Raw genomic sequence first — 57671 nt, forward strand, 5'->3', positions numbered from 1 at the left:
GTCCATTTTCATAAATCCAGTAACTGCCACGCGGTGGTGCAGGTAAGCCCAGACGCTGCCAGTCACTGATAACGCTATATCTTGAACTTTCAATTCGAGCCACATTCGGATCGCCATTCACCCAGCTATAGCTATTGGAATTTTGATAAATCGTGGTCGGTGCCTGATACTGGATATTGAGACCACTTTGACTTTGAGCAGGCGGATAACCCCAATGGGTCGGTCGTTGCGGGTAATGTGGTCTAGGTGGCATCGGACGCTGCGGATAAGAGTGCCGTGGTGGATCATAAGAGCGTGATGGTGCAGCGCGGTAATTCGGCTTAGAACGTTCAACCCCTGTATATCCGCCCCAAGCGTTTCCGGCCATCGTCTGTGCAGAAGCCCCCAATAGCAATGCAGCAAATATTGCACTCAATAACACTATTTTCATTTGAGCTTCCTCTCAATCACTCGTTTATATTTTAAACAAAATAAATGCAGAAAATATGAATACGCTTACTGACCCTGCAATTTTTTGTAATGTGCCTGCGTATTTTCAATCTAGCAGGCCCATCGGCAGGCGACTGCTTTATGCTAAAATCACTTTTTTAATGTTTCGAGTTGAATACTGTGTCTGATTTAAATTTCGATCGTTTACATGAATATTTTTCTAAAGTGCCGAGTGTTCAAAAAGAACGGATTGATAGCTATGGTTCAGATGGCAAACAGGCATGGTGGTTTAAATTTCAGATCAATGTAGATCATCCGTTGGCTTGGCAGACCGTACAGGAACTAGGTCATGTCCTGAATTATATTTCTAAAAATGAACGTCTTCCGACTCAGTTCCTGCCAGTATCGCCACCACCGTATATGAATGGTGTCGCCAAAGATTTCTTGTCTTGGGTGATTCAATGTAATCATGCCAATTTCCCGCCAGATGTAGTCTGTGACTGGCTAGAAGCGCGTTTACCCAATCCGGTCGACCATGAAGAGCAATGGAAAATTAAAACGGATCTTGCTGAACTTGAAGCATTGTCCGATAAAGAACTGGATGAACTGGTTCCACCGAATCCGGAGCCTTAAAAAATCCCTCCTACCCTCCCTTTAAAAAAGGGAGGTAAAGTCCCTCTTTTCAAAAGAGGGATTTAGGGAGATTATTAGAGATGCTAAAACGTCGACCAGCCGCTCCATTCCATAAAGCGGTACAGCCAATATTTAGACCATGAATTGTCTTCATATTGTCTATAGTCCACACTCATCACACGGCCATTCAGATTTGACCATGCACCATCAAAATATTGTTGGGCATCTTTAAACACTTCTGCCTGATGCTGACCCAGCACGCGCATATTGGTTTCCAGATTATAGTTTTTCAGATTGCGTGCGGTGAAATTGGCCGAGCCTAAAATCATTTCAGCCTGCTGAGCATTACGCTTCATCAATATTTTGCTATGACATTGCTCACCCTGGGTATTGCACCAGCGTACATCAATGCCTGCCTTGTGCAGTTCCGAAGCCACCTGTCGGTTTGGAATCCCGTTTTTCTCACGGCCAAAGGCATCTTTATTGGGATCGAGTAAAACCCGAACCTTAACCCCGCGTTCATGCGCCGCAATCAGACTTTTAATAATCTTACGCTCGGACAGATAAAACATGGCCAGATCAATCTGTTCATTTTCTTTCGCCGTCTGAATCAGATTTAAAGTCGCATCATAAATGGCTTTTTCCGTCAGGACCTGCACCTGTGGCTGGGTATTTTCTGCCTGAAAATCGCCCGCGATAATGGCTGGCATATTGGCCTGTGACATGATGCCGACCGATTGTTCTGTTCTCAGAATATCCACGGCTGTGGTTCCCCAGACCAATAAACCGATATTGGAATGCCGCGAACTCCCATCATGCGGATTCATGGAGGTGACCAGCGCTTTCCAGCCCTGATCGGTGTCTACCACCAAGGTTTTACGATGATTGGCTTTAAAGTTAAATAAATCAAAATAACTGCGCAGAGTAATTTTTTCTGGGCCAAATGGATTCGGCAACCAGCCTTTTTCCGGATTATTACCAATGCCCTGGCAACATAAATACCAGAACCCCGACCAGCTCGGATTGGACGCCCGCAAAGGGATCAGATTGGTTTCAATTACATCGATACCATGCTGACGTAACTTGCGATACTGCTCGGACTGAATTCCGCCATAGACTGAATTGATCGGATCGGTAATGAACTTGATTTCAACTTGCGGTTGCAGCAGACGTTTACTGATTAAGGCATCGCTCAACTGTTGACTCAATGCCTGATGTTCCTGTGTCGAGGCACCGGTTTGCTGATTAAATAAAAACAGATCCAGCACAATCAGTGATTTGGCCTCTTCAATCATCTTCAGCATTTCATTAAAAATACGATGATCTAAGTGCTGTTTTCCTTGTGCATCCAGATAAGTCCGATCGGCCAGAAACTTGACTTCGGCATGGCGCAGCTTGCCGGTGTAATTCAGACCTTCTGGTAAAGGCTTATAAGTATGATAAACAGCAGATGCCAGATAACTGACCGCCAGTAGACTGATAATCAATGCCGCATAACGGCGATTTGACCAGTTCAGTTTATTGTGAATTCGTTGAAAGATACGCATAAGAAAAAACCTAACCCAATATGCTCAGGCTAGGTTTTATCAGATGATTTTTCAAGTCAATTTCAGTGACATCTCTTTGATTTGGTCAGTTATTTCATCACTACTTTAGAAATCATACTGCACACCGACGCTAAAGTTACGACCGACTTGCGGAATATTCGACAGGAATGAAGTATGGGAATAGACCTGATCATCGAGCAGGTTATTGGCCTTGAAATACACCCGATAAGCATTGTTATCTGCAAGGGTATTGGTATAGCTTAAGCCCACATTGACCATGTTGTAGCCTTGGGTTTCCTCTTCATAGCTGGCAATCTTGTCCTGATTGAAGACATGATAATATTCAGCCAGACCTGACCAGCCATCGGCAAAATCTGCTTCCACTTTGCTGCCTAAGCGACCGGCAGGAATACGTGGTGCATTCTCAGCTTCAATTTTGCCACGCACGTAATCGCCAAAGACACTCAGCTTGTACATATCATTGATCTGATAACCGGCTTGAGCCTCAGTGCCATAGAATCTGGCCTGGTCTTGGGTATATTGCACGCCGCGCAAATTACCTTTCTGCGCTACCGTTTCGCCATAAATATAATCATCAAACCAGTTGTGATAGACATGCACATGGTAATCCAGTTTATCCCCTGCATAGTGCAGACCTAATTCAAGATTATTTGACCTTTCTTTATCAAGATCAGGATTCCCCAATTCATAGGTATTGGTCGCAAAATGCAGACCATCAGCATACAGCTCTTGCGCTAGAGGCAAACGTTCCTGATGTGAACCGACCACCGATAATTTATAACGAGGTGCAAACTCCCAATTCGCTGCGGCTGAAGCAGACAAACCAGTATCTGAATAGTCTTTTTGAGTTGAGTCTACATCAATTTTTTGATGTTCTACCCGTGCACCGAGTTCAACATGTACATCACCGATCTGTTTATGCTCAAGACCAAATAAACTATATTTTTCAGTTTTGGTATCTGCCATCAGAACACTGCTATGGGAATGATCATCATGTTCTTCTGCCCCACCAGCAAGATTAATTTTTTGTTGGCTATATTGCGCTCCAACTACACCTTCCCAACCTGCAACTGGCACATGTACCAACTCTAAACGACTGTCATAACCTTTACTTTTAAAGTTACTGATCACTTCACTTTCTTCAAGCTCATCATGTTCATAATCTGTAAAACTAGCATGTGCACGTAGTTTTTCAACACCGGCAAACGGGTTATTCAGTTCGGTACGCAGATCATAACGATGTGACTCTAAATCGACCCATGGTCCGCCATGCGCATGTTCTTCTTCAACTGCATTTGGATCTGGTTGTGGCGCTGGATCATGGCTACCGCAATGGATTTCAGTACCATGGGGATGACACTCATGATATTCATGACTATGACCTGGTAAACCATACTGATCCTGACGGTTGCTATAAGACAGCCCGACAAAACCACGATCATGAATCCATGATCCGCCAATATTTACTGTCTGCCCTTCAGCAAAAGTATTGCCCACACGACGTTCTTTTTCTAATTCGTCATCATGCTCATGAAAATAATCCGGAGCAATATAATCATTGGTCTTACGTTTTGAGCCTTCTACACGCAAAGCAAAGTTTTCACCAATACCTGCTGTCACACCAGCACTTGCCAGTTTTTCATCACTGCCTGAGTTATAACGCAGGCCGACTGTACCTTCTAAACCATCTTCAGGCATCTGGGTCGGAATTTTCTGATCGGTGACATTGACCAGACCACCCACTGTTCCTGCTGCATAGAGCAACGTCGATGGCCCACGAATCACTTCGACCTGTTTCGCCAAAATCGGATCGACGGTGACGGCGTGATCTGGAGATAACGTGGAAACATCGGCTGTCTCTGAAGCATGCTGCAAGACTTTGACACGTGGCCCATCTTGCCCACGAATCACCGGACGGCTTGAGCCTGAGCCATATTGATTAGAATAAACCCCAAGCTCATCTGCCAAGGCATCACCAATGGTGGTGGCACGTTCAGACAGCGCTTTCTGATCCACCACATGATCTGCAACCGCAAAATCTGCCGCAGTCTGCACCAATGGATGAGCTTGCACCTGAATCGTGTCCATGGTCTGAACCGGGATAGAAGATGAGGATTGCTCTGCAAATACTGTAGGCGCAACTACAGCAAAAATTGACAATGTTATTAGATTCTTAGGAAAGGACATGACCGAAGCTCAAATTCAGTAATCTGGGTTAGTGTTATAATATAACATTTCATTATTTTTGCAATCCTTTACGATAATCCTTCGCATATTTTATTAAAATGTGTTTTCTGGTTATTTTCATCTTTAAAAAAACTTTTATGCCCTTTACCCTGTCTCATGCTGTACTTGCGCCACCTCTTTCACGTTTAAGCGGAAACCGGCTTCCGATTGCTGCATTGGCGATTGGCTGTATGGTGCCCGATTTACATCGTCTGTTTAGTTCCAGCAATTCGAATGTTACGCATTTATGGTCCTCGCTGATTCATCCGGACCTGTGGATCGGATTGGGCTTTTGTGCAATCTGGTATGCTCTATATCGGCCAGCCATTTACCGCTTTGTCGGAATTCAGCATGATCTAAATATTCACACTCTCATTTCAGCATTCAAGTTTTTTCTGGCAGTTTGTCTGGCGGTGATCATTGGTACTGCCACGCATTTAATCTGGGATGGTTTGACTCATGTGGACTTTCGTACTTTTGCTTTTCATGATTTTCTAGCACGACCATTTCAGCTTTTTGGACACAGTTATCCGCTGCATCGAATTTTACAAATCGGCACTTCCTTTCTGGCCTTACCGTTTATGCTGTGGATGAGCGTGCATTACTATAAAAAGCATCAGCAATATCTGGCAGTGAACCTGAAAATCAAAGCTTATGCCTGCGGATTATTGCTGTTTTCGATATTCACTGGCCTATTTTCAGTCTGGGATTATGCACGTTATATCTCTACAGAAGTCTGGCAATCCGATCTGTACTATTTTACCGGCCGTTCCATCAATCAATTCAGTCAGGGTTTTCTGATCACTTTTAGTCTGGGCTGTTTGCTGTTTTTATTTTTAGATCGCGATCGCCGGATGGGCTAAGCAAAGTGCTGGCTTTTATCTCATTCACTTTAAAATGATATTGTTTTTGACCCAAGTTCTTGTGACAACATGCCCAAAGAGGCATAATCCTACCTCTACTCAAAGCGGTACGCTGTTTACGTATTCGCTGACCTTAACCCATATAGTTGGATTTCTAACGCTATGATGCGAACTCATTACTGCGGTTCTTTAACCGAAACTCAAATTGACCAGACTGTAACATTATGCGGTTGGGTTCACCGTCGCCGTGACCACGGTGGTGTGATTTTCCTTGATATGCGTGACCGTGACGGTCTTGTTCAAGTGGTTATTGACCCGGATACCCCTGAAGCATTCGCAACTGCGGACAAAGTACGTTCAGAATTCGTATTAAAAATTACAGGCCGTGTACGTCGCCGTTATGAAGGCACAGAAAATGCCAATATGGTGAGCGGTCAGATCGAAGTCTTGGGTAAAGAAATTGAAGTTCTTGCTCAGTCAGACACTCCGCCATTCCCTTTGAATGACGAAAACACCAATATTTCTGAAGAAGTTCGTTTGAAATACCGTTTCTTGGACATCCGTCGTCCAGAAATGTTAGATCGCCTACGTTTCCGTTCTAAATTGACCAACCTGATTCGTAACTACTTCGAAGACAATGGTTTCCTAGACGTTGAAACTCCGATTTTGACCCGTGCAACCCCAGAAGGCGCGCGTGACTATTTGGTACCAAGCCGTGTATCAAACGGTAGCTTCTATGCACTGCCACAATCTCCACAGCTATTCAAACAGTTGTTGATGGTCGGCGGTATCGATCGTTACTACCAAATCGCAAAATGTTTCCGTGACGAAGACCTGCGTGCAGATCGTCAGCCAGAATTTACCCAGATTGACGTTGAAACATCGTTCATGAGTGACGATGACATTATGGATTTGATGGAAACCTTGACGGTTAAAATGTTCAAAGAACTTTTAAATGTTGAATTCGACAAATTCCCACGTATGACTTATGCCGATGCAATGCGTGACTATGCATCTGATAAACCGGATATGCGTATTCCTTTGAAACTGGTTGACGTTGCAGACATGATGCAAGACGTTGAGTTCAAAGTATTCGCAGGTCCTGCTAAAGATCCTAAAGGTCGTATCGTTGCGCTTCGCGTACCGGGTGCAGGTTCATTGCCACGTAGCCAGATTGATGAATACACCAAATTTGTCGGCATCTACGGTGCAAAAGGTTTGGCTTATATCAAAGTCAACGAACTTGAAAAAGGTATCGAAGGTCTTCAGTCTCCAATCGTGAAATTCATCGAGCCAATCGTGCTGGATCTGTTGCAACGTGTGGGTGCTGAAAATGGCGACATCGTATTCTTTGGTGCGGACAAAGCCAAAATCGTAAACGATGCGATGGGTGCTTTACGTATTAAAGTCGGTCATGACATGAAACTTGCAACTTGCGAGTGGGCACCGCTTTGGGTCGTTGACTTCCCGATGTTCGAAGAAACTGACGATGGCAAATGGACCTCTGTGCATCACCCATTCACACTGCCTAAATCTAGCGTTGAAGACGTAAAAAACAATCCAGGCGCTGCTCTGTCTGTTGCTTACGATATGGTATTGAACGGTACTGAAGTCGGTGGTGGTTCACTGCGTATTCACAACCTTGAAATGCAAAAAGCGATCTTTGAAGCTTTAGGTATTGATGAAGAAGAAGCAGAAGAGAAATTCAGCTTCTTATTAAATGCATTACGTTACGGTGCTCCTCCGCATGGTGGTTTGGCATTCGGTCTGGATCGTCTGGTGATGCTGATGACTGGTGCATCTTCTATTCGTGACGTGATTGCATTCCCGAAAACCAAGACTGCTGAATGTCCATTAACGCAAGCGCCAGCACCAGTTGAATCAAACCAACTGCGTGACCTTGGTATTCGCTTACGCGAAAAACCGAAAGCTGAATCTCAAGAATAATTCTTGAAGTTTTAAGTGAAAAAGCCCTGCCTCGTGTGGGGCTTTTTTTGTAAGATTGAGTCGCATCTGGAACAGTGGCATAATAGCGACAGTTTTCAATCTAAGGTAATTAGCAATGGCTATGCGTCCTGCAGTTCGTAATCGCAGCATTATGCTTATTGTATTTTCAGTGGTTCAATGGCTGTTCATGCGCTATATCCTTGCCAACAACCTGTTCAACCTCGATACCAATGAACGTATTGTGTATTTTTGCCTGAGCAGTATTTTAGGTGCCTTACTGATTTTCGTCGGTTTGATTTATATGGTGCTGAAGGGCAATCCAGATAAAGACCTATAATCTGACGCTCTGGATAGCATGTACACCTTACTGAAAAATTTCTCCAAATTTCCATTAAGATTGATTCAAAATCTTGCGCAACTGGCTGGATCTCTTTTGTATCTCAGCCATTCTTCTGCACGCCGAGTGACTGAGATTAATCTGGCCTCTGCCTATCCTGAACTTTCGGAATCTGAACGTGCTGATTTAAGCAAACGCAGCCTGAAAAGTCAGTGTATGACCTATGCAGAATCGGTCAAGATTTGGGGTTCATCACCAGATTATGCGCTGTCTTTAATTCGAGATGTGCATGGTGCAGATTTATTTATTCAGGCTTTAAAAAACCCGCATGGCTGCTTGGCGGTAGTGCCTCATTTTGGCACGTGGGAGCTGTTGAATGTCTGGGTCAATCAACATACCTCTCCTGTGATTATGTATAAGCCCAGCAAAAATGAAGATGTCGATCGCTTTATGCTGGAAGCTCGGCAACGTCTGAATGCGACACTGGTTCCGACCGATGATTCTGGTGTACGCGCTTTATTTAAGCATCTCAAACAGGGTGGTTTTTCTGCGATTTTACCGGATCATGTCCCTAAAGAATCTGGTGGAATCTATTCTTATTTTTATGGTCAAAATGCGCTATCTTCTACGCTTCTTTCCAAACTTGCGGCTAAAACACAATGCTCTGTGGTTGGACTCAGTTGTTTAAGACGTGAAGATTTATCGGGTTATGATATTTACGTGACTGAATTATCAAATGATATTTTATCGAAGGATTTACAGCTTTCTGTCGATACTTTAAATAAAGAAATGGAGCGCATGATTAATGTCGCTCCAGAACAGTATTTGTGGGGGTATAAAAGGTTTAGGAGGTTAAAAAATATTTTTGACTTCTACAAGTAAAATTAGTTTGTAGAAAACTATCTTCTTATTAATTTAGAAAAACGTTATAATTCATGAAATAGTTTTTATCTGAATCATATATGAAATTAGCTGTATTATTATTTGGACATATGAGAACTTTTCAAGAGTGTTCTCAATCTTTAAAAGCTAATCTACTAGAAAAATATGACTGCGATGTTTTTATCCATACATGGGATATAACAGATACCAGTCGATTTAAAAATAAAAATGATAATCTAAACCTACATAAAGTAGAGGGAATTTATAAACCTAAATCCATTAAGGTAGAACATCAAAACTTTATAGAAGATATAGGAGAGTACTCAAAAGATAAAGACTCAAAATTAAAAAAAAATAGTGTTTCTTTACATGGTTTAAAGTATATGCTACATAGTATGCATGAAGCATACTTACTAAAATCTAATTATCAAAAAATACATAACATAGAATATGATTATGTAATAGTTATTAGACCTGATGTAAAATTGAATACTGAATTCAATTTAAATAATTTTATCAAAGAATTTATTATAAGTGCAAATACTGTAATCAGTTTTAGTAATTATCCTTCAATGCTAATTACCGAACAAAAAATGCAATCAGTATATAAAGCGTCTGATATATTTTTATTATTTTCAGAGACTTCTATTAAAAACTACTTTAAAGACTTTAACTTCTTTGAAAAATTTTATATAGATTATCCAAATCAATTTCCTACTTTTAGTTTTCATCCTGAAATGTCTTTTCATGAAAGTATTGTTAGACGTAATATGAGCCATCAATTTTATTTATATAACTATGATGTAGTGAGATTTGATTCGAAAAATAATATTATTGTACGTCCTACTAATAAGAATCTTTACTATAAAATAAAGGGTCATAACAATGAAAAATATAAAAAATACTTTAAATTTAGTCTAGCTATCATATTAATTCTTGTTCTAATAATTACCAACCTCCTTGTAAATTAAGTAATAAATCATGAAATCAGATCAACTTTCTATAGTAATTCAAGGTCCTATTTATCAGGAATACTCAATAAATAAAAATGTCAAAATTTTAAGAGAGAAATTTAAAAATTGTCAAATCATCTTATCAACAAATGAGTTTTTTGAAGATATAGAAAATATTTTCGATAAAGTTATTATTAATGAAGATATAGGTGTACTTTCACCACTCAAATTTGATTCTAGAGTTAACAATATCAATAGACAAATAAAGTCAACTTATGCTGGGATTGAAGCATCAGATAGAGAGTTAATATTAAAATTAAGAACAGATCAAACGTTAAAATCAGATAAAATTTTAGAAATATGGAATCAAATTTTAAATTATAGTGATACAAGAGATATTAAAAAATCCTCTGAAAGAATTATCACTATTTCATTATACTCTCTTAATCCTAATTTTAATGAAAGACTTCCTTACCATATAAGTGACATTCTTTTACTGGGCTTAAAAGAGGATTTAATACGATATTTTTCCTGCCCTTATTATACTGAAGAATATGCAAGTTGGTATGAAAGGTACCCTCATGCTATTTTTTCAAATACGATAGAAAAAAAATTTAGGTCTAGATATGCAGTAGAACAATGGCTCTGTTTAAACTTTCTTTTCAAAGAAGAAAAATTTCCAATAGCATTCCACAATGATCATAATAAAGAAATAATTAGCAATTTTGAAAATATTCTAGTTGATACTTTTTTCATATGTCACCCTAAAGATATTGACCTAAGTATGCCTAAATTTCAAAAATCTTATGATTCTGAATTTTGCAATCTTTTCTGTTATTCTACAAATGATATTTTAGAAATGTATAGAAAAAAAAGGAATATTATTATTAATTTGAATCCAAAATATTCCTTTCCAGATTCTATTAAATTTCGTCAAAATTTAGCTAAAATTTATAAATGGTCTCCATATTTACTTAAAAGAATATTAAATTTAAAGAGAACTTATCGAAAAATCCAAAAGTTATTTCTTCTTTTTAAATAAAATATGCTTGTTACTTTATTGAAGTAACAAGCACAAAATACATAATTAAATGCAATATTCTTTGTATAGCCTTAAAGCATTCAATAACATAGCTTCTTGTCTATCTTTACGATCACTATGTAAAGGTACCATCGAGACAAATAATAAGATAACTAGAGGTAAAATCTTCTCCGTCTCCAAATCTTCAATTAAAATTAAATCTAAATATATTTTTTGTATTTCATATATTCTTTGATCTATATCAAAATCAATTCTGACATTTTTCGTTTTAGAGCCAAGGATAAAATACCGACCAGCCATAATATGATCATAAAGACCAATTATTGAATGCGTTAATTTAGCCAAATCATATTTTTGATCACCGTAAATAGAAATTTCCCCATTAGCATTAATTCCTCTTGGATCAATTAATTTTATTCTATTAGAACGTGAATCAAAAAGAATATTACTAAAGCAAAAATCCCCATGCATTATGGAAGGATAACTCTTTAATTCTAAGACTTTTTGTATACAATAATTACAAATATATTTTAATGAGGGTAATTCCAAACCATCATAAAAATTGTGTGTATCTAAATTAACACTATTATATTCTTTAATACTTGAAAGTCTTGAGAATGTCTTATCTCTTACTAATTGTATAAAATCTTTCCCAACAACATCAGATAAATTATTATCCACATTACTTAAACTAGAAATATTTAAGAATTCTCTAATACGCAAAAAAATAGTATTCCACTCTATAGGGGCATTCTTACCATGAACAAATAATTCATTTAGGGGAAGATTAGGCAAATATTCAAGTGCATAAGTTACTCTACCACTTTGTTCGGTCGCTTCATGAATTAAATGTGGTACAAAAATCTTTAACTCTGTAGGAATACTTTTAAACCAATTACTTTCTGCTAAAATTTTTTGACTAGGCTCTCCTGATTTAAAAAGAATTCCATTCTTTATACTTAGATCATTAAAAGATCTCTGAGTCGTTATGAGTGCTCTTGATCGAAAATATGTATTAATATGTCCCAAATCCAACCACTGTTCACATATATAAATATTCATTGGAACTATAGAACGATACATTTGTACAGCCTGAATAAAATCAGCCCTGTTTAAAGCAAGACACTGTAATAATTTTTGTTTTGATGAAAATATAAAATAACCACACCAAACTAATGGTAATTCATTAATATGATCTTCTATGAACCACTTGTAACCATCTTGTGTAAATGCCGTACCTATTAAATCTTTATTTTCTAAACTTGGAAACTCCCTTATTAATGTATCTCCATAAATCAACTTCAAGGTTTCCAATTCAAAATCTACAACATTTAGAATATAACTTATTGATTCTGATAGCGTAAATTCATCTGGAACACTAAAATAATTTAAATCCAATTCTCCCAATAATTTCGATTCACTACACGATAGAATATAAGATTCAGGTAAGGAAAGAATTATTTTCTCGTTAGGATAATAATCTCTTAATTGAAAAACTTGGTGTTCAATTAATTTTTTATTACCTAAAGGTAAAAAGCACGGGGGGATTTCGCCCAACTCAGTTTGGAATTCATTTACAACATATGCTGATGAACTTATTAAAATCATACTACTTAAGTACCCAACATTTTATTAGAGATATCCATAAATTCTGTAGGGGTTCCACAAAACTCTATGTCAGTTATATCAATTAAGTCATATCTTATATCACCACCTTCCTGAATTATTAAGTTATACAGTGGTGCTATATAAAGCTCTCCTTTTACAAACTTGTTATGCTCAATTCCCTTTTCAACTAAATTCAAATATTTTTTTACATTTTTGAAAAAATAGAGTCCATCACTACATAAATTTGATATACGTTCTTTCTCAGTCGTTCTAATCACTTTTCCGCTATCATTAATTTCTATAAAAGACCAATGATCTCCTTCGCCTTGAAAAACTTCAATATATCCGTCACATTTTTTTGAAATATTTGGTTTTTTAAAATGATGTCTATATGAATCAATATTAAATACATATACTTCTTCAGTTAAAACATCAACTTTATCTATAATATTTTTTAAACCTAAATATACAGTCTCGGCTTGACCTCTTGTTTCATCACTTAAGACTACAATAATAAAGTTTAAGATCCCAAGCTTAGTACACTTCTCTTTAACAAATTCTTGTGTTTCGTATAAATCTCGTACTATAAATAAAAAGGTATCTGTCTTAAAATAATATTCAAATGACCTCATAGACCACTCAAACATACTCAAATTATTAGGCAACACTAACTGATACTTTGGCTTTACATAACCTGCTTTAAAAAATCTAGAACTTAAGCCTGCCATTGGAATTATAAACATATCAATCCTTTGTTATTTAAACGAACCTATTAATTTCTCAATTTCATCATAATCTAAATTTACAAACTCATCAGGTCGGATAGCTTTATCATCCACATAAAATCCTTCAAAACCACACCACGGTTTTCCTATATAGATTTCGTCATATGGCACATCATTTTGATTTAGCCATTCTATAATTATAGGTAATGTATTAGCTGTGATTTTTCCTGTATTTCCCTGATATGTTCTCATATTTCGACTTGTATTAATGACGATTTCAAAACCTTTATTTTTATATTCCTTCATTTTTTTTACTACTTCATAAATCGGTTTCGAATTCATATAATCGCCATTTTCTGTTTGGCAAATAGTATCATCCAAGTCCATAATCAATCTTTTCATTACACAACCCTATTTAAATCGATTTTTGTCTAAAAATATAAACCGCTTTTGTGCTTTAAACATTACTTGCAAATAACGACAAGCCATGTGCCATTGCCCTAAAATCCTACGCTGTTTAAATACTTTCTTCTCAGCGACAGATCGGTAAATGGGGTTATAATGCTCAGAACGCCCAATTGTAGAGTCAAACTGATTTTCTGCTATTAGACCATATGCTTGTAATTGATCTTCTTGAATAATCAGTGCTGGCTCAGCTTGTAATACATTTAATTCATATGCACTAAAAATAAATCCATCTGCAATTGCAGGTGCAGTTTTTTCAAGCCTTTTTAATAACTTTTTAGCACCCGATGGATAAAGTAAATATCCTGCTGCCCCAGTTCGGTCTTGATATAAATCAAACAGCTTTATTTGACAATCCTTCAACACTTGCATTGGCTGCTTAGAAATAATTTTTTTACGGCTTCTTACTTCAAAATTAATTAGATCAATATCTAAAAAATTTGCAGCATCAATTTCGCCTAATACTGATGCCATCGTTTGAGCAACTACGGCATCATCTTCTAAAATCAGAGCAGGCTGTTGAGATAATATAATTTTCTCCCAAGCCTTTTTATGACTCAGAAAACACGCAACTTCAACTTTTCGTAATGGGCGCTGCCAACCAAAACCTAATCGTTCGTAATCTTGGTCACTGATATCATTGGTGGAAACTGCAGCAATACGCTCAAAGTTTAAATTTAACGTTTCGAATTGATCTTTTTGAAACGCTAAACGTTGCGTCGATGATTCTAGATTAATAATGAATATTTGCATATTTTACCACCAACGTGTTTTTTCACGTGTATGGCGCTGCTTAAAACGTGAATAGACATTATTGTTTTCTTCGCGCTGTAAGCGATCAAAGATTTCAATCACCAACTGCCCCAGTGGATGAACAGCACAAATTTGGTCGAGTCGCCAACGCATGTTTCGTAACGTATCATCCGTTCCAACAGCAAAAGCTGAAGTACCATCAAACAACGCATAACGTTCTGTTTGTAATTTTGTTTGGTGTTCTAAGTTGACTTGCAAGGATTGATCACACAAATAACGTTCAGTTTCTTGGAGCTTCAAAGTATTAATCAATACCACCGCATTCATTAATATTGCTTTGAGTGTCATATCATCATGCAAATCTAAAAACGTATCACACGCTGAAATTAACCATCGAATATTTAAAGATCTTAAGAGAAAATCTCGTTCAACAGTCCAAAGCTCTTTAAACTTTTCAAAATTTTCTTGAACGTCCACTTCACGACGAATCAAGACAATCAAGCTTGCATGATAATGGTTTAGAGCAGACTGTCCCACAAATTCATGTTTAAGCTGCTCGATATGCTCATTGAGATCTTTTGCTGAGCCATGAGTATATTTAAGCTCGTTACCCTCAATCACTTGAGATTTTAACAACTCAATATCAACACCCTGAAGTTCAGCATATAGTTTATCTGCACCAAAACGACGTTGATGTCGACTAAATGAAAACCACTGTTCAAATTTACTTTTTTTTCTTACAGGCATGTTCAAAAAACCAATTTATGACAGCTTACTGCCAAGCATCCTTAATCCATTTTGATGGCAACACATAACGATACCATTTACCACCACCGCCATTGACTGCATCAGGTGGGTTAATCTCACCATGGAAAATAATAATTTTCGCGCCTTCAGGCTTGACGGGTGGCTTAAAGAAGGCCATCGGAATTTTTTGTAGGCAATGATATTTATAGCTCTTACACCAACTTTCAGGCCAGTAAGTTTGTTTGGCATATTTATCGACATACCAAGACAAATATGCCTGTTCATTGCGGAATTTTTGACGAATTTCATCAAAGTTTTCACGGAAATATGGCAATAGACCTGGGAAAGCACCAAGTTTAAAACGATAAACTGAACTATTACCTGTAATACGCCAAGGACGTTTCCAGTCATGAATAATTAAAAAATCACCCGGATAGGTAAAGAATTCATCGATGTTATCGACAATCACCACATCTAAATCGAGAAAAAGTGCATTCCCTTCTAAACCATATAAATCCGGTTCAAAAGTAGACAGCTTATTCCAGCCACGCTCAGGCGCACCTTCAGGCAATGCCAAAGGTGGAATTGGGAAACATTGTACTTCAGAATTAATTCCTTCCGTACGATCCGTCAGACAGACCATTTTGAAATCGACTGTCGTATGTCGTTTAACCATGTTGTATAAACGATTGACGTATTCAGAACCGTATTTGGTTCCCCATTTCATACAAATAACGATGTTACTCATTGCGTATGCCTAAGCTCATCTTAAAATCTTCTGGATACCGAATATGATGACATAAGTTCGGCAGAATAAGTATATCCCTTAAAAAAAACCTCTCAAATGAGAGGTTTTTTCAATCAGTAAATTATTACTTATTTCACGTAAGTTAGCCAATGTGCATATTTAGGATCTTTACCCTGAACTGCATCAAAATAAGCTTTTTGGATTTGCGTCGTGATTGGGCCACGGACACCTTCACCAATTTGACGGTCATCATATTCACGGATTGGTGTCACTTCCGCAGCAGTACCGGTAAAGAACGCTTCATCGGCAATATAGAATTCATCACGGGTAATACGGCGTTCAACCACGTCATAACCCAGGTCTTTGGCAATGGTAATAATGGTTTGACGGGTAATACCATCCAGCGCACCACCGGCAATATCAGGGGTATGAATTACACCGTCAGTCACCAGGAATACGTTTTCGCCTGACCCCTGGCATACATAGCCTTGTGGATCAAGTAACATAGCTTCGTCATAACCAGAATGCGCAACTTCTTGATGGGCAAGAATAGACAACGTGTAGTTACCAGACGCTTTCGCTTTACACATAGTCACGTTCGGATGATGATGCGTAAACGATGATGTTTTCACGCGAATACCCTTCGCCATTGCCTCATCACCAAGGTAAGCACCCCAGCTCCATGCAGCAACCACGGCATGAATGGTATTATCAGTCGCTGCAATACCCAATTTTTCAGAGCCAATAAAAAGGATTGGACGTAAATAGCAAGATGCCAGTTTATTTTCACGCACCACATCAATTTGCGCTTGTTCTAATGTTGCATGATCAAATGGAACTTTCATTTGATAAATTTTTGCAGAATTCAACAAACGCTTGGTGTGTTCTTTTAGACGGAAAATAGCCGTTCCATTCGGAGTTTCATAGGCACGGACGCCTTCAAACACACCCATGCTGTAATGCAATGTATGTGTTAATACGTGAGTTTTCGCCTCACGCCAGTCTACTAGTTGTCCATCTTGCCAAATGAAACCATCACGATCAGCCAAATTCATGCCACAAACTCCAATTTTTCACAATTATTCACTATCCAGCGCAAAGCTTGCACTTGGATCAATTAGTCTTTGCCATAACTTGCAAACGGTCATTCGGGTATCGTGCCAGTCGCTTGCAGACACTTGCATGGATTGATTTGCAAGGGCTAAGCGGTGGCTCTCGGCGCGTTCACTGAGATAAGCTTGAATCAGAGCAGTCGCATCGTCGCTGGATAAGCAACCTGATTTTGCGGTATCCTCAAGAATTCTTACATTGTCGGAGAAATGGGCGAGATCTTTATTCGTCCCACTCCAGGCCAACACCGCATACTGTGCCATAAATTCGATGTCTACGATACCACCTGTATCTTGTTTTAAATGAAAAATTCCATCTTTTTTCTGCGCTTTGGAGGAGCCCAGATGATCCTTCATTTTCTGACGCATTTTTAGTACTTCTGCCCGCACATAATTTTCATCACGAGGCTGAATCAAAATATTACGGCGTAAGATTTCAAATTTTTGTCTTAGGCTTAGCTCACCCGCAATTGGACGCGCGCGCACCAAGGCTTGATGCTCCCATAACCAGGCACTCTTAAGCTGATATTGTTCAAAGGCTTTCAGACTGGTGACCAAAAGGCCTGCTTCACCTGAAGGACGTAAACGGGTATCGACTTCATAGACCCGCCCATCCAGGGTTTGCGTGGTCATCAATGACATGAATTTTTGTGCTACACGCATGGCAAACTCAAAACCACTAATCGGCTTGAGTCCATCCGTATCGGCCTGTTCCCCCATAAAATGAATAAACACTAAATCCAAGTCCGAGCCATAACCCAGTTCAATGCCACCGACCTTGCCATAACCAATGACCGCAAAGGCAGTATGCTCGATTGAACAACGCTTGCCTTCGGCATCCAGTGGAAAACCATGTCTTTTGGCCACCATCTGATAGGCCAAATGCAGGGCTGCATTGACAGATACTTCAGCAATATCGGTTAAGGCATCAGAAACTTTCATCAAAGGACTTTCAGCCAGAACATCACTGGCTGCGACGGCCAAGACATTGGATTTTTTAAACAGGCGCAATACCCGCATCTGATCTTCAACCTGATCAATCTCAATACGGAGTAATTGCTGGCGTAAAGAATCTTCCAGATCCTGTCGTTTCGGCAACTCAAAATCCATCGACAGAAACTCATCCAGCAATACCGGATATTGCGAGAGTTCTTCACAAATCCAGGGACTCACCGTGGCCATTTTGACCAGTCGTTGCAGTGCGCCTTTACTTTCAATCAGCATGACCAGATAGACAGTACGGCGCATCACCGACTCAACCAAGGGCATGAGACGCAACAACGCCATTTGCGGCTTGGCAGACTCCAGAATCGCTTCAATCAGATAAGGCCAAAAGGTTTTTAAACGTTGAATCGCCTTGGCCGGCAACTTTTTCAATGCATGACCATGCCAGAATTCATGAACCAGATTCTTGGCGGCATCATCCAGAACATCGTTGAGCTTCTTTTCCAGCTGGACAAAACTTTCGACCTGGGTTTCCGGTTCATTTTCCTTAATCAGATGCTCAAACTGATAAATGACTTTGGCTCGCTTCTGGTTCAGGACAGTCATAAAATCTGACCAGTCTGCAAAACCTAAGGTTTCCACCATTCGCTGACGTAAATCAGGCTCAGTCGGTAAAGATTGGGTTTGTTGATCGTTTAAGGCCTGAATCGCATGTTCCACCCGGCGCAGGAACAAATAGGCATCTTCCAGATCTTGGACTGCCTGTTCATCCAAGAGTTCAGCATCATCGAGATGGTTCAGATTGACCAGACATTGGCGATCCTGCAATTCAAGTTTGGCTCCACCATAAATCAGCTGAAAGACCTGCACGATAAATTCAACTTCGCGAATACCGCCAGCACCGAGCTTGATATCATCTTCAATATTACGCCGCTGGACTTCACGCTCGATCATGGCTTTCATTTCGCGCATGGCTTCAAAAGCACTGTAATCCACGTATTTACGAAAGACAAAAGGACGGGTCATATCAAGCAGGGCATCACCTTCCGGACTTGGATTGACAACACGCGCCTTGATCCAAGCGTAGCGCTCCCATTCCCGGCCATGCTGACTTAAGTATTTCTCTAAGGCCACATGACTAATGGCCAGGGCTGAACCATCACCCCAAGGACGCAGACGCATATCGACCCGAAACACAAAACCATCCGCCGTGATCTGATCCAGCAGGTGAATCAGTTTTTGTCCCCACAGGATGCAAAACTGCTGCACATCGATACATTTGCGTCCATCGGTTTCACCCTGTTCATCGAAGGCAAAAATCAGGTCAATATCACTGGAAAGATTAAGTTCTTGCGCGCCGAGTTTGCCCATAGCGATGACAATAAGATCCTGAACTTTACCGTTATAAGCAATCGGCTGGCCATACTTGGCAGCAATCGGCATACGGGCAAAATCTTTGGCTGCACAAATACAGGCATCGGCAAAATCGGAGAGTTCTCGGGTGAGGGTGATGACATCGGTCAGTTGATTGGCATCCTGCCAGATCCAGCGAAACATCAGGCGGGCCCGCAGAATACGCATGGCGCGCATCCAGGCGGCTTCGTCTATAATATTCAGGATACAGTGCTGGACCAGCTGATCAATATATTCCCGACTGAGTGCAGCCTGAAACTGGTCAATTGCATAATCCTGTTCCAGGAGGCTCTGGTGATTGGCCAATACCTGTTCAGCATATTGGCTTGCTCTTAAGGTTTTTTGCAATTGTGTCGCATTCATCACTCAACTCTTCCCCCGAAACGTTCTGCTTAGTTATAGCAGGAGTTTTGTCTCAGGGGGAGTGTTTTAGTTTGAAATTATCTTTTAGGATTTCTCAGCATGCAGATCTTCAAGCACCAGTGCCTGATGATCATTGGTGACCATTGGCAAATGCACCGTAAAGGTCGTACCTCGACCTTCTTTTGAATCCACCGCGATTTGACCATGATTCAGATCAATAAAGCGCTTGCACAATACCAAACCTAAACCAGCACCTTTCTCTTCAGCGGTACCTCGGACACTCACCATCAACGTCGGCTTGAACAGATTCTGTATCTGCTCTTCAGTCATGCCCAGACCGGTATCCTGAATGGTGATTTTAACCTGCTCACCGTCCATTTCTGCCTCTAAAATGACTTTACCGCCTTGATTAACCGGGGTGAATTTCAGCGCATTGGAAACCAGATTTTGCAACACTGAAGTAATCATATTGATATCCGCATGGACTTTAATGTCTTCGGGAATATTGTCGATTAATTCAATTTTTTTATTCAACGCCAGACTGTGCAATACACTGCAGACAATTTTACTGGATTGCTTGAGTTCATAATTAATCGGATGATATACAAAGCGTCCGCCCTCGGCCATGGCCCAGGTCAGCAAGCTTTCCAGCAGGTTATAAGTCGATTGTGCATTATCATATAAATAATCCGCGATACTCTGAATACTGGACTCATCCAAGGTATCACGTTCCTGCGCCAGAACTTCGGAAAAGCCCAGCAGGCCATGAAATGGCGCACGCAGATCATGTGCGATGATCTGGAAAAATTTGGTTGTACTAAAGTTTTGTGCACATTGCTGTTCGTATAGTTCTTTCAGCTCAGTATGTTCTTCATTGAGTTGGATTCGAATTACTAAACTTTCAGCAAATTGCTTAACGGTCTCAATATCATCCTGATCAAACCTGTCAGTTTGATCATCAAAAAAAATCACCTGACCTAGCGGCTGACCAGCATTCGCTTTTAAATTAAATGCGACCAGTCGGTGATGCGCCACACCCAGCTCTTTCACATAATTCGACAATTCTGCATAAGCAGGATGAGTCTGGTCGATGACATCTGCCTGTTGCAGATATGTAGGGATGGCAATTTCCTGCCGAGCATGCAAGGCCCGAAAACCGTGCGGACAGCTGTACCAGATATACGGCTCCATATGGAATCCAATAATACTGGTTTTAACGCCTAGGACTTTACGGGCAACCTTACAGAAGGTGTCTAGTAAATTATTGGAGGTATAGACGCCTAAAATGAGAGATATACGACATGAGCTTAAAAGCTCCGTATTCTGACCGACCTCTAGCAGTTTTAGTTCCATGTCTGCCTCTCTGAATATGTATGGAATATAGAAAACACTGCCGACCAAATTTATACAATCAATAACAAAGATTCTATATTTACTGAACGCTGAAAACTCACCTATAGGTTAAAGGATTTGTTAATCTGTTTCTATCCAAATACACTCATAACCGCAAGGCACTGATATTTAATTAATTAAGAATAACTTGAAAATTTAATCTTCAAAAAAAGTCTGCTTAAGTATTTGAAACTCAATATCTAAGCTAAAATGAAGCATGTTTATTTGTATTTACTTTAACACACTCTTGACCAAAAAATACTCAGCATCGATTTTTATCCCCTTTTAAATAAAAGTTAATGGTTTTTCAACTATATAGATTTAAATTTCGTTTAAAAAAATAAATTAGATTGGCTTCACTCTCTAATAACGCTCAAAATTCATTTTTTATTTTTAAAAAATACTTAACAATGATCTTGAGTCTCAACTTAAAGTCTCAAAAAAACTGTCTGAAAGATAGCCTTTGAATTGTAAAGAAATTACAGTCTTTAACAAATTAATTGCGAAAATTTTGTGATTTTTTATCACTCAAGCTTACATTAAAAATGGAAATTTCATGCTGAGGACGAATGAATCCAATTCAGGGTATTTTTTACACAAGAAACAGTGCACTTAAGGTAAAGACAAAAAAAGCAGCCTAAAAAGACCGCTTTTTAACGAAGAATTAATTGTCTGAAATTAACGCCACTTGCTGTACATAGTTAAATAACTTTAACTTAGACGCATTGACCTCTGCTTCAGGTGCCTGATTCTTTAAATCACGATGTACGCGAAGATAATGCTGACGCAAGGTATGACGTTCTGTGGCATTATAGGTTTTGGTAAATTCATTAATGGCCGGGTCACCATCTTTGACAATTCGATCGACCCAACGCTGTAATTGGGCTGTCTTTTTAAGACCTTGTTTTGGTGTTAAATAAGATAAAATCACCGTTTCATTTTCATTGCGCAGTAATTTACCAATACGTGAAAATTGACGGCGACGTGCTTCATGTGAGGTAAATTCCTGTACATCGAGCAATGCTTCAATCAAACGCTCTTCAACAGGCAAGTTTTTAATTTGTTTAGCACTCAACTCAGCCAGCTGTGCACCCAAAGCCGCCATACGCTGGACTGCTTTTTTCTGTTCGGTTTTACTTGCGCGTCCCTCTAAAGAATCAAAATCTTCTTCAGTTAAACTGTTCGGTCGACGTGCCACGATTAATCTGCCTCATAAAATTTTGCTGCAAATAGTGCCTGAATTTCAGATAAGGCTTTGTCCTCATCCGCTCCTTCAATCACCAAGCGTAAAGTTGTTCCTTTGCCCGCACCGAGCATCAGCAAGGACATGATATTTTTTGCATCTACCAGTTTGTCCGTTTTTCCAATCTGGATACTGGAACGAAATTTGGTAGTCACTTCTATAAGTTTACCAGATGCGCGTGCATGTAAACCCAGTTTATTAATTACGTCAACAGTGGTATCAATCATGACCAGTGCTTCATTTCTCGATGGAGGACTTGAATAGACCATTTTGCCTCAAGGGCTTTTTTTAGTCTATCCACAATGTAAACAGAACGATGCTGGCCACCGGTACAGCCAATTGACACAGTCATATAATGACGATGCCCTTCAGAAAAGGTTGGCAACCATTTGTCCAGAAAATGATAAATATCATTAAACATATCCTCGACCTGATCGCTCTTTTGCAAAAACTCCTGCACCGGTTGATCGAGTCCTGAAAATTTGCGTAATTCCAGTTCCCAATGCGGATTCGGCAAATGCCGGACATCAAAGACATAATCGGCATCCAGTGGAATGCCATGCTTATAACCAAAAGACTGCAAAATTAGGATCAGGTTATCGGTCTGTCCCAACTTGGTCAATAAGGTATGTTTCAGGTCATGCACGCTTTTATCTGTAGTATCGATGTGCACGGTAGAACGCAGCTGGATGGGCATTAGCAGGATTTTTTCTTCCTGAATGCACTCGTTCAGACTCTTAAAGCGCGAAGCTAGAGGATGCGGCCGACGCGAGGCACTAAAGCGCGCAATCAGTTCCTGATCCTGCGTGGTCAGATAAATAATATCAACCGAGCCATGCTGTTGTAGCTGCTCGAACACATGATCAAATTCTTGCAAATCGGCACGGGTACTGCGTACATCGACCCCCAAAGCCAACTGTTCCAGATTGTTCTCACTGTGCAGTTTCGCCACGATTTCGGGAAGCAATGCCAAAGGCAGATTATCAATACAGTAATAACCCAGATCCTCAAGCACCTGCAATGCAGATGATTTACCTGAACCAGATTGTCCCGTGACAATTAAAATGCGCTTCATACATGCTACCCTTTCATCCTATCCGGCAGTGTATTTGACCTGCAGGTTATCGATCAGACGTGTATTACCTATCTTTGCAGCTACAAATAACACAACATCTTGATTAAACGTATGAATTTTTTTTAATTCTGGCGTTCGTGCTTCAACATAGTCTACGACAAACCCGACATCTGTTAAAGTCTGGCGAAGCTCGGCCAATACCGTATCCAGTTCAATCGCAGCATGGAGCTGCTGTTCAGCCTTTTGTAAGCTTTGATAAATGACCGGTGCGATTGCACGATGCTCTTGGCTTAGGTAACCATTTCGAGAACTTAAGGCTAAACCATCTTCTGCACGGGCAATTGGCACGCCAATCACTTCTAATGGAATATTCAGGTCTTGTACAAACTGGCGAATCACTGCCAACTGCTGATAATCTTTTTGCCCAAAGAAAGCATAGTTTGGCTGAACAATGTTAAACAATTTGGTCACCACCACCGCTACACCATCAAAATGGCCGGGGCGCTGCAAACCACACAAGTCATCAGTAATGTCAGAGATACTGATATTGGTCAGACGCGGTTTTTTGCCATACATTTGCTCAACCGTTGGCGCGAAGACGATATCACAACCGACGTCTGCCAAAAGCTGCTGGTCCTGCTCCAGCGTACGCGGGTAGTTATCAAAATCTTCATTGGGTCCAAACTGGATCGGATTGACAAAGATACTGACCACCACCACATCACACAGCTTACGCGCTTCACGTACCAGATTTAAATGACCCTGATGCAGATTGCCCATGGTGGGTACAAAACCAATAATCTTGCGGTTGGCACGTGCCGGATTAAGTGAGGCCACGAGTCCCTGAATGGTGGTTTCTGTTTTCATCTTACAATTCAACCTGAAAAGTTTGTGCGGGTGCCGGGAAAGATCCATCTAAAACTGCAGCATGATAAGCTTTAAAAGCATCCAGAATGGCAGTAGCACCCGATTGTTCCTGCATAAAATTACGGACAAATTTTGCAGTATGGCCAAAGGTTAAACCCAGCATGTCTTGTACTACCAAGACCTGACCATCAGTGGCTGCGCCTGCACCAATGCCAATCACCGGAATTTGTGGAAACAGTTCCGTGATTTCCTGACCCAATTGTGCCGGTACACATTCCAGCAATAACAGTGCAGCACCTGCTTCAACCACTGCTTTACAGTCTGCAATCAGTTGATCCGCTGCTGCACGGGTACGGGCTTGCAGCTTATAACCGCCAAAGACATGTACCGATTGTGGCGTTAATCCCAAGTGCACACAGACTGGAATACCGTTACGGGTCAGCACCTGCACGGTTTCTGCCAGCCATGCACCGCCTTCCATTTTCACCATTTGCGCACCGGCCTGCATCACGGTTTTGGAACTTTGCAAGGCATCATTTAAGGTGGCATAACTCATAAACGGCAAGTCAGTCATGATAAAGGCATGCTGGTTACCACGGCGTACCGCAGCGGTATGATAGGCCATATCTGCAACAGTCACTGGTAAAGTCGAATCGCGGCCCTGAATTGACATTCCCAAAGAGTCGCCAATCAGAATACTGTCTACTTCTGCAATTTCCATGGCTTTGGCCATGCTGGCATCATAGCAAGTCAGACATGAAAATTTGCGTCCATCTGCTTTGAAGCGTCTTAAGTCACTCAGACTGACCATGAAGATGTTCCTCTATGATTGAAGTTCTCGCGAACATACCCATAACTCAAAAATTAAATATTTGCCCAGTTTGTGTCATCGAGTACCGTTAAGGTCGATTGCTTGACGATGTCCAGGTCTTTTAAGGATGTAGCATGAACCTGTATTTCAGCATCAATGTCCAGCAACGGAATGAGTACGAAATCACGCTCTAACACGCCGACATGCGGTACAGTCAGGCGTTGATTCTGTATCTGTTCATCTCCGTAGATCAGCAAGTCCAGATCCAGCGTACGCTCGCCCCAATGACGCAAACGTACCCGACCGGCTTCCTGCTCGAAGGCTTGCAAATAATCCAGCAAGCTTAAAGCTGCCAGATTAGTATTCAACTGCACCACAGCATTCAGATAATTTGGCTGATCCTGTGGCCCCATCGGTGGACTTTGATACAGATGCGAGGTTTTTACCTGACCCAATGTCGCCAGTTTCTGTACAGCTTCTGCCAAAATCTGGCGTGAATCGCCCAGGTTACTGCCCAAGCCAATATACGTCACGATCATTGTGTTGGCCCAAACACCACCTGGCTTAAATCACGTTGCACCCGCTTACGTTTCATAATCGGATGATCTGCGCCAATTTCACCACTGGCACTGGCTGCCACATGTGACAGGGTTTTCGCCTTGTCTTCAAACTTGGCTTTACGCACCCGGCGGTTACGTGGTTCAGGTTCATTGACTAAAGGCTCAATCTCGGCGAGATCCTGTTGTGCCGTCAGTTTCTGTTCCAGATGTTCTTCTTGAGTGGCCTTACGACGGCTCTTGGCACGTTGACGGTTGTACTGGCTAATCGCCCGCTCTTTCTCGTCACCGCTCATTTGCTGATAAGCATCCCACCAGCTGCCCATGCCTTGCGCCATTGCATCGCCTGATTTTTCGCGCAACAGCAAAAAGTCAAATCCGGCACGGAAACGCGCATGACTAGACAAGGCCTCAATTTGTTGCGGTTTTGGATTCAGTAAACGGGTCTGCATTTCCCAGACTTCACGAATGAAAGTCTCGGCGAAGCGAGGAATAATGGTCCGGGTTGCCTGACGTTTCAAAACATCCAGACCCGCTTGGGCACGTGCTTCTGCTGCGACCACGCCTTTATTCAGATAAAACTCACAACGCTCGAGGAATGGCTGCCATAATAGTACCGCGTAGAAAAATGCCGGGTTGATGGTCTTGCCAATCGAAATACGCTGATCGGTATTTTTCGCAGCACGCTCCATAAACGGCGTGATTTCAGCTTTGATATCGGCGAACAGCTGATGCCAGATTCCGAAGTCAATCAGCATGGGCAACACACGATTCAGATGCCCCATGGTGAATAACTTTTGTGATTCATCATAGAGTCGATGCGGAGAGACATCACGCAGCAGCTGGGTCATTTCCGGCGTGAAAATATCCAGAATGGCTTCATCAATACTGAAATTCAGCTTGGCAGCAAAACGTAAAGTACGTAACATCCGCACCGGATCTTCTTCAAATCTTAAGGCCGGATCACCGAGCAAACGTAAAGTTTTGCTGTGAATATCATCTACAGCATTGCAGAAATCCAGCACAATCGCTTTACGCGGCTGGTAATACATTGCATTGATCGAGAAGTCGCGACGGGCAAAATCCTGCTCGATGCTGCCCCAGTTATTATCACGCAGAATCATCCCCGCGGCCGAGGTGACTGCTTTTTTTGGAGGTGCCCGGAAAGTGGCCACTTCAACCAGTTCCCGCCCTGAATAGACATGCGCCAGTTCAAAACGCCGTCCGATAATTCGACAACGTCGTCCGAATACTTCCTTGACCTGAGCCGGGGTTGCATTGGTAACTGCATCGAAATCTTTAGGATTCAAACCTAACATCAGATCTCGAACACCACCACCCACGATATAAGCTTCATAGCCTGCCTTGTTTAAGGCATCAATCACATCGAGAATATAAGAAGGTAATTGAGCGGTTGATAAACCACATTTTGACGCGCGCAAAGTTTGCAAAAGACGCTGTCTCCTACGTCTGAACGTAAAATTCTAAGATGACGCTAATCATATCGCTTACACGACTAAAGGGCAATTTGATTATGTCAATCCTGCAGCTCAGATTGATTCTGTATTCAGCATCAATTCCGTCTATTCACAACGCGAGTCTGGCCTTGTTTTTGGCAAATAATGCCGGCCCAATGCCTTTGACCAGCTGAATATCTTCAATGCTTTTAAATTTCCCATTTTTCTGCCGATACTCAACAATGGCTTGGGCTTTCTTTTGTCCCACACCATGCAACTGTTGCAATTGTTCAATATTTGCACTATTTAAACTAATTCTATCACCTGTCGCTTGTACCGAAAGTGCCGGTTTTGCCAGATAGTGATCTGCTTTAGTCGATGCATTCTGTTGTTTGAGCCGCGCATCATGTTGCTGTTGTCTGGTCTTCCATTCCATATAATCGGTCGCAGTTGCATGTGCAGTTCCAATAGCAATATAGCCTAGCCATAAACCCAGAAGAAGATTAATCCACGCCGGACTTGTTCGATGTTGTTGTTTGTTCATGCGCCGCTCTTTGTTTTAATTCTAATTTGGCCTGTTCCCAGAGCTGATCCAATTCAGCCAGTGACAAGCGGTCTATATTGAGTTGTTGTTTTTCCGCCTGATGTTCCATCAAGGCAAATCGAGTACGAAACTTATGGATCGTGCCTAATAATGCCATTTCACTCGAGATTCCAAGTTTACGGCCAACATTGACCAGAGAAAATAAGCAGTCACCAAATTCTTCCTGTATTTCATCGGAATTCTGGCTTGCCAAAGCTTCTTTTAACTCGGCCAGCTCTTCTTCTACTTTGTCATATGCCCCAGTGACATCGGGAAAATCAAAGCCGATTTTTGCGACATTTTTCTGGATTTCATCTGCCTGTACCAAGGCCGGTGCATGCTTGATTTCATCTAAACGGGAACGTGGCTTGCCCTGCTTTTCTTGCTGTTTAATTTCTTGCCAGAGCTGAGAGACATCTTCCGGGCTCAATTTTACAAACTGTTCAGCCTGAAATACATGCGGATGACGGCGGATAAGCTTGTCGCTAATGGCCTGCACCACATCCTGAAAATCAAAAGCGCCCTGCTCGCTGTACATTTGCGACTGGAACACCACCTGTAACAGCAGATCGCCCAGTTCATCGCGAATCTCGTCAACATTTCCAGAACGTACCGCAGCTTCTACTTCATAAGCTTCTTCAATCGCATATTGGGTCAGAGATTCGGGAGTCTGCTGCTGATCCCATGGACATTTTTCACGTAATTCACGCATGATATTAAGCAATTGTTCCACTTTTAAAACCTCTTCTTTACCAAATAGTCGCGTCAAGCTGCCTGTTTCTTGTTATGCTCAAGAAAAAAAGACAATAAGGAGATCAAGCACATGCACAGTATATTGATTAGTGGGGCAGCACAAGGAATTGGCGCAGCGACAGCCATGCTATTTTACCAGCACGGCTATAAAGTCGGTATTTATGATATCAATGTGGTACAGGCCGAACAGCTGGCCCAGCAACTGGGCGAACATGCCAAAGCAGGCTTTCTGGATGTGGCAGACTATGCTTCCTGGGAAACAGCTTTGGCGGAGTTTTCAGCCTGGGCCGGTGAAATCAACATTCTGGTAAATAATGCCGGAATTTTATATTCAGGGCCTTTTGAAGACACCACAATTGCAGCGCATCATCGCACGCTGGATATTAATGTTAAAGGCCTCCTCAATGGTTGTCATGCCACTTTCTCTTATTTAAAAGAATCTTCATTTGCTCGTGTCATTAATTTATCTTCGGCATCCGCCATTTATGGACAGGCCGATTTAGCCTCTTATGCGACCAGTAAATTTGCCGTGCGCGGTCTGACTGAAAGTCTGGATATTGAATGGCAACCCTATGGGATTCGGGTGCTTGATGTGATGCCACTTTTCGTCAGTACAGCCATGGTGAAAGATATGCAGGCAGAAAGTATTAAAAAAATGGGCGTACATTTGAAAGCAGAGGATGTCGCACAAGATATTCTGAAACTGGTACAGCTTAAAGACTCTATCTGGCAAGCTACGCACCATCCGGTTGGATTAAAAAGTAAATTTTTATTTCATCTATCACGTATGAGTCCACAGTTTGTGAACCGAATCAGCAACCTGTTGATTGCCAGACAATAGAGTCTATTTCTACTGTTCCTTAAAATGTAGTCAAACATAGTCAAGGACTAATTCGCACTCTGTTAATGTCTTGTTGCCAAACGTGTAACTAGAGCCTGAGTCGGTCAGTTCCGACTTATAGCGATCAGTCCGTTCTTGCAATATACGCTTTACAGTTTTGTAAGGCGTATAACGACTTATCTCATTGTCGTTTAATCTTGCAAGCACGTTTCTCGCAGCATTCCAATCAGCTTGCACAACTTCCCCATTAAAACGATGAAAGCGATCTCCCTTGCGTGTGCCTATTAAAAGCCCACGTAAGAAAGAATCACTTTGCGAAGTGTATGCAGAATTGACTAGATGCACCGTAGAACCTCTACGGTGAGATATACCTGTTAGGGCATCGGCTAATAAGCCTTTAACCCATGTGTTTAAACGTCTATTGGTATTTTTACCATAGCTACGCTTACTTTGGATTGGTGCGGTTAAATCCTCCGCAACAATCACTTTGGCTTTATCAACCAACTTGTGAGTTGCTGTAAATATCAATGTCTTGAGCTTTGCTTTCTGAGCATCTTGCCTTTTATCTAGCTTCTTGCGACCTAGATTATTTAACTCAATTTTCTGTTTCTTGTGCGGTTTGGCTTTAGAAATCGCTCTGAGCTTATTTCTACGTTTGTACTTTTGATTTAGGTAGTCTGATTCACTTGAGATCAACTTACCTAAACCATTGCCATATACTTCACCATCAGAATCCACAAAGGCTTCTGAATAACCTTTATCAACACCTACGGTTTCCTGACCACAATCCTGTGTTTCAACTGCATCATAAGTTGAGTGAACTTCAACATTACCGTTTTTTAGAATGATTCTAAGTGTGCCTTGTGGCGCAAAATCAACAGTGGTGTTTAGTGGAATTTTAATGGTTTGTCGAGGGACTAGACTTGGCACTTTAAGCCAACATTGACCGTTTAGCTCAAAGGTTTTACACATATCCGCACGAACAATAATTTGATTATGTGTGTGATTAACACCATGCTTAAAGTGATTACGCATTTGACGATGGAGGAAATTATCAGTCATCCATTCATCTTTTTTAAGCAAGGTGTATAGTCTTTTTTGTTCATTATTACAGGAGGTGCGTTTTCGGATCGCCTGCTTTACTTTGTCTTTTGATGCTTCTCGATAGGCTTTAATATCACCTACGCAATCACGTAGCGTTTCTTTCCACGCATTTGCAGAAACACCAAAGTCACGACTTTCTTTCATCCACGCATCACGAATGGTTCTGTCGCTGATATTTAAACCTGCAACAGCACCATATTTAGCCCACACTTCGCTACGAACACGACCAAGTAAAACAGCTTGTTTTTCAAGTTGCTGGTACTTTTGCACATTCAAGTTTTTACAGTGATGGATGCGTGTTAGTTTCAAAAAGTTATTCCTTACTATTCACTAATTCTTTAACTTTTTCTTTGTATTTTCTTAATCCATAAAGTCGAGAAGAAAAACAATGAATAATCGCTAACAGGTCTTGAGTTACTTCTTCCGTTGGGGAAAGAGATTCTTGATTCATAATAATAATTTTACAACCATGTCTTTCAGCAAAAGATTCAAACCACTCAAAACCAAAACGCACCAAACGGTCTTTGTGAGCGATGACAAGCATTGAAACTTTACCCATTTCAATATCAAGAAAAAGCTGATTGAATTTCTTTCTTTTATAATTCAAACCACTTCCAATCTCTGACACCCAATCATCAACAGCATAGCCATTTACAGTACAAAAAGTTTCTAAAGCTGACACCTGATTAGCTAAATCGGGCTTTTGAGCAACACTAGATACCCTTGAATAAACAATTACTGACGATTTAGCTTCCGTTGCTTTTATACCGATATATTCAAGGTATTGATCGTGCGTGTAGTATCTGCGATTTTTAGGATTTCGACATGCAACCAAAATACCTTCGGCATCCCATCTTTGTAGAGTTTTAACCGACTTCCCAATCATTTCACCGAATTTAGCAGGAGAATACATTAATCAATCTCCGCTAACTTCTTGAAATCCTCAAGTGTATAGTCTTTAAATATGGATTCATCACAATATATGGCTAGATCATTGTCTTCATCCCATCCACAGATAGGGCATGTATAAGGGGATGATGCGACTCCTAGCTGATTATATTTTAATAAAATATCGTCACAAACCTCATAAAGTTCTGAATCCTCCTGATGATCAACAACTTCAAGGAAAATTAGTTCACTAATATTTTCTGCAAATTTTTTGTATTTTTCAGGCACTTCTAGTTGATATAGCTCTACTAAATCATCTAGTTTTTTAGCGCAAGCATCACCAAAAATCTCTAATAATTTTTCCTCATATTCTTGACAGCGCATACCTTGTCCTGAAACGTGAGTACATTCAGAAAAGCCTGTATTTGCATTAATAAAATCAGCATAGGTGGGGCATTTATCGGAGAGTGATTGATTCGTTTTTTCAGGGCACGAAGAACAATCATAGCCTAAATCTACAATATCGGTTTCATAGAAATCATTCTTTGACCACTCACCATAGACCCATGATGCAAATTCCTTAATAAACCCATCTTTATTTTCAGGGGATACAAAATAAGCAAGGTCTTGCTCTACTTTCTTTAAGCTTTCAGTCAAGTATTTCATTGCAAGTTTTTTTAAAATTTAATACCTAAATTGTATATGTTTGACTATATTTGTCAATATAATTATTTACTATCAATCACTCTGCTGATTTAAACAGATTGGTGAATCTGGATTAGCGGAAATCTGAAACCCTTGCATGAATGCTCACTTTGCCAGGCCACGGTGAGCATACATCCTGCCATATTATAATTTTGATAGGCATAGACGCCGATCTCTGGATGTTCACATCTTCCACCATTCTGATCTGGATGAATCTGGGTATTTAACTCATTCAGGTTGATGCGTATGCCCAGTCCTGAGGCCTTTAATACAGCTTCCTTGGTGGTCCAGACCTTAAACCAGTATTCGGAATCATAGTCCAGTGCCTGCCACTGTTTAAGCTCTTCAGGATGAAAGGTATGTTGTGCCATGGCTTCAAATCGAACCTTACGGCTCAGCTCTTCAATATCAATTCCCAAATTTTGGACATTATTGCTCGTTGCCAGAGCATAGAAATTTTGACTATGGCTATGGTTAAAGTTGAAGTCTGGATGAGTGTGGAGATAGGGTTTGCCGAATGTAGTCCGCACAACATCCTGATTGAAGACAGCGGATTCCAAATGACTGGATAAAAACTGATTTCTTAACGCGGCTATCTCAATCTTACGCGCTTGAATCTGTGCCTTACGTTCCAGGAGTTGGTTGCTTTGACTCGCGTCAGACAACGCATGCAGATCAATTCGAATAAGTGAAGTCACAATGGTTTTTCAATCTATATTTACTTTAAATCTATTGTAAGAGAGTTCATCAATCTTTGACCATGAGAATTGCCTTACATTTGAGAATCTAAGAGGGAAAAAAGCCTGCATCAGCAGGCTTTTTATCGAAAACTTAACACAAAAAATTAACGCTTAAATTTCTTTTCGGCTTTCTTGAACTTCTGTACATAACGACGTTTACGCGCTGCAATACGCTCATCCATCACCGTCTTACGCCCTTCAAACGGGTTTTCAGAGGTTTTAAACTCGATTTTAATCGGCGTACCTTCAAGCTTGTATACTTTACGGAACACGTTTTCAAGATAACGACGGTAATCCGCAGGGGTTTTATCGACCTTGTTACCATGGATCACGATGGTTGGTGGATTCTGTCCGCCCATATGCGCATAACGCATTTTAATACGACGACCCTGAACCATAGGCGGTTGGTGGGCATCTGTTGCATCATTTAAAATCTGGGTGATTTTTGCCGGTGATACTTTCAAACGAGATGAATCATAGGCACGGTGAATCGAAGGATAAAGCTCACCCACACCCGTTCCATGCAATGCAGAAATCAAATGCACTTTTGCCCATGGAATGAAATCGAAGCGACGCTCTACATCTAGCTTACATTGCTTGCGATCATATTCAGTCATGTTATCCCATTTGTTGACAGCAATGACCATGGCACGACCGGCTTCAAGCGCATAGCCAATCAGATGCAAATCTTGCTCAACGATACCATCACGTGCATCGACCACAACCACAATCACGTTGGCATCTTTCATCGCCTGTAAAGTTTTAACAATCGAGAATTTCTCAATCATTTCATCCACTTTACCTTTACGACGCACCCCTGCAGTATCAATCAGGGTATATTGACGGCCATCACGCTCGAATGGAATATAAATCGAGTCACGTGTTGTACCCGGCTGGTCAAATGCCACCACACGCTCTTCGCCGAGCAAACGGTTCACCAGCGTAGATTTACCCACGTTTGGACGACCAATAATCGCTAAACGCAGACCAGTGTTTTTATCATGTTCTTCCGGGTTTTCATCTTCCGGTACATCGGCAAGCACGTCTTCCAGCATTTGCTGAACACCACGACCATGGCTAGCAGCAACTTGTAGCGGCTCGCCCATGCCCAGTTTGTAGAATTCAACCAGGGCAGCTTCAGCATGTACGCCATCGACTTTATTGGCCGCCAGAAAGACCTTTTTACCTAAAGTACGCAGTTCACGCGCAATCTGCTCATCGGAAGCCAGCAGTCCGGCACGCGCGTCGACCACAAAAATGATAATATCGGCTTCATGAATGGCAGTTTTAGATTGCTCTGCCATATACGAGTCAATACCGCCTTCATTTTCACCAATACCACCGGTATCAACCACAATGAAAGATTTATTTTGATAGGTTGCATCGCCATATTTACGGTCGCGTGTCAGACCAGCAAAGTCTGCCACCAATGCGTCACGGCTCTTGGTAATCTGATTGAACAGAGTTGATTTTCCGACGTTCGGACGACCAATGAGCGCAATTACGGGTTTCATAGAGTAACCTTTATTCAATAATCAGGCAGTCAAAGTGGCCTGAACATCAGAAAGTATAGGAAGATATAAGGGGAAAAATACCCTAAATAAAAACACGGGGCATTGATTTTTCAATCACCCCGCGTTCACAAAAATACGGTTGCGGCTAGTTTAACATAAGGCTCGTTAAAATTAACGGTTCTGCCAAATGCTTAATGCGCCCTTGCGTGTAGAAACATAAAGCTGGTTGTCGATCACGCGTAAGTTACGCACTTCACCAGAGGTTTTCGAACGACCAGTAATTTGTCCGGTACGCGGGTCAATCAGGTGCAACACACCATCCAGATCACCGACCACCAAATCCGTGCCTAACATCACTGGATTACTGAGCTGACGATTCAGCAATTGATCATTTTCCCAAAGCGGTTGACCCGAGCTAATCTCAAAAGCTTTAATTTTGCCATCAGTTTGCGCCACGAATACGCCATTTCCGACAACTTCTGGACGCTGGATGCTGCTGGCATCTTCACTCCAGATCACTTGCTGTGAAGCCAAGTCCAGCACAGTCACCTGACCTTGATAACTGGTCGTCACCACAAACTGACCTGCAACGACCGGCTCACCGTCGATATCGACCAGACGCTGAATATCAGAACGGCCATCCGACACGGCGACACGACGCTGTAACTTTGGTACGCCACTTAAGGCATCCAGTGCATAAATATACGCATTTGAAGATGCAATCAGCACATTACGCGCATCTAATGGCACAGGAGCCGCCATACCACGCAGGCTGAATTGTACATTAGGCAGGTTATAAGTCCAAACTTGTGCACCGCTTGCCACTTCATGCGCATAGACCATACCGTCATTGCTCACACTAATCACACGACCTGCATGAATCAGTGAAGGCGCCAGTAAAGCACCCGTCAATTGTGCAGTCCATTTTTGCTCACCGGTTTGCTGATCGAGTGCAAACAGTTGGCCCTTCTGGCTACCGACAACAACCAGACCCTCGGCCGCTTCAACGCCAGAACTTAGATTATCTTTGCTGACTTTTTTCTGCCAAAGACGCTGTTTGCCCTTAAATGCAGACACCTCACCTTTTGGATCAATCGCAAAAACCACACCATTGTCTGCATCCAGACGTAAACGCAATGGATCGGCAGCATCTGTCGCAGATACACTGGTGGAAAATACAGGAACCAGTGTTTTGGCTTGGGTCAGTTTTGGAAGTGGGTTCGGTTTTACTTCTGGAACTTTATTTGTTTTACCTGCACAGCCAGCCAGTGCAAGCGTTAAAACAGTCAAGGCACAGGTAATTTTGTATTTTCTATTCATGCAGCTTCTTCCGCTTGTGTTTCTATAATTGGGCGTTCGATTTCTGGATCATCGACCAACACGCCTACGCTTTCGAGCTTAATTTGTAAAATCTGACGTTCTTCTTTACGTTCAATCAAGGCATCCCATGCACTTTGATATACTTTTTTCGCATTTTCAATATCATTTTTGGCAACATAGATATCGCCACGTGCTTCATCGGCAGTTGCTTTAAACGCAGGTTCAGTCACTGCTTCTAAAGTTTTCAATGCAGCATCATATTTTTTCTGTGCCAGTTGCGCATAAGCCAGACGAAGTTTGACCACCTGAACCAGGCCTTTATCATCTACTTTCGAATTTTCAACTTTCTGTAGCGCTTTCTCGGCCGCAGCATAATCTTCTTTGTCATAAGCCAGTTTCGCCATCATCAGCTGGGTCTGAATCGCCTGTGCTGAATCTGGTGCTTCCTTGACAATCTTGTCCGCAGCTTCAGATAACTTGGCAAAACCATCACCTTTCGATGCCTGCGCATCATCCATCAACTGCTGAACCTTGGCAGTGTGCATTTGCGACTCTGCCAGGTTTTTCTTCTGCCAATATTCCCATCCAAAAAAGGCAATCAGCGCAATTAAAATCCCAGTAATCATCGAAGAACCATATTTCTTCGTAAAGGATTTTAAGCTTTCAAACTGTTCATCACCACTCATTGCGCTCATGAGATTACCCTTTTCCTAATGTTTTATCGATTATTTTGAAGAAATTTTAGTACTAAAAAATGCAACGAAGTCCGTAAATGGTACATTCGATTGCTCTGCGGTTGCCAGCTCTTTCACAGTAAACGCCTTAGCTTCTAGTTCACGTTCCCCTAAAATCGCTGCATATAAAGCACCCGCCTGATCGGCCTTTTTCATTTGCGATTTCATTGAACCCTGGGAGCCTACTTTCAGACGAACCTGACTGCCTACTGCTTCAAGCTGATCACGAATCTGTTCAGCAATGACTAAAGCTTCCCCTTGAGCAGCCGGTTCAGCCACCAGGAAGACTTCACAATCACGTGTCGGGGTATTGTCTTCAACCTGTTCAAGCAGAAGCAATAAACGTTCGATACCCATGGCAAAACCAACCGCAGGTACAGACTGATCAGGCTTGCCCTTCAATTGACCAACAAGACCGTCATAACGGCCACCGGCACACACGGTTCCTTGTGAACCTAAATGTGTTGTGGTCCATTCAAACACAGTTTTGTTGTAGTAGTCTAAGCCACGTACCAGTTTTTGGTTGATCACAAAACTCACGCCGGCATCAGTCAGGTACTGTTGTAACTGGGCAAAATGCGCCAGAGTTTCTTCACCCATAAAGTCATGCAGTTTCGGTGCATTTTCTAGGATGCTTTGGGTTTTGGCATCTTTAGAATCCAGAATACGCAGTGGATTTGTGGTCAGACGGCGCTGAGAATCTTCGTCCAGATCGGCTTTATGTGACTCTAAAAATTCAACCAAGGCTGCACGATAGGCTGCACGTTCATCCGATTCGCCTAAAGTATTTAATTCAAGTTGAACCTTGTCCGCTACGCCCATACGTTTCCACAGACGTGCAGTCATCAAAATCAGCTCTGCATCCATGTCCGGAGTCGCCACACCAAAGGTTTCTACACCAAACTGGTGGAACTGACGGTAACGACCTTTCTGTGGTTTTTCATAACGGAACATTGGCCCGATATACCAGACGCGAGGAGTTGCACCACGAAGCAGATTATGCTCCAGCATGGCACGTACACAGCCTGCAGTTCCTTCAGGGCGTAGTGTCAGAGACTCAGGCGGATTACCTTTGTCCAGAAAGGTATACATTTCTTTTTCAACGATATCGGTGGCATCACCGATCGAACGTTTGAACAGATTGGTCTGTTCAACGATAGGCAAACGGATTTGTTGATAGCCATAAGCATCCATCAAACCCGACAGATGTTGTTCAAGACGTCTCCAAGCTGGGCTTTGCGTTGGGAGAATGTCATTAAAACCTTTGATTGCGACGATTGAACTCATGATCTACTCAGAAAAACTTGTACGAATAATTTCTTTAGATTTAGCTTCTTCAAGCTCGGTAACACGTTGACGAACCATATTTTCGATCTCATCAACCAGTTGATTGGTATCAATTAGATGGCTCTTTTCACCATTACGATACACCAGTGAACGTGGCGCTGCACCTACGACACCGATATCGGCTTCTTTAGCCTCGCCCGGCCCATTTACTTTACAGCCAATCACCGAGACATCCATCGGGGTACGGATATCTTCCAGACGCTCTTCCAGTTGTTGCATCACTGAAATCACATTAAATTCCTGACGTGAACAGCTTGGGCAGGCAATAAAATTAATGCCGTTAGAACGCAGACCCAGCGATTTTAGAATATCAAAACCGATTTTAATTTCTTCTTCAGGCTCGGCAGCAAGCGAAATACGCATGGTATCGCCAATGCCTTCCATCAGCAAACCACCCAGAGCGATTGCAGATTTAACCGAACCTGTACGGTAAATACCGGCTTCGGTTACACCCAAATGCAGCGGATTATCAATTTGCTGTGACAGCAAACGGTACGCATCCATGGTCAGGAACACATTGGATGCTTTAACTGAAATTTTAAATTCCTGAAAATCCAGACGGTCTAAAATATCGATATGACGCATCGCAGATTCAAGCAATGCTGCGCCTGTCGGCTCGCCATATTTCTTTTGAATGTCTTTTTCGAGTGAACCGGCATTGACACCGATCCGCATTGAAATATCATTATGACGTGCTGCTGCCACCACTTCACGAATCTTTGCTTCTGAGCCGATATTGCCCGGGTTAATCCGCAAACAGTCTGCACCGAAGTCCGCAACTGCCAAAGCAATTTTATAGTCGAAGTGAATATCGGCCACCAAAGGCACATTCACCTGCTTACGAATTTCACCAAATGCTGCCGCCGCTTCCATCGTAGGCACAGAAACCCGCATGATGTCTGCACCGGCATCGACACAGCGCTGGATCTGTGCAACCGTGGCTGCCACATCACAGGTTTCAGTATTGGTCATAGACTGGATACTGATTGGTGCATCACCACCCACATAAACTGAACCGACACGAATTTTACGTGTTGGACGACGTTTAATTGGATTTACGATCATGGTTTTGCTCTACTCTTGATCTGTTAAGGTGACAAACGGAATTCTGCTTTTCCGTTTACGGTATAAGGTGACAATGAAATATTTTCATTATTCAGGCTGAGTGATACAGCTGCCGCATCATCAAGACGAATCTGGAATGGTGCTTCACCATTGAGTTGCAAACTCGATGCCTGACGGCCAGTCGCTAAAACGTTACCGGCTGAATCGACGATATGCACAGAGGTCGGACGGTTAAAATCGAGTTTTAGCTGGTCGCCAGACAGTGCGGCGCCTGCATCCAGATTCAGAATCTCGATATTGGAAGCACCGACTCCAGAAACTTCACTGCTATTTTGCGAATTACTGCTCGACCAGTTTTGAATCATGGCAAACAGTGCGCCCAAAATTAGCAGCAAGACCAGCGTAATAAAAATGCGCTTTAACCATTTACGGTTACGGTCACGCTTGGAACCTGGCAATTTCCCCATAATTTTGATGGGGGAATTATTCAGCGCATGATTGGGCAACAAACCCGTATCATTGGTATAAATTTCATCAAAACGCTGAATAATAGTCGACGCATCTACACCCAAAAGTTTGGCATAGATCCGGTAATAACCTTTGATAAAAGTCGCCTCAGGCAAAGACTTATATTCATCCTGCTCAAGTGCAGTCAGGGTTTTGACCGGAATATTCAGCTCTTTGGCCACATTTTCCAGATCACGTTGCTGATTGAGACGAATCTGACGCAAGTACTCGCCCGGACGTTGAATATTTCCTAACGCATTTGGAGCTACGCTCGAATGATTCGAAGGTGAATTAGGATTTACTTCCATACGGCCTCAGTACTGTACTGTAATTGCAAATAACGTTGGTATTCCTGGCTTTCAGGAAACAATGCACGTAACTGGTTCACCAATACCTGCATCCCCAACTGATCACCACTGGCACGCGCAGTGCGAATGCCAACCCAGAGCGCACGGGCACCCTGATTTTTCTGTCCCACACCACGCGCAAACTGTTGATACAGTTGTGTCGCTGCCGGGAACTGCTGGTTTAAATAAAAAATTTCTGACAACTCTAACATTGATATATATGAATCGCGATTCGCCTGAAGCGCCTGTTTGAATGATTTTTCAGCATTCACCACATCGCCCATTTTCAGGTAAATACGTCCCATATTTTCCAGTGCACGGAAACGCTGATCATAACCTAAAGTTGCACCGGCAATGTTAAACTGCTCGATCGCATCATTATAGCGTTCTAGCTGATATAAATACGTGCCATAGTTGTTGCGTGCCTGTGCATTTTTCGGATCTGCCGAAATCGCACGCTTGAAATAAGCATCTGCTTTCTCAAGATTGAGCTGACTACCTTCCTGTTGCAATAGCACGCCCATCATCATATTCGCTTGCGAATCACGCGGAGTCGTTTCGAGTGCCTGATCCAGCGCACGTTTGGCTGCATCTAGGTCACCTGTTCTTAAATATTCTGCCGCCAATTGGGTACGGACTTTGGTGGCTTTTTCAGGATCTTTCTGACCCAAATCTGGCGTTTGACATGCAACCAAAGCTAAAGACACACATACTGTTGAAATCAAAGCAATTTTAGATGTTAGATTTCTCAACTGGCGACCTCTTATTATCCTTGTGAACGCATAATCTCATTTGACTGCGCAATTTTCTTTTTCCACTGTTCCGCACGACGGGTACGATCAGCCACTTGACCTACAAGCTGTCCACACGCCGCATCAATATCATCACCGCGTGTCTGACGAATCGTACACACAAAACCGGCATCAGACAAAGTTTTTTGGAAAGAAATAATGCGGTTACGGCTTGAACGCCCATAAGGCGCGTGCGGGAAAGGGTTGAATGGAATCAAATTAATCTTGCTCGGCAAGTTCTTCAGCAGCTTAATCATTTGCTGTGCATGTTCAGGATGATCATTCACACCATCCAGCATCACATATTCAATGGTGACGTGTTTACGTGAACTTTCATTACCATCTTTGGCAATATAACGCTGACACGCCGCAATCAGTTGTTCTAAAGGATATTTCTTGTTGATTGGCACCAGTTCATTACGCAGTTCGTCATTTGGTGCGTGCAATGAAATGGCCAGTGCAACATCAATGTCTTTGACCATTTGATCAATTTTCGGCACTACACCTGATGTCGATAAGGTCACGCGACGTTTCGACATGCCATAAGCAAAGTCGTCCAGCATAATGCGCATGGAATTAAGTACGGCATCGTAGTTAAGCAGTGGTTCGCCCATGCCCATCATGACCACATTCGTGACTGAACGTTCACGATCTGCCACAGGCACATCTTCCATATAGGAATAGTTCGCCACCCACAACTGACCAATGATTTCTGACTGATCTAAATCGCGCTGAAAACCCTGTTTACCGGTTGAACAGAATGAACAGTCCAGTGCGCAGCCCACTTGAGACGAAATACACAAGGTACGACGTAGGCCGCTACGATGTTCTGCTGGAATCAATACAGTTTCGACAAGAGAGCCGTCACCATCACCGACACGGAAGACCCATTTACGGGTGCCATCTTTAGAATAATTTTTATGCACCACTTCGGGCGCTTTAATTTCACAAATACGTTCCAGTTTTTCACGCAGTTTGCCCGAGATATTGGTCATCTCGGCAAAATCGGTCACGAAAAATTGGTGAATCCATTTCATTACCTGCCCGGCACGAAACTTCTTCTCCCCCATATCCTCAAAGAATTTCTCCATTTGCGGACGAGACATGCCGAGTAGGTTCACTTTTTCCACAGCATTCTGCTGTGTGGGAGTGGACGGAGATGGTTGCTGTGCAGCTGAAACTGCAGATACAGCGACGACTTCAGTACTCATGTGTATTACCTAAACCATGCCTAAAGATCAAAGGAGAAGCTCAATATGTGAGCAAAGAATTATTCAAAGAATAAAAAAACCAGATAAGTATAATAACACTTATCTGGTTTGAATACTGCGAATTAACGAGTACGTGGAGCAATCTCAGTTTGAGCGAAGAAGTAGTTAACTTCACGGTCAGCTGATGCTACAGAGTCAGAACCGTGAGCAGCATTTTCGTCGATGCTTACAGCGAAATCTGCACGGATTGTACCAGGAGCAGCTTCTTTAGGATTCGTCGCGCCAAGGATATCACGGTGAGCAAGAACAGCGTTTTCGCCTTCAAGAACTGAAACAACCACTGGACCAGAAGTCATGAAAGCAACGAGGTCAGCAAAGAAACCACGTTCTTTGTGCTCAGCGTAGAAGCCTTCAGCTTCAGCTTGAGTCAAGTGTTTCATTTTAGTTGCAACGATTTGAAGACCAGCTTTCTCGAAACGAGCAAAGATGTCGCCGATGTGGTTTTTAGCAACTGCGTCTGGTTTTACGATAGATAAAGTACGTTCGATAGCCATGATAGGCTCCTTAAGTCAATTGTTGACATGAAAATTTGGCGCATTATACCGAGATAATGCGCACTTTTCTGCTTTTACACTGTAAAAATATGCTTTTTTCAATCGGGCACTTAACGCGCTTCGTCAATCCATGCCATTTGAATCGCTTCCAGCAGACCTTCTGTGGATTTAGTCGGGTCATCTGCAAACTCAGGCAAGGCACATACCCAGGCGTGTAAATCAGTAAAACGAATCCACTGCGGATCCACATCTGGATGCGCTTCGTAGAGTTCAATCGCGATATCGAGGGTATCAGTCCAACGTAAACCCATCTCTATTTCTCACCATATTTGCTTTAATGCTGTACTTTAGCAAATTTATAAAAATCTGCGAGCTTTCGCCTCAGTTTTCACTTATTTTTACAACATAATATTGAGATAAGGTGCGCTCAGCACAATGACCACGGCCATCATGCCTCCGATCATTGCCCCAACCGCGACATCACTTGGATAATGCAATCCCAGAATCATGCGCGATAAAGCCACCAGCAGCGTAAAAGGGAGCATCAACAGCAATAATAGCGGTGCAACATAACCCAAGACCGTGGTTGCCATTACCGCATGCAAGGTATGTCCAGACGGAAAACTAAAATGATCAAGTGGCCGCTCACCCAGTCGAATCACTTGGTGCACCTGATAAGGTCTTGGACGTACAGTTTTTGTTTTGAGAATTTTATAAATCAGCGTACCGAACGTTCCACCCAAAATGATATAGAGCATCTGTAGCCCATACTCCAAGCCACGAAGTCCCCATGCAGCAAAACACATCACATACCAAAACACGCCATCCCCCAAACGGCTAATGATTTTAAAAAAAGCAGCGATTCGATTTGAGTGGGAGAGATGATTGAGGTAGACACAGCCTTTTAAATCTATTTCTAAAAATTTGAGTTTGGCATTGTGGATTTTCATCATGTTGCTCCCGCTCTTGTTTTAATTAGGTCATTTATTTTGCCTTGTGATTGAGTACAGAACCTGTTCAAACTGCTCTACAGGATGTTGCCATCCGACCTTCTGTGCACAGTGTGAAGCATACACACCCATTCTTCTAAGTGTGTGATAATCTGGTAACTTTAAGATATTGGCTGTTAAATCTTCTTGCAGACCCAGTGAGCTGAGCCAGCCTGTTCGGTCGTGTTGTACATGTAAATGTGCACAAGCATAATCATAAGCAATAACCGGCAGTCCACTGGCCATCGCCTCCAATACCACATTGCCAAAGGTTTCAACCTGACTCGCAAAGCAAAACACATCGGCACTGGCATAGGCTTCAGCAAGCTGTTGACCACGCAAACTCCCGGTAAACACAATCGAAGCATCATGATTCAACTGCTCTAAGCACTGTCGGTCTGGACCATCTCCGACCACCACCAGACGCACATCCTGACAATGCATATGACGCAATGTGAAATATGCCTGAATCACCACTGGTATTTCTTTTTCAGGCGATAAACGCCCGACATACAACATGACACGGGTCTCTTTGGAAGCTCCCCAGCTCTGGCGTAGGGAATCAGAACGCCATTTAGGTGAAAAGGCTTGTGTATCTACCCCTCGTCCCACCACAACCAGTGGACACGTCACTCCAAATTTGCGGAGTGCTTCGGCAGTCTCACGACTCGGTACACAGGTAATTGCGGTATGATTATGAAACCATTTGAGATAATGCTGAATAGGTTTAACCAAAAATGCCAAATCAAAGAAACGGCTAAATTCCTGAAATGGTGAATGAAAACCGCTCGATACAGGAATTTCAAGGAATCTTGCAGTTTGCTGCGCGGCAAGCCCTAATGGGCCTTCTGTGACGATATGCACTACATCGGGTGCAAAGGCTTCTACCGCATGGCGAACCTTTAGAAACTGTGGCCAACCGAACTGTAAGCCTGAATATTTGGGAATACGCTGTGCTTTAACCAAACATTCCCGATAGGGTTGAAATTCAGCACAGATGCCTTTTTGCTCGGGTCGAATCAATAAAATTTTATGCCCCTGTTTTTTCAGCCCTTTGCAGAGTTGTAACAATGAATTTGCTACCCCATTAATTTCAGGTGGCCATGTTTCGGTCACTATGGCAATTTTTAAGCGGGGGCGTACCAAATCTGCAAGCGCAGATGATTTTTGAGGACTTTTCAGACGTTGCTGTTTTAAGTCAAATTGAAAGCCATCAAGGAGTGCTTGTTGTTTTGTTAAGGCTTGGCTGTAGGGCTGATTCATGTCGCACCTATCTTACTTATTTATGTTTTAAGCAAAGCATAGGTGTTCTGTGTGACTGTTTGATGAAGTAGCAAAAACTTAATAATGGGTGCTATGCAACCCAAAATAAGCCTTCTGAATTGAATATCATTTTGGCTGTAAAAGCTTTTTGATCTTTAATAGTTAGAATTAATCCTTTGTAGTAATTAGGGTCATTACAATCAATAAATACATCACGCTTAAAAATATCTTTTATCTCAAAAAACTAAATTGCTCTCAATAAAATCATTAATATTTATTAGATTCTTTTCTGTACTAATCTCAAATCCTAAGCATTTAACTTTCATGCATTTTCCAATAAAAAATCCCATAATAACGAGGTCTTTATAGCATAAAATTCAACCAAAAGAAGTATTAATTCTTTTCCTTATCAACGATTTTGTTTACTTGAATCCACGGTACGAAAAAAATAAAGCACTGCTTTATTCTTATTGAGGCACGTAACGTTAATACTAACTTCATTATCACACAAAAAAAGCCCCTGTTAAAAACAGGGGCTTTTTGACTTAGACATTAGAACTTAGTTCTTTTCTTTGTCTACGATTTTGTTTGCTTGAATCCAAGGTACGAAAAAGATGTAAGCACTGCTTACATCTTTTGAGGCACGTAACACCAAAAATAAAAAACCCACTCAAAATGAGTGGGTCTTCGCATTCAAATCAATTGATTCGAGAAATTAGTTTTTCTCTTTATCAACAATTTTATTTGCTTGAATCCAAGGCATCATCGCACGAAGTTTGTTACCAGTTACTTCAATACCGTGAGCAGCGTTTTGACGACGACGTGCAGTCATTGAAGGGTAGTTTAAAGCACCTTCTTGAATGAACATCTTCGCGTATTCGCCAGATTGAATACGTTTAAGTGCATTACGCATCGCTTCACGAGACTGCTCGTTAATTACTTCAGTACCCGTTACATATTCACCATATTCAGCGTTGTTCGATACTGAGTAGTTCATATCCGCGATACCGCCTTCGAACATCAAGTCAACGATCAATTTAAGCTCGTGTAGACATTCGAAGTACGCCATTTCAGGCGCATAACCAGCTTCAACCAAAGTTTCGAAGCCCATTTTAACCAGTTCAACTGCACCACCACAAAGAACTGCTTGCTCACCGAAAAGGTCAGTTTCAGTTTCTTCACGGAATGAAGTTTCGATAATACCAGTACGGCCGCCACCTACGCCTGAAGCATAAGAAAGTGCAACGTTACGCGCGTTACCAGATGCATCCTGGTGAATTGCGATTAAGTCAGGAACACCTGAACCACGCTGGTATTCAGAACGTACTGTGTGACCAGGTGCTTTAGGCGCAACCATGATTACGTCAAGGTCAGCACGTGGAACAACTTGGTTGTAAAGAATCGAGAAACCGTGAGCAAACGCTAAAGTAGCACCTTGCTTGATGTTTGGCTCAATCTCGTCACGATAAAGTTGAGATTGGAATTCGTCTGGCGTCAAGATCATGACTACATCCGCTTGCGCTACAGCAGCAGCAACTTCAGCAACTTTAAGACCTGAATTTTCAGCTTTTTTCCAAGAAGTAGAGTTCGCACGTAAACCTACAGTGACATCAACGCCAGAATCTTTCAGGTTAAGCGCATGCGCGTGACCTTGTGAACCGTAACCAATGATCGCTACTTTCTTAGATTGGATGATAGATAAGTCAGTGTCTTTATCGTAAAAAATTTGCATTGCTGTCTCCGCTTAATGCTTGTTTGTCCGTTAAATCAGGCAATGACCCTTGTATTTACATTGCCTGATACCCCCTTCTTATTAGGATGAGGAAATATTTAAATTAGATGGTTAAAACTTTTTCGCCGCGCGCAATACCTGAAACGCCTGAACGCACCACTTCTAAAATGGTGTGTTCTGCAAGTGCATCAATAAACGCATCAACTTTTTCAGTCGTACCTGCGATTTGAATGGTATAAGTCGTTGGTGTTACATCGACAATCTGACCACGGAAAATATCTGCGGTACGCTTAATTTCGTCGCGAGATGAACCCAATGCTTTGACTTTGATCAGCATCAATTCACGCTCAATGTGAGCACCTTCAGACAGGTCAACCACTTTCACCACTTCAACAAGCTTGTTGAGTTGCTTGGTGATTTGCTCAATCTTGTGATCATCGCCATAAGTGGTCAAAGTCAAACGAGAAAGTGTTGGATCTTCAGTTGGCGCAACGTTTAATGTTTCGATGTTGTAGCCACGCTGTGAGAATAAGCCCACTAAACGGGAAAGCGCACCTGCTTCATTTTCAACAAGTACAGAGATGATATGTCTCATGCTGTGCGCTCCCCTTTTGCTAACCACATATCTTGCATCGATTGACCTGCAATCAACATCGGATAAACATGCTCAGTACGATCAACCATGACGTTAATAAATACGCACTTGTCGTTAATTGCCATCGCTTCTGCAAGTTTCGACTCAAGCTCATCGGCATGATCAATCTGAATACCGACGTGACCATACGCTTCCATCAACTTGGCAAAGTCAGGCAGTGACTCTACATAAGAGCTAGAATGACGACCTTCGTAATTCATGTCCTGCCATTGTTTCACCATACCTAAAGCACGGTTATTCAGGCACAAGATTTTTACGTTCAAGCCATATTGCTTACAGGTCGAAAGCTCTTGGATACACATCTGAATCGACGCTTCACCCGTAATACACACCACCTGTTGATCCGGGAAGGCAAGCTTCGCAGCCATCGCATAAGGCAAACCTACACCCATGGTGCCTAGGCCACCTGAGTTGATCCATTGACGCGGACGCTTGTATTTGTAATACATCGCACCAAACATTTGATGCTGGCCTACGTCCGAAGTAATGATCGCTTCGCCATTGGTCACTTTATCCAATACCTGAACCACTTGTTGTGGCTTCATCACACCATCAACACCTGCTGCATAACGACCGCCATGCACTTTGCGCCATTCATTAATCTGAGACCACCATGCCGCAATCACTTCAGGATTTGGCTTGGAAACATTGAGCTGTTTCAACTGGTTCAACATTTCAGTCAATACCGGCTCTACCGCACCGACAATTGGAATGTGCGCCATAATGGTTTTTGAAATCGTCGCCGGGTCGATGTCAATATGAATCACTTTGGCATTCGGACAGAATTTTGCCGGATTGTTGGTGACACGGTCATCGAAGCGCGCGCCTACACACAGAATCACATCTGCATTGTGCATGGTCATGTTGGCTTCATAAGTACCGTGCATACCGAGCATACCGATGAACTGTTCATCATCACCCGGGAATGCGCCCAAGCCCATTAAGGTATTGGTTACCGGATAGCCCAATAGATGCGCAAGCTCTGTCAATTGTGCAGATGCATTGCCTTGAACCACACCACCACCCGAATAAATTACTGGGCGCTTAGCATTGACTAATTCTTCAATCGCTTTACGAATTTGACCTGAGTGACCACGAAACGGTGGCTGATACGAACGCATCTTCACTTTTTCCGGGTATTCGTAAGCAAATTTTTCTGCAGGATTGGTCGCATCTTTAGGAATATCAATTACGACAGGGCCTGGACGACCAGATGACGCGATATAGAATGCTTTTTTGATGATTGCAGGAATTTCGCTGGCATGACGCACCTGGAAACTATGCTTCACGATTGGACGTGAAATGCCGATCATATCGGTTTCCTGGAATGCATCTTCACCAATCAGATGACTCGCAACCTGACCTGACAAAATCACCATCGGGATTGAGTCCATATAGGCCGTTGCAATTGGCGTTACCGTATTGGTTGCACCCGGACCTGAGGTCACCAGCACCACACCGGTCTTACCTGTGACGCGTGAGTAAGCATCCGCCATGTGACCGGCAGCTTGTTCGTGACGTACGAGGTAATGATTGATTTTGTCTTGTTGAAATAGCGCATCATAAATATGAAGAACTGCGCCGCCTGGGTATCCAAAAACATGTTCAACGCCTTCGTCCGCTAATGCGCGAACAAGCATTTCACCACCAGATAGAAGTTCCAACGTGATTCACCCTAATATTATGACACTGCACAAATGGGAGGCATTTGCAGTGTTTCATTTGTTAACTGTCTGCACTGTTATAGCACACAAATTTCATAGTTTTCATAGCAATAGGAAAAAAATCTGATCTCTTGGCTGTTCGAGCAATACAAGACCTAAAACATGTTGGGATAAACATATTTTGCTTAGCTTTGTTCAATTTCTCGGCTAGAGAAATCGCCCACTGCATGAAATGACACTTAGTCGAAGGGTGATCGATTAAGGCATATAAAACTATTGCAGCATTCTTGTGTTTTCAGGCTTTAAAGTCAAGTTTAAAAAACAGGCAATATGCGCTTTAAAATACCTGATTTGCTGTTTTTAACAGCAATCTAGAGCAAGGACAGTAATAAAGAATTAATCTAATAATATTTAATCCAATAAAATTCATAAACTTATATATTTAATTTTATAAATTTTTAGTATGTCTTATATAAAAAAAATGAATGAATTTTTAATAAATCCAGTGAAGTTGTTTATCAATAAATTTTGTGTCTGAAAATTTGCTCACCACTTCTACAAACGAGATGCAGAAGCTGTTCGATCCGTGATCATGAATAGAGCGGATAAAAATTCATTATTTTTACTGTGAAAATCACTACAATGTTTTGTAGTATTTTATGGCTAGAACACAGAGGCTCAAAAACAATGAAAATATCTTTTTTAACTGCCTTAAGTCTGAGTTGTGCAATTTCTCTGGGCATTTGTAGCAGTAGTGCTTCAGCAATCCAGTATTATAAATGGGTCGATGCCAAGGGCACCACGCACTATACAAAAACACCGCCCCCGAAAACAGCGAAAAAAGCCACAACTGTCGATACCTATGGCTGGAAAAACTCGGCACCGACACCGCCTAGAACGAATGAAACTGAAGTGCAAACAGAAAATAGTACTCAAGAACAACTGCAACAGCCTCAAATTCCTGCGAATCAGGATCAGCAGCAACGTGAAGCCAACGAAGCCTTAGAACAATCGAAAAATCGCGCAGTGGCTTTATAAGCGACCTCCACTATGGAACTGATCATTTTTTCTTAGGGAAATGCCTGCGCAAAATTCACTTTTAGGTGCATTTTGCGCTATGCTGTGCAACAGACTTTTTTCACCGTAATTCACTGATACGTTTATGACTACTCACATTGATTCCGAATATCAAGCCAGTGCGATCGAGCCTCAAGTCCAACAGGATTGGGAATCTCGCAAAGCCTTTAAAGTTGCCGACAAAGTAGAAGGTCCACGTCGTTATATTCTCTCGATGTTCCCTTACCCAAGTGGCAAACTGCATATGGGTCATGTGCGTAACTATACGATTGGTGACGTGATCAGCCGTTTCCATCGCTTAAAAGGTGAAACGGTCCTGCAACCGATGGGTTGGGATGCTTTCGGTCTACCTGCTGAAAACGCAGCGATTGCACACCAGGTTGCTCCGGCAAAATGGACATTTGAAAATATCGCTTACATGCGTGACCAATTAAAGAAATTGGGTCTAGCTGTCGATTGGGATCGTGAATTTGCCACCTGTACCCCTGAATACTATCGTTGGGAACAATGGCTATTTGTTCAGCTTTATAAAAAAGGCTTAATTTACCGTAAACTTTCAACTGTAAACTGGGATCCGGTCGATCAGACTGTGCTTGCCAACGAACAGGTTGAAAATGGTCGCGGCTGGCGTTCAGGTGCATTGGTTGAAAAACGTGACATTCCAATGTACTACTTCCGCATTACCGATTATGCGCAAGAGTTACTTGACGACCTGGACACGCTTAAAGATGGCTGGCCACAACAAGTTCTGACCATGCAGCGTAACTGGATTGGTCGTTCACAAGGGATGGACATTACCTTCCCTTCAGCGAATCCTGAAATTTACGCAGACGGCCTTACTGTATTCACCACACGTGCTGACACCTTAATGGGTGTGACTTATGTTGCAGTTGCAGCAGAACATCCAATGGCGCTGAAAGCTGCGGAAAATAATGCTGAACTTAAAGCATTTATTGAAGAATGCCGTATGGGTTCTGTGGCTGAAGCTGACCTTGCCACTGCTGAAAAGAAAGGCATGGCAACAGGTCTGTCTGTGAAGCATCCTGTCACTGGCGAAGCAGTTCCTGTTTGGATTGCCAACTACGTGTTGATGTCTTATGGCTCTGGCGCAGTGATGGCTGTACCTGCACACGACGAACGTGATTTTGAATTTGCCAATAAATATGGCTTAAGCATCAAACAAGTCATTGATGCCAAAGGCGCTGACGATAGCGACTTTTCTGCAACAGAATGGCAAGAATGGTACGGTTCTAAAGAGGGTAAATTGGTCAATTCTGCTGAATTTGACGGTTTAGACTTTCAAGCAGCTTATGATGCGTTCCTTGCGAAATTAGAACCAACAACTCTTGCAAGCACCAAAGTTCAGTTCCGTTTACGTGACTGGGGTGTATCGCGTCAGCGTTATTGGGGTTGCCCAATTCCAATGATTAACTGTCCATCATGTGGTCAAGTGCCGGTGCCTGAAGAGCAACTTCCTGTTGTACTTCCGACTGACGTGGTTCCAGACGGTTCAGGTAATCCATTGAACAAGATGCCTGAGTTTTATCAAACCACTTGCCCAAGCTGTGGTGGTGATGCGCGTCGTGAAACAGATACGCTGGATACCTTTGTAGAGTCATCTTGGTACTATGCACGTTATGCATCTCCTGATTTTACTAATGGTTTAGTTAAACCTGAAGCTGCTCAAACATGGCTTCCAGTAAATCAATACATCGGTGGTGTTGAACACGCGATTCTGCACTTACTTTATGCACGCTTCTTCCACAAATTGATGCGTGATGAAGGTGTAGTACAAGGTAATGAACCATTTACCAACCTGTTAACTCAAGGTATGGTTTTGGCAGATACTTATTACCGTGAAGCTGAATCAGGCAAGAAAACCTGGTTTAACCCTGCAGATATCGACCTCGAACGTGATGAAAAAGGGCGTATTCTGTCTGCGAAATACCAAGGTGATGGTCAGGACGTAATTGTTGGTGGTCAGGAAAAAATGTCGAAATCGAAAAATAACGGTATCGACCCGCAATCAATTATTGACCAGTACGGCGCAGATACGGCACGTGTGTTCATGATGTTTGCAGCTCCACCAGATCAATCACTAGAATGGTCTGACGCCGGTGTTGAGGGTGCAAACCGCTTCCTGAAACGTGTATGGCGTTTAGCAACAGGCTTCCTTGAAAAAGGTAACGGTGCATCAAACATCGACAAAGCGGCACTGTCTACGGCTGCACAAGACCTACGTCGTAAAACTCATGAAACCATCCAAAAAGTCGGTGATGACATCGAACGTCGTCATGCATTTAACACTGCAATTGCTGCATTGATGGAACTTCTAAACGCGAACAACAAGTTTGAAGCCCAAGATGACAATGACGTTGCTGTTGCACGTGAGTCGATTACAACGCTATTAACTTTACTTGCACCATTTGCACCGCATTTAAGCCAGACTTTATTGGCTGAATTTGGGATTGAATTGAATTCAACTTTATTCCCTGCAGTAGATGAATCTGCGCTGACACGTAATACGCAAACCATCGTGGTTCAAGTCAACGGTAAACTTCGTGGCAAGCTTGAAGTATCTGTAGATGCTTCTAAAGATGACATCTTGGCTCAAGCCAAAGCATTGCCTGAAGTTCAGCAATTCTTGACTGGTCCAACCAAGAAAGAAATTGTTGTTCCAAATAAGTTGGTGAACTTGGTGGTTTAAATCCTGAGGAATTGTTTAAGCACTGCTTTAAACAATTCTGCAAGGGGATGAGGGCGAATAATTCACCTCTCCCTAACCCTCACTTGCGTTCAGTTTTAAAAGCGCTGCTTTAAAACCTCACTCAGGAGAAGGACTTTAAGAAATAATCCCTCCAAACTTCCCTTTGCCAAAGGGAGGCTTAAAAAACACAAAGCCCGTTGCCAGCCAACGGGCTTTGACTTTACAATCCAGTTCAGGATTTCAAATATTCCCCTTCGGGAAGCATAGAGGGCAACACATGCATTTGGGCAAACGTTTAGCAGCAATTGTTTTAACTTGTGGTCTGAGTGCAGGCTTAGTCGGCTGTGGTTTTCATCTGAAAGGAACCAATCCGAGCTCCGCACCTGTTGCTTACTCTGTCATGAGCCTGTCTTTACCGCCCAATACTGAAGAACTGCAAGAAAAACTGGCAGTTTACCTCGGTGCTGCAGGCGTACAGCTAAGTAATGCACCTAATGCTTATGTATTGCGTGTTCTCGATTACACGCCGCGCCGCTTAGAATTAAACGGCAAGCTGGTAGAAACCTTGCTGCGTTTAAATGTAACCTTCCGCATTGAAGATGCGCAAGGTAATCCGGTGACCGAACCACGCGCTGTGGTGGCAACGCGTACTTATCAATATGACATTGAAACAGTCAACACTGATGACCAGGAACAAAAGTTTTTGAATCAGGTGATTATTGATGATGTGGCACAGCAGATCGCGCGTCAGATTTCATCGAACCGCCTCCCCTTGGCCAAACAAAATACCCCAGCGCAACCTGCTCAATAAGAACGCCTTATGAAACTTGACTATCTGCAAGCCCTAAAACGTGTCGATGAAGCTCGCGGTGCCTGGGTCTTGCATGGTCAAGAGCCTTTGCTAGAACAAAACCTGATCGATGCCTTTCGCACACATTGGCAAGCCAAAGACATCGAACGTCAACGTTATGATGTCAGTTCAGTTTCTGAGTGGAAAAATGTCTTTAATGCATTGAACAGTTTGTCATTGTTCTCAACCCAACTGGCAGTTGAAGTGCATGGCAATATCAAACCAGATGCCAGTAGCCTCAAACTGCTGAAAAGCTATTTACAACAAGACAGTGATAATCTGCTATTGGTCGTTATGCCCAAGCAAGATGCGAGCAGCCTCAAATCCAGCTTCTTCCAGACGGTTGAGGCCAATGGTGTCTGCGTTGCGCTTACTGCAAATTATCCACGCGATCGTCAGCAAATTTTGGCAGTTGAAGCAGATAAACTGGGGATTAAACTGGCCCATGATGCCTGGCAATGGCTGGAACAGCATCATGAGCACAACTTGCTGGCAGCCAAAAACAGCCTGATGCGGGTCAGTGACACCTTTGCGGAAGTTGATGTGATTCAGATTGATCATTTATATGCCTGCTTACAGGATCAATCACGCTATAGCACCTATGATTTGAGTGATGCCCTGCTGCAAGGCAATCTCTCGCAATCGATCAAGATTTTCCAGTATCTGGTCGCTTCAGGTGAACCGATGAGCCTGATCTTATGGAGCCTAAGCAAGGAAATGCGTCTGTTGATGCAACTGTTTGAACAGCCGCAAAATGCCTTGCAAATTGGAATCTGGAAAACCAAAGTCGGGCTATATCAGCAAGCTTTACGCCGTCTCAGCCCACAACGCTTTTTGAGCTGGCCCCAGCTGTTAATCCGTATTGATGCGGCCATTAAAGGGATGTCCAAAGAGAACCCTGAACATCTCATCTTACAGGCCATTGCTGAAATGTGCGGTCAACGCTTATTTTTAGCGCCGAGTGCTTAACCAAAGAAACGTGCAAACCAGCCCTTGCCTTTTTTGCTTTCCTGAGCACGTAAATAACTCAACATATTATCGCGCACTGCATCGACATAGTCCTGATCATCATGTTGAATATGATTGATCAGCCATTTGGACAATAAACGATATAAATCATTTTCAATCGATTCTCCCTTCTCGAACTTGAGACGATAATCATTGAGTCGTTTCACAAATAATTCATGTATACCGCGATGCGAAGCTAGGTATTGATAACTGACCTGTTCCAGCAGGTTTTCTTCAAAGCTGAAATGTGACTGGGTATAATCGATTAAATCCTCCAAGACCTCTTTGATTCGATCGCGATCTCCTGTGCTTTTTACCTGCTCCAAAGCATTGATATAATCTAAAATTTGACGGTGCTGATTATCGATTACGTCGATTCCAATATTATAGCTTTCATTCCATTCCATCGTTAAACCCTCATCAATGTTGCGAGCAAAGTTGTATTATTTTTGCACAATAAATGTGCGTTTTCTTGTTAAGTGGTAAAACCATAATTTTTTTATGGAATTAAATCTTACAAGCTTTATTTATTTAAATCCATATATAAAACATGGGTTTTTAATTTTTTTTTCTACTTAATTTTCAACTGGTTTTTGCTCTCTGGACTAGAGGGAGGAAAATTAAGCCAGAAACAGCCTTAAAACAAATATCACACAACAAATCTAGTATGTTTGGTCTTATGTCTTTATTGATTCACACTCGATTTTATTTGTGCAGCGCTTTGATTGAAAAAATACTGTTGGGGACAGTAATATTTTATTTAAGAGTCAGCTGATGATCTTTTAAACAGGATCGATGTTATCTATAGAGGGTCAAAGTCTTGTTATGAATGTCAGAACAAGCAATTCATGGAGCATTTTAAAATGGTCTGTATGGACGATATTTTCAGAAATCAGCCAATAGAAAATAATTCTCATTATAATTCAAAAAATTCACGATTTATCCCAATTTCGCTTTTATAATCAATCCCTATCTTTGATCCGAATTCGTACTCAATATGCCAAAAATAAAACCGACGAAACTGATTATGGCCGCCGTGATTGCCATTGTGTTAATCGCTGCGGGGTGGTATTTCCTCAAACCTAAAGAACAGCCGCCACAGTATATTACTGCTGAAGTAACGCAGGGTGATATTGAAAGTTCTGTACTGGCGACCGGTATTTTAGAAGCCACCAAAATGGTCAGCGTAGGTGCCCAGGTTTCTGGCCAGGTGAGACAAATGTATGTGGAACTCGGTGATCAGGTTAAACAGGGTCAGCTGATTGCACGAATTGATTCTGTTCGTCAGGAAAATGATTTAAAAACTGCTGAAGCCAGCATTAAAAACCAGATGGCACAGCTTGCAGTGAGACAGGCGAATCTGGCCAAAGTTGAAGCTGAATACAATCGTCAGAAAGCCATGTATGCACAGGATGCAACTTCCCGTTCAGAGCTGGAATCTGCATTTGCCAGTTATAAAACGGCTCAGGCCGATATCACGGCAATCAATGCACAGATCGAACAGTCGCGCCTGACCTTGGCAACTGCCAAAGAAGACTTGGGTTATACCCAGATTGTGGCACCGATGGATGGCACGATTGTGGCGATTGTGACCGAAGAAGGTCAAACCGTGAATGCCAATCAAAGTGCACCGACCATTGTGAAACTGGCCAAGCTCGACACCATGACCATCAAAGCTGAAATTTCTGAAGCAGATGTGATGAAAGTGGAAGAAGGCCAAACCGTTTATTTCACCACACTGGGCAATAACGAGAAAAAGATTTACGCCAAACTGCGTCAGGTTGAACCTGCACCCAATTCGATTAATACCGATTCAAATACATCTGGTTCATCGTCAAGTTCTGCGGTGTATTACAACGCTTTATTTGATGTGCCAAATGAAGACGGCAAACTGCGTATTGATATGACGGCGCAAGTTTATATCGTGCTGGATGAAGCTAAAAATGTGCTGACCATTCCAGCCGCTGCGATTCAGAGCTCAAATCGTCCGGCACGTGCCAATCGGGGTGAAGGTTCTCGCGGAGAAGGTTCCCGTAGCGAAGCTAATCCAGCAGCACGTCCTGAAACTGAATCGTCTCAAGGCAATCGTCCTGCCGCTGAACGCCCTGCCCGCCTAAATCTGTCTGACGCTGAAATTGCGCTGATTGAACAAGGCAAAGCGCAACGTGCCATGGTTCGTGTCTTGCAAGCCGATGGTACTGCAAAACCAACCCCTGTGCTGATCGGTTTGAATAACCGTGCCACTGCACAAGTGCTGAAAGGTTTAAAACGTGGTGATCAGGTGGTGATTGCCGATGGTTCTGATACTTCCAATGATGCAGCAAAACGCGGTGGTAATAGCCGTGGCCCAATGAGAATGTAAGCATGAATTCACAACAGCAGCCTCTGCTCGAGGTGAAAAATCTGGTACGTGAATTCCCTGCGGGTGAAGGCACAGTCCAGATTTTAAAAGGGGTGAATCTGGAGATTTATCCGGGTGAACTGGTGGCGATTGTCGGCCAGTCCGGTTCGGGTAAATCAACCCTGATGAATATTCTGGGTTGTCTGGATAAACCGACCACCGGCAGCTACAAGGTCAAAGGCCGTGAAACCCGGGAACTGGAAGCAGATGAACTGGCGCAGTTACGCCGTGAGTATTTCGGCTTTATCTTTCAGCGTTATCATCTGCTCGGCGATTTAAACGCAGCAGGCAATGTCGAAGTCCCTGCCATTTATGCGGGTGCAGATTCATCGGAACGGCATGCGCGTGCGGTCAAGATTCTGACCGATCTGGGTCTGGGCGAAAAAACCCAGAACCGTCCGAGTCAACTGTCAGGCGGTCAGCAGCAACGTGTATCGATTGCCCGTGCGCTGATGAATGGCGGTGATGTGATTCTGGCCGATGAGCCGACAGGTGCCTTGGATAAGAACAGCGGTATTGAGGTGATGCGTATTTTGCGCGAACTGAATGCCAAGGGTCATACCATCATTCTGGTTACGCATGATCATAATGTGGCAAAAAACGCGACACGAATCATTGAAATTTCAGACGGGAATATCATTTCCGATCAGCCGAATGTGCCTGAAGCCGAAGACCATCTGGAAAAGCAGCCGCTGATCCGTAATCAACAAAAGAAGATTTCTTCATGGCGTTCGGCGGTTGACCGCCTCGGTGAGGCCTTCCGTATGGCTTTGCTGGCCATGAATGCGCATCGCATGCGGACTTTCCTGACCATGCTCGGGATCATTATCGGTATCGCTTCGGTGGTTTCAGTGGTGGCTTTGGGGAATGGTTCACAGAAGCAGATTCTGGAAAATATCAGCAGTCTGGGCACCAATACCATTACCGTATTTCAGGGGCGGGGCTTCGGAGACAATTCCAGATCTTCACAAGCCAAAACCCTGATTCCAGCCGATGCCGATGCGCTGGCCGAACAACCGTATGTCGATGGCGTCAGTCCCTCTGTGAACAGCAGTGTTACCGGCCGTTATAAAGAAATTGAAGCCTCAACCACGGTCAATGGCGTCAGTGAAGATTTCTTCTATGTGCGTGGCATGACTTTCCAGTCCGGTCAGCCCTTTGAC

55 protein-coding genes (2 of these 55 cut by a window edge) are annotated in these 57671 nt (G+C 42.3%); 14 read left to right on the forward strand and 41 right to left on the reverse strand.

Going from position 1 to position 57671, the window contains the following annotated elements; all coding sequences use genetic code 11:
• Positions 1–430: the 5' portion of an RcnB family protein gene (locus tag FTU90_RS06445; RefSeq protein WP_005095740.1), read on the reverse strand. The gene continues 26 nt to the left of window position 1, outside the view; 430 of the gene's 456 nt are visible here — the first part of the coding sequence; it begins with the start codon at positions 428–430; its stop codon lies beyond the left edge, outside the window.
• Between the two features lie 179 nt (positions 431–609).
• Between FTU90_RS06445 and FTU90_RS06450 the strand changes: the two genes are divergently transcribed.
• Complete coding sequence (locus FTU90_RS06450; RefSeq protein ID WP_005095738.1) at positions 610–1062, forward strand: hypothetical protein; 453 nt, start codon at positions 610–612, stop codon at positions 1060–1062.
• An 83-nt stretch (positions 1063–1145) separates the two neighbouring features.
• On the opposite strand, the gene FTU90_RS06455 is transcribed toward FTU90_RS06450, so the two are convergent.
• Positions 1146–2609 carry a phospholipase D-like domain-containing protein gene (locus tag FTU90_RS06455; RefSeq protein WP_100329215.1) on the reverse strand — a complete coding sequence of 488 codons (1464 nt, stop codon included), beginning with the start codon at positions 2607–2609 and terminating at the stop codon, positions 1146–1148.
• Between the two features lie 105 nt (positions 2610–2714).
• Positions 2715–4817, reverse strand: coding sequence for a zinc piracy TonB-dependent receptor ZnuD (gene znuD, locus FTU90_RS06460; RefSeq protein ID WP_180072060.1), 2103 nt, complete (start codon positions 4815–4817; stop codon positions 2715–2717).
• Positions 4818–4954: 137 nt separating this feature from the next.
• Between znuD and FTU90_RS06465 the strand changes: the two genes are divergently transcribed.
• The 6 genes from FTU90_RS06465 to FTU90_RS06490 all read left to right on the forward strand — a co-directional run bounded on the left by FTU90_RS06465 (position 4955) and on the right by FTU90_RS06490 (position 10880).
• Entirely contained in the window at positions 4955–5719 is a 765-nt protein-coding gene (locus FTU90_RS06465; RefSeq protein ID WP_034609136.1) for a DUF4184 family protein, read from the forward strand.
• Between the two features lie 162 nt (positions 5720–5881).
• Positions 5882–7666, forward strand: a complete 1785-nt coding sequence (aspS, locus tag FTU90_RS06470; protein ID WP_180072061.1) for an aspartate--tRNA ligase — start codon at positions 5882–5884, stop codon at positions 7664–7666.
• Positions 7667–7781: 115 nt separating this feature from the next.
• On the forward strand, positions 7782–8003 hold the full coding sequence (locus FTU90_RS06475) for a hypothetical protein (RefSeq protein ID WP_004733007.1): 222 nt from the start codon (positions 7782–7784) through the stop codon (positions 8001–8003).
• An 18-nt stretch (positions 8004–8021) separates the two neighbouring features.
• Positions 8022–8885, forward strand: a complete 864-nt coding sequence (locus FTU90_RS06480; RefSeq protein WP_180072062.1) for a lysophospholipid acyltransferase family protein — start codon at positions 8022–8024, stop codon at positions 8883–8885.
• 80 nt (positions 8886–8965) lie between these two features.
• Positions 8966–9856 (forward strand): hypothetical protein, encoded by an 891-nt coding sequence (locus FTU90_RS06485; RefSeq protein WP_180072063.1) that lies wholly within the window; start codon positions 8966–8968, stop codon positions 9854–9856.
• 10 nt (positions 9857–9866) lie between these two features.
• On the forward strand, positions 9867–10880 hold the full coding sequence (locus FTU90_RS06490; protein WP_180072064.1) for a WavE lipopolysaccharide synthesis family protein: 1014 nt from the start codon (positions 9867–9869) through the stop codon (positions 10878–10880).
• A 45-nt stretch (positions 10881–10925) separates the two neighbouring features.
• On the opposite strand, the gene FTU90_RS06495 is transcribed toward FTU90_RS06490, so the two are convergent.
• From FTU90_RS06495 to mazG, 18 genes are all read right to left on the reverse strand, one after another.
• Positions 10926–12488 carry a hypothetical protein gene (locus FTU90_RS06495; RefSeq protein ID WP_180072065.1) on the reverse strand — a complete coding sequence of 521 codons (1563 nt, stop codon included), beginning with the start codon at positions 12486–12488 and terminating at the stop codon, positions 10926–10928.
• A 5-nt stretch (positions 12489–12493) separates the two neighbouring features.
• The gene (locus FTU90_RS06500; RefSeq protein WP_180072066.1) at positions 12494–13231 is read right to left on the reverse strand and encodes a glycosyltransferase family 2 protein; all 738 of its coding nucleotides are present in this window, start codon (positions 13229–13231) and stop codon (positions 12494–12496) included.
• Positions 13232–13243: 12 nt separating this feature from the next.
• Entirely contained in the window at positions 13244–13615 is a 372-nt protein-coding gene (locus FTU90_RS06505; RefSeq protein ID WP_180072067.1) for a capsular biosynthesis protein, read from the reverse strand.
• Between the two features lie 9 nt (positions 13616–13624).
• The gene (locus FTU90_RS06510) at positions 13625–14431 is read right to left on the reverse strand and encodes a glycosyltransferase family 25 protein (RefSeq protein ID WP_180072068.1); all 807 of its coding nucleotides are present in this window, start codon (positions 14429–14431) and stop codon (positions 13625–13627) included.
• A 3-nt stretch (positions 14432–14434) separates the two neighbouring features.
• Positions 14435–15178, reverse strand: coding sequence for a hypothetical protein (locus FTU90_RS06515; protein WP_180072069.1), 744 nt, complete (start codon positions 15176–15178; stop codon positions 14435–14437).
• 25 nt (positions 15179–15203) lie between these two features.
• Positions 15204–15926: a glycosyltransferase gene (locus FTU90_RS06520; protein WP_180072070.1), complete on the reverse strand. Its 723-nt coding sequence runs from the start codon at positions 15924–15926 to the stop codon at positions 15204–15206.
• Between the two features lie 128 nt (positions 15927–16054).
• Entirely contained in the window at positions 16055–16981 is a 927-nt protein-coding gene (locus FTU90_RS06525; RefSeq protein ID WP_180072071.1) for a branched-chain amino acid transaminase, read from the reverse strand.
• 24 nt (positions 16982–17005) lie between these two features.
• On the reverse strand, positions 17006–19756 hold the full coding sequence (glnE, locus tag FTU90_RS06530) for a bifunctional [glutamate--ammonia ligase]-adenylyl-L-tyrosine phosphorylase/[glutamate--ammonia-ligase] adenylyltransferase (RefSeq protein WP_180072072.1): 2751 nt from the start codon (positions 19754–19756) through the stop codon (positions 17006–17008).
• 84 nt (positions 19757–19840) lie between these two features.
• Positions 19841–21109 carry a HAMP domain-containing sensor histidine kinase gene (locus tag FTU90_RS06535; RefSeq protein WP_074384041.1) on the reverse strand — a complete coding sequence of 423 codons (1269 nt, stop codon included), beginning with the start codon at positions 21107–21109 and terminating at the stop codon, positions 19841–19843.
• Positions 21110–21812: 703 nt separating this feature from the next.
• On the reverse strand, positions 21813–22346 hold the full coding sequence (yjgA, locus tag FTU90_RS06540; protein WP_005172645.1) for a ribosome biogenesis factor YjgA: 534 nt from the start codon (positions 22344–22346) through the stop codon (positions 21813–21815).
• 2 nt (positions 22347–22348) lie between these two features.
• On the reverse strand, positions 22349–22618 hold the full coding sequence (locus tag FTU90_RS06545; protein ID WP_034608740.1) for an HPr family phosphocarrier protein: 270 nt from the start codon (positions 22616–22618) through the stop codon (positions 22349–22351).
• The gene (gene rapZ / locus FTU90_RS06550) at positions 22615–23466 is read right to left on the reverse strand and encodes an RNase adapter RapZ (RefSeq protein WP_005172647.1); all 852 of its coding nucleotides are present in this window, start codon (positions 23464–23466) and stop codon (positions 22615–22617) included. The genes FTU90_RS06545 and rapZ overlap by 4 nt, the downstream gene beginning before the upstream one ends.
• A gap of 18 nt (positions 23467–23484) precedes the next feature.
• A complete protein-coding gene (panC, locus tag FTU90_RS06555) occupies positions 23485–24333 on the reverse strand; it encodes a pantoate--beta-alanine ligase (protein WP_180072073.1) in 849 nt (282 codons plus the stop codon).
• Between the two features lies 1 nt (position 24334).
• Positions 24335–25144 (reverse strand): 3-methyl-2-oxobutanoate hydroxymethyltransferase, encoded by an 810-nt coding sequence (gene panB, locus FTU90_RS06560; RefSeq protein ID WP_005172651.1) that lies wholly within the window; start codon positions 25142–25144, stop codon positions 24335–24337.
• A gap of 53 nt (positions 25145–25197) precedes the next feature.
• Complete coding sequence (gene folK / locus FTU90_RS06565; protein ID WP_005172653.1) at positions 25198–25683, reverse strand: 2-amino-4-hydroxy-6-hydroxymethyldihydropteridine diphosphokinase; 486 nt, start codon at positions 25681–25683, stop codon at positions 25198–25200.
• Complete coding sequence (gene pcnB, locus FTU90_RS06570; protein WP_180001786.1) at positions 25680–27152, reverse strand: polynucleotide adenylyltransferase PcnB; 1473 nt, start codon at positions 27150–27152, stop codon at positions 25680–25682. The genes folK and pcnB overlap by 4 nt, the downstream gene beginning before the upstream one ends.
• A gap of 136 nt (positions 27153–27288) precedes the next feature.
• Positions 27289–27702, reverse strand: a complete 414-nt coding sequence (locus FTU90_RS06575) for a ComEA family DNA-binding protein (protein WP_005172659.1) — start codon at positions 27700–27702, stop codon at positions 27289–27291.
• A complete protein-coding gene (gene mazG / locus FTU90_RS06580) occupies positions 27662–28474 on the reverse strand; it encodes a nucleoside triphosphate pyrophosphohydrolase (protein ID WP_074384035.1) in 813 nt (270 codons plus the stop codon). Before mazG ends, FTU90_RS06575 begins: the two co-directional genes overlap by 41 nt.
• A gap of 90 nt (positions 28475–28564) precedes the next feature.
• Between mazG and FTU90_RS06585 the strand changes: the two genes are divergently transcribed.
• Positions 28565–29335 carry an SDR family oxidoreductase gene (locus FTU90_RS06585; RefSeq protein WP_159516238.1) on the forward strand — a complete coding sequence of 257 codons (771 nt, stop codon included), beginning with the start codon at positions 28565–28567 and terminating at the stop codon, positions 29333–29335.
• 30 nt (positions 29336–29365) lie between these two features.
• On the opposite strand, the gene FTU90_RS06590 is transcribed toward FTU90_RS06585, so the two are convergent.
• The 19 genes from FTU90_RS06590 to FTU90_RS06680 all read right to left on the reverse strand — a co-directional run bounded on the left by FTU90_RS06590 (position 29366) and on the right by FTU90_RS06680 (position 48465).
• Entirely contained in the window at positions 29366–30748 is a 1383-nt protein-coding gene (locus FTU90_RS06590) for a transposase (protein ID WP_180072074.1), read from the reverse strand.
• Positions 30749–30752: 4 nt separating this feature from the next.
• On the reverse strand, positions 30753–31352 hold the full coding sequence (locus FTU90_RS06595) for an IS607 family transposase (protein ID WP_004280831.1): 600 nt from the start codon (positions 31350–31352) through the stop codon (positions 30753–30755).
• Entirely contained in the window at positions 31352–31993 is a 642-nt protein-coding gene (locus tag FTU90_RS06600; protein WP_180072075.1) for a hypothetical protein, read from the reverse strand. The genes FTU90_RS06595 and FTU90_RS06600 overlap by 1 nt, the downstream gene beginning before the upstream one ends.
• Positions 31994–32082: 89 nt before the next feature.
• The gene (locus FTU90_RS06605) at positions 32083–32730 is read right to left on the reverse strand and encodes a 4'-phosphopantetheinyl transferase superfamily protein (protein ID WP_159138483.1); all 648 of its coding nucleotides are present in this window, start codon (positions 32728–32730) and stop codon (positions 32083–32085) included.
• 146 nt (positions 32731–32876) lie between these two features.
• Positions 32877–34286 carry a ribosome biogenesis GTPase Der gene (gene der, locus FTU90_RS06610; protein WP_005095683.1) on the reverse strand — a complete coding sequence of 470 codons (1410 nt, stop codon included), beginning with the start codon at positions 34284–34286 and terminating at the stop codon, positions 32877–32879.
• A gap of 171 nt (positions 34287–34457) precedes the next feature.
• Entirely contained in the window at positions 34458–35606 is a 1149-nt protein-coding gene (gene bamB / locus FTU90_RS06615) for an outer membrane protein assembly factor BamB (protein ID WP_005095682.1), read from the reverse strand.
• Positions 35603–36301: a tetratricopeptide repeat protein gene (locus FTU90_RS06620; protein WP_180001542.1), complete on the reverse strand. Its 699-nt coding sequence runs from the start codon at positions 36299–36301 to the stop codon at positions 35603–35605. The genes bamB and FTU90_RS06620 overlap by 4 nt, the downstream gene beginning before the upstream one ends.
• A 30-nt stretch (positions 36302–36331) precedes the next feature.
• Positions 36332–37627 (reverse strand): histidine--tRNA ligase, encoded by a 1296-nt coding sequence (hisS, locus tag FTU90_RS06625; RefSeq protein WP_180001543.1) that lies wholly within the window; start codon positions 37625–37627, stop codon positions 36332–36334.
• Positions 37628–37630: 3 nt separating this feature from the next.
• Positions 37631–38752 (reverse strand): flavodoxin-dependent (E)-4-hydroxy-3-methylbut-2-enyl-diphosphate synthase, encoded by a 1122-nt coding sequence (gene ispG, locus FTU90_RS06630; protein ID WP_005172685.1) that lies wholly within the window; start codon positions 38750–38752, stop codon positions 37631–37633.
• Between the two features lie 23 nt (positions 38753–38775).
• The gene (locus FTU90_RS06635; RefSeq protein WP_074384029.1) at positions 38776–39567 is read right to left on the reverse strand and encodes a DUF4115 domain-containing protein; all 792 of its coding nucleotides are present in this window, start codon (positions 39565–39567) and stop codon (positions 38776–38778) included.
• Positions 39558–40358, reverse strand: a complete 801-nt coding sequence (gene pilW, locus FTU90_RS06640; RefSeq protein WP_005172689.1) for a type IV pilus biogenesis/stability protein PilW — start codon at positions 40356–40358, stop codon at positions 39558–39560. The genes FTU90_RS06635 and pilW overlap by 10 nt, the downstream gene beginning before the upstream one ends.
• 14 nt (positions 40359–40372) lie before the next feature.
• On the reverse strand, positions 40373–41608 hold the full coding sequence (rlmN, locus tag FTU90_RS06645) for a 23S rRNA (adenine(2503)-C(2))-methyltransferase RlmN (protein ID WP_005095669.1): 1236 nt from the start codon (positions 41606–41608) through the stop codon (positions 40373–40375).
• 122 nt (positions 41609–41730) lie between these two features.
• Positions 41731–42162 (reverse strand): nucleoside-diphosphate kinase, encoded by a 432-nt coding sequence (gene ndk / locus FTU90_RS06650; protein ID WP_004647460.1) that lies wholly within the window; start codon positions 42160–42162, stop codon positions 41731–41733.
• A 110-nt stretch (positions 42163–42272) separates the two neighbouring features.
• Entirely contained in the window at positions 42273–42473 is a 201-nt protein-coding gene (gene iscX / locus FTU90_RS06655; RefSeq protein ID WP_005172695.1) for a Fe-S cluster assembly protein IscX, read from the reverse strand.
• Between the two features lie 87 nt (positions 42474–42560).
• On the reverse strand, positions 42561–43112 hold the full coding sequence (locus FTU90_RS06660) for a phosphatase PAP2 family protein (protein WP_005095663.1): 552 nt from the start codon (positions 43110–43112) through the stop codon (positions 42561–42563).
• Between the two features lie 30 nt (positions 43113–43142).
• Complete coding sequence (locus FTU90_RS06665; protein ID WP_180072076.1) at positions 43143–44414, reverse strand: glycosyltransferase family 1 protein; 1272 nt, start codon at positions 44412–44414, stop codon at positions 43143–43145.
• Positions 44415–45129: 715 nt separating this feature from the next.
• Positions 45130–46146, reverse strand: a complete 1017-nt coding sequence (gene ilvC, locus FTU90_RS06670; RefSeq protein WP_005172704.1) for a ketol-acid reductoisomerase — start codon at positions 46144–46146, stop codon at positions 45130–45132.
• A 103-nt stretch (positions 46147–46249) separates the two neighbouring features.
• A complete protein-coding gene (gene ilvN, locus FTU90_RS06675) occupies positions 46250–46741 on the reverse strand; it encodes an acetolactate synthase small subunit (protein ID WP_004813125.1) in 492 nt (163 codons plus the stop codon).
• A complete protein-coding gene (locus FTU90_RS06680; protein WP_100357515.1) occupies positions 46738–48465 on the reverse strand; it encodes an acetolactate synthase 3 large subunit in 1728 nt (575 codons plus the stop codon). Before FTU90_RS06680 ends, ilvN begins: the two co-directional genes overlap by 4 nt.
• A 687-nt stretch (positions 48466–49152) precedes the next feature.
• Here FTU90_RS06680 and FTU90_RS06685 point away from each other — a divergent pair.
• From FTU90_RS06685 to holA, 4 genes are all read left to right on the forward strand, one after another.
• Positions 49153–49503, forward strand: coding sequence for a DUF4124 domain-containing protein (locus tag FTU90_RS06685; protein WP_159138487.1), 351 nt, complete (start codon positions 49153–49155; stop codon positions 49501–49503).
• Positions 49504–49627: 124 nt separating this feature from the next.
• Complete coding sequence (leuS, locus tag FTU90_RS06690) at positions 49628–52249, forward strand: leucine--tRNA ligase (RefSeq protein WP_180072077.1); 2622 nt, start codon at positions 49628–49630, stop codon at positions 52247–52249.
• Positions 52250–52526: 277 nt separating this feature from the next.
• Complete coding sequence (locus tag FTU90_RS06695; RefSeq protein ID WP_180072078.1) at positions 52527–53060, forward strand: hypothetical protein; 534 nt, start codon at positions 52527–52529, stop codon at positions 53058–53060.
• Positions 53061–53069: 9 nt separating this feature from the next.
• Complete coding sequence (holA, locus tag FTU90_RS06700) at positions 53070–54068, forward strand: DNA polymerase III subunit delta (protein WP_180072079.1); 999 nt, start codon at positions 53070–53072, stop codon at positions 54066–54068.
• On the opposite strand, the gene FTU90_RS06705 is transcribed toward holA, so the two are convergent.
• Positions 54065–54514 (reverse strand): bacteriohemerythrin, encoded by a 450-nt coding sequence (locus tag FTU90_RS06705; RefSeq protein WP_180050979.1) that lies wholly within the window; start codon positions 54512–54514, stop codon positions 54065–54067. The genes holA and FTU90_RS06705 overlap by 4 nt on opposite strands.
• A gap of 590 nt (positions 54515–55104) precedes the next feature.
• On the opposite strand from FTU90_RS06705, the gene FTU90_RS06710 reads away from it, so the two are divergent.
• Entirely contained in the window at positions 55105–56469 is a 1365-nt protein-coding gene (locus FTU90_RS06710; RefSeq protein ID WP_005095638.1) for a MacA family efflux pump subunit, read from the forward strand.
• A 2-nt stretch (positions 56470–56471) separates the two neighbouring features.
• Positions 56472–57671: the 5' portion of a MacB family efflux pump subunit gene (locus FTU90_RS06715; RefSeq protein WP_005095636.1), read on the forward strand. 777 nt of this gene lie beyond the right edge of the window; 1200 of the gene's 1977 nt are visible here — the first part of the coding sequence; it begins with the start codon at positions 56472–56474; its stop codon lies beyond the right edge, outside the window.

The organism is Acinetobacter sp. YH12200 (assembly GCF_013418175.1).
GTDB lineage: Bacteria > Pseudomonadota > Gammaproteobacteria > Pseudomonadales > Moraxellaceae > Acinetobacter > Acinetobacter pseudolwoffii.

Bases quoted from the DNA above. Each gene is read 5' to 3' on its own strand.
- FTU90_RS06635 (WP_074384029.1), bottom strand. From the start codon at position 39,567: ATGGAAGTAAATCCTAATTCACCTTCGAATCATTCGAGCGTAGCTCCA.
- FTU90_RS06705 (WP_180050979.1), bottom strand. From the start codon at position 54,514: ATGGAATGGAATGAAAGCTATAATATTGGAATCGACGTAATCGATAAT.
- glnE (WP_180072072.1), bottom strand. From the start codon at position 19,756: ATGAATGCGACACAATTGCAAAAAACCTTAAGAGCAAGCCAATATGCT.
- aspS (WP_180072061.1), top strand. From the start codon at position 5,882: ATGATGCGAACTCATTACTGCGGTTCTTTAACCGAAACTCAAATTGAC.
- leuS (WP_180072077.1), top strand. From the start codon at position 49,628: ATGACTACTCACATTGATTCCGAATATCAAGCCAGTGCGATCGAGCCT.
- FTU90_RS06495 (WP_180072065.1), bottom strand. From the start codon at position 12,488: ATGATTTTAATAAGTTCATCAGCATATGTTGTAAATGAATTCCAAACT.
- FTU90_RS06515 (WP_180072069.1), bottom strand. From the start codon at position 15,178: ATGCCTGTAAGAAAAAAAAGTAAATTTGAACAGTGGTTTTCATTTAGT.
- FTU90_RS06535 (WP_074384041.1), bottom strand. From the start codon at position 21,109: ATGGAACTAAAACTGCTAGAGGTCGGTCAGAATACGGAGCTTTTAAGC.
- panC (WP_180072073.1), bottom strand. From the start codon at position 24,333: ATGAAAACAGAAACCACCATTCAGGGACTCGTGGCCTCACTTAATCCG.
- FTU90_RS06520 (WP_180072070.1), bottom strand. From the start codon at position 15,926: ATGAGTAACATCGTTATTTGTATGAAATGGGGAACCAAATACGGTTCT.
- FTU90_RS06665 (WP_180072076.1), bottom strand. From the start codon at position 44,414: ATGAATCAGCCCTACAGCCAAGCCTTAACAAAACAACAAGCACTCCTT.
- FTU90_RS06480 (WP_180072062.1), top strand. From the start codon at position 8,022: ATGTACACCTTACTGAAAAATTTCTCCAAATTTCCATTAAGATTGATT.
- FTU90_RS06600 (WP_180072075.1), bottom strand. From the start codon at position 31,993: ATGAAATACTTGACTGAAAGCTTAAAGAAAGTAGAGCAAGACCTTGCT.
- FTU90_RS06500 (WP_180072066.1), bottom strand. From the start codon at position 13,231: ATGTTTATAATTCCAATGGCAGGCTTAAGTTCTAGATTTTTTAAAGCA.
- FTU90_RS06575 (WP_005172659.1), bottom strand. From the start codon at position 27,702: ATGAACAAACAACAACATCGAACAAGTCCGGCGTGGATTAATCTTCTT.
- FTU90_RS06525 (WP_180072071.1), bottom strand. From the start codon at position 16,981: ATGAATTTGGCTGATCGTGATGGTTTCATTTGGCAAGATGGACAACTA.
- FTU90_RS06660 (WP_005095663.1), bottom strand. From the start codon at position 43,112: ATGAAAATCCACAATGCCAAACTCAAATTTTTAGAAATAGATTTAAAA.
- FTU90_RS06490 (WP_180072064.1), top strand. From the start codon at position 9,867: ATGAAATCAGATCAACTTTCTATAGTAATTCAAGGTCCTATTTATCAG.
- bamB (WP_005095682.1), bottom strand. From the start codon at position 35,606: ATGAATAGAAAATACAAAATTACCTGTGCCTTGACTGTTTTAACGCTT.
- FTU90_RS06455 (WP_100329215.1), bottom strand. From the start codon at position 2,609: ATGCGTATCTTTCAACGAATTCACAATAAACTGAACTGGTCAAATCGC.
- iscX (WP_005172695.1), bottom strand. From the start codon at position 42,473: ATGGGTTTACGTTGGACTGATACCCTCGATATCGCGATTGAACTCTAC.
- FTU90_RS06695 (WP_180072078.1), top strand. From the start codon at position 52,527: ATGCATTTGGGCAAACGTTTAGCAGCAATTGTTTTAACTTGTGGTCTG.
- FTU90_RS06465 (WP_034609136.1), top strand. From the start codon at position 4,955: ATGCCCTTTACCCTGTCTCATGCTGTACTTGCGCCACCTCTTTCACGT.
- FTU90_RS06620 (WP_180001542.1), bottom strand. From the start codon at position 36,301: ATGAGCGCAATGAGTGGTGATGAACAGTTTGAAAGCTTAAAATCCTTT.
- FTU90_RS06485 (WP_180072063.1), top strand. From the start codon at position 8,966: ATGAAATTAGCTGTATTATTATTTGGACATATGAGAACTTTTCAAGAG.
- holA (WP_180072079.1), top strand. From the start codon at position 53,070: ATGAAACTTGACTATCTGCAAGCCCTAAAACGTGTCGATGAAGCTCGC.
- FTU90_RS06585 (WP_159516238.1), top strand. From the start codon at position 28,565: ATGCACAGTATATTGATTAGTGGGGCAGCACAAGGAATTGGCGCAGCG.
- der (WP_005095683.1), bottom strand. From the start codon at position 34,286: ATGAAACCCGTAATTGCGCTCATTGGTCGTCCGAACGTCGGAAAATCA.
- hisS (WP_180001543.1), bottom strand. From the start codon at position 37,627: ATGAGTTCAATCGTCGCAATCAAAGGTTTTAATGACATTCTCCCAACG.
- ispG (WP_005172685.1), bottom strand. From the start codon at position 38,752: ATGATCGTAAATCCAATTAAACGTCGTCCAACACGTAAAATTCGTGTC.
- FTU90_RS06510 (WP_180072068.1), bottom strand. From the start codon at position 14,431: ATGCAAATATTCATTATTAATCTAGAATCATCGACGCAACGTTTAGCG.
- ilvC (WP_005172704.1), bottom strand. From the start codon at position 46,146: ATGCAAATTTTTTACGATAAAGACACTGACTTATCTATCATCCAATCT.
- ilvN (WP_004813125.1), bottom strand. From the start codon at position 46,741: ATGAGACATATCATCTCTGTACTTGTTGAAAATGAAGCAGGTGCGCTT.
- rapZ (WP_005172647.1), bottom strand. From the start codon at position 23,466: ATGAAGCGCATTTTAATTGTCACGGGACAATCTGGTTCAGGTAAATCA.
- rlmN (WP_005095669.1), bottom strand. From the start codon at position 41,608: ATGAGTACTGAAGTCGTCGCTGTATCTGCAGTTTCAGCTGCACAGCAA.
- znuD (WP_180072060.1), bottom strand. From the start codon at position 4,817: ATGTCCTTTCCTAAGAATCTAATAACATTGTCAATTTTTGCTGTAGTT.
- FTU90_RS06505 (WP_180072067.1), bottom strand. From the start codon at position 13,615: ATGAAAAGATTGATTATGGACTTGGATGATACTATTTGCCAAACAGAA.
- panB (WP_005172651.1), bottom strand. From the start codon at position 25,144: ATGGTCAGTCTGAGTGACTTAAGACGCTTCAAAGCAGATGGACGCAAA.
- FTU90_RS06685 (WP_159138487.1), top strand. From the start codon at position 49,153: ATGAAAATATCTTTTTTAACTGCCTTAAGTCTGAGTTGTGCAATTTCT.
- ndk (WP_004647460.1), bottom strand. From the start codon at position 42,162: ATGGCTATCGAACGTACTTTATCTATCGTAAAACCAGACGCAGTTGCT.
- folK (WP_005172653.1), bottom strand. From the start codon at position 25,683: ATGATCGTGACGTATATTGGCTTGGGCAGTAACCTGGGCGATTCACGC.
- FTU90_RS06710 (WP_005095638.1), top strand. From the start codon at position 55,105: ATGCCAAAAATAAAACCGACGAAACTGATTATGGCCGCCGTGATTGCC.
- FTU90_RS06545 (WP_034608740.1), bottom strand. From the start codon at position 22,618: ATGATTGATACCACTGTTGACGTAATTAATAAACTGGGTTTACATGCA.
- FTU90_RS06595 (WP_004280831.1), bottom strand. From the start codon at position 31,352: ATGTATTCTCCTGCTAAATTCGGTGAAATGATTGGGAAGTCGGTTAAA.
- FTU90_RS06475 (WP_004733007.1), top strand. From the start codon at position 7,782: ATGGCTATGCGTCCTGCAGTTCGTAATCGCAGCATTATGCTTATTGTA.